The 57671-nt window shown below is 49.0% G+C and carries 53 protein-coding genes and 3 pseudogenes (2 of these 56 only partly in view); 33 read left to right on the plus strand and 23 right to left on the minus strand.

Features of this window, described 5'->3' with window-relative positions; genetic code table 11:
* The 3 genes in view from soxB to QVC96_RS04425 are tightly spaced (at most 50 nt apart) and all read left to right on the plus strand, a layout consistent with a single transcriptional unit that may run on beyond the window.
* Positions 1-250: the end of a proton pump complex quinol oxidase subunit SoxB gene (soxB, locus tag QVC96_RS04415; protein WP_238026181.1), read on the plus strand. Its footprint begins 1343 nt before the window's first position; the window shows 250 of its 1593 coding nt (coding positions 1344-1593); its start codon lies beyond the left edge, outside the window; its stop codon occupies positions 248-250.
* A complete protein-coding gene (gene soxC / locus QVC96_RS04420) occupies positions 251-1939 on the plus strand; it encodes a proton pump complex cytochrome B SoxC (RefSeq protein WP_238026133.1) in 1689 nt (562 codons plus the stop codon).
* Between the two features lie 50 nt (positions 1940-1989).
* A complete protein-coding gene (locus tag QVC96_RS04425) occupies positions 1990-2496 on the plus strand; it encodes a DUF1404 domain-containing protein (protein ID WP_287690009.1) in 507 nt (168 codons plus the stop codon).
* Here the strand turns inward: QVC96_RS04425 and QVC96_RS04430 are convergent.
* The 8 genes from QVC96_RS04430 to cutB all read right to left on the minus strand — a co-directional run bounded on the left by QVC96_RS04430 (position 2477) and on the right by cutB (position 9864).
* Complete coding sequence (locus QVC96_RS04430; RefSeq protein ID WP_287690010.1) at positions 2477-3361, minus strand: hypothetical protein; 885 nt, start codon at positions 3359-3361, stop codon at positions 2477-2479. The two genes, QVC96_RS04425 and QVC96_RS04430, sit on opposite strands and share 20 nt — an antisense overlap.
* Before the next feature lie 246 nt (positions 3362-3607).
* Positions 3608-4114, minus strand: coding sequence for a DUF3501 family protein (locus QVC96_RS04435; protein WP_238026136.1), 507 nt, complete (start codon positions 4112-4114; stop codon positions 3608-3610).
* 34 nt (positions 4115-4148) lie between these two features.
* Positions 4149-5348: a heterodisulfide reductase-related iron-sulfur binding cluster gene (locus tag QVC96_RS04440; RefSeq protein ID WP_238026137.1), complete on the minus strand. Its 1200-nt coding sequence runs from the start codon at positions 5346-5348 to the stop codon at positions 4149-4151.
* A gap of 1 nt (position 5349) precedes the next feature.
* Complete coding sequence (locus QVC96_RS04445) at positions 5350-5781, minus strand: rubrerythrin family protein (RefSeq protein WP_238026138.1); 432 nt, start codon at positions 5779-5781, stop codon at positions 5350-5352.
* An 88-nt stretch (positions 5782-5869) separates the two neighbouring features.
* The gene (locus QVC96_RS04450; protein ID WP_238026139.1) at positions 5870-6073 is read right to left on the minus strand and encodes a hypothetical protein; all 204 of its coding nucleotides are present in this window, start codon (positions 6071-6073) and stop codon (positions 5870-5872) included.
* 242 nt (positions 6074-6315) lie between these two features.
* Entirely contained in the window at positions 6316-8547 is a 2232-nt protein-coding gene (gene cutA / locus QVC96_RS04455; RefSeq protein WP_287690011.1) for a glyceraldehyde dehydrogenase subunit alpha, read from the minus strand.
* Positions 8544-9032 carry a glyceraldehyde dehydrogenase subunit gamma gene (gene cutC, locus QVC96_RS04460; protein WP_287690012.1) on the minus strand — a complete coding sequence of 163 codons (489 nt, stop codon included), beginning with the start codon at positions 9030-9032 and terminating at the stop codon, positions 8544-8546. Before cutC ends, cutA begins: the two co-directional genes overlap by 4 nt.
* Complete coding sequence (gene cutB, locus QVC96_RS04465) at positions 9022-9864, minus strand: glyceraldehyde dehydrogenase subunit beta (protein ID WP_287690013.1); 843 nt, start codon at positions 9862-9864, stop codon at positions 9022-9024. Before cutB ends, cutC begins: the two co-directional genes overlap by 11 nt.
* A 226-nt stretch (positions 9865-10090) precedes the next feature.
* Here cutB and QVC96_RS04470 point away from each other — a divergent pair, with 226 nt between their 5' ends.
* On the plus strand, positions 10091-12394 hold the full coding sequence (locus QVC96_RS04470; RefSeq protein WP_287690014.1) for a M1 family aminopeptidase: 2304 nt from the start codon (positions 10091-10093) through the stop codon (positions 12392-12394).
* Between the two features lie 48 nt (positions 12395-12442).
* Here QVC96_RS04470 and QVC96_RS04475 read toward each other — a convergent pair whose 3' ends face one another.
* Positions 12443-13003, minus strand: a complete 561-nt coding sequence (locus tag QVC96_RS04475) for a winged helix-turn-helix domain-containing protein (RefSeq protein ID WP_287690015.1) — start codon at positions 13001-13003, stop codon at positions 12443-12445.
* A gap of 184 nt (positions 13004-13187) precedes the next feature.
* Between QVC96_RS04475 and QVC96_RS04480 the strand changes: the two genes are divergently transcribed.
* From QVC96_RS04480 to QVC96_RS04490, 3 genes are all read left to right on the plus strand, one after another.
* Positions 13188-13454: a hypothetical protein gene (locus QVC96_RS04480; RefSeq protein WP_287690016.1), complete on the plus strand. Its 267-nt coding sequence runs from the start codon at positions 13188-13190 to the stop codon at positions 13452-13454.
* Positions 13444-13824, plus strand: coding sequence for a type II toxin-antitoxin system VapC family toxin (locus QVC96_RS04485; protein WP_287690017.1), 381 nt, complete (start codon positions 13444-13446; stop codon positions 13822-13824). Before QVC96_RS04480 ends, QVC96_RS04485 begins: the two co-directional genes overlap by 11 nt.
* 168 nt (positions 13825-13992) lie before the next feature.
* Positions 13993-14850, plus strand: a complete 858-nt coding sequence (locus QVC96_RS04490) for a sodium:calcium antiporter (RefSeq protein WP_287690018.1) — start codon at positions 13993-13995, stop codon at positions 14848-14850.
* A 9-nt stretch (positions 14851-14859) separates the two neighbouring features.
* Here QVC96_RS04490 and QVC96_RS04495 read toward each other — a convergent pair whose 3' ends face one another.
* Complete coding sequence (locus QVC96_RS04495) at positions 14860-15117, minus strand: hypothetical protein (RefSeq protein ID WP_287690019.1); 258 nt, start codon at positions 15115-15117, stop codon at positions 14860-14862.
* Between the two features lie 59 nt (positions 15118-15176).
* Between QVC96_RS04495 and QVC96_RS04500 the strand changes: the two genes are divergently transcribed.
* From QVC96_RS04500 to QVC96_RS04535, 8 genes are all read left to right on the plus strand, one after another.
* Entirely contained in the window at positions 15177-16394 is a 1218-nt protein-coding gene (locus QVC96_RS04500) for a 4Fe-4S dicluster domain-containing protein (RefSeq protein ID WP_287690020.1), read from the plus strand.
* A gap of 49 nt (positions 16395-16443) precedes the next feature.
* Complete coding sequence (locus tag QVC96_RS04505; RefSeq protein WP_238026149.1) at positions 16444-17007, plus strand: 2-oxoacid:acceptor oxidoreductase family protein; 564 nt, start codon at positions 16444-16446, stop codon at positions 17005-17007.
* Positions 16997-17254, plus strand: coding sequence for a 4Fe-4S dicluster-binding protein (locus QVC96_RS04510; protein WP_238026150.1), 258 nt, complete (start codon positions 16997-16999; stop codon positions 17252-17254). The genes QVC96_RS04505 and QVC96_RS04510 overlap by 11 nt, the downstream gene beginning before the upstream one ends.
* Positions 17254-18447 (plus strand): pyruvate ferredoxin oxidoreductase, encoded by a 1194-nt coding sequence (locus QVC96_RS04515; RefSeq protein WP_238026151.1) that lies wholly within the window; start codon positions 17254-17256, stop codon positions 18445-18447. The genes QVC96_RS04510 and QVC96_RS04515 overlap by 1 nt, the downstream gene beginning before the upstream one ends.
* A complete protein-coding gene (gene porB, locus QVC96_RS04520) occupies positions 18416-19303 on the plus strand; it encodes a pyruvate synthase subunit PorB (RefSeq protein WP_238026152.1) in 888 nt (295 codons plus the stop codon). The genes QVC96_RS04515 and porB overlap by 32 nt, the downstream gene beginning before the upstream one ends.
* Positions 19304-19334: 31 nt before the next feature.
* On the plus strand, positions 19335-20429 hold the full coding sequence (locus tag QVC96_RS04525) for an MFS transporter (protein ID WP_287690021.1): 1095 nt from the start codon (positions 19335-19337) through the stop codon (positions 20427-20429).
* Positions 20426-20683 (plus strand): hypothetical protein, encoded by a 258-nt coding sequence (locus QVC96_RS04530; RefSeq protein WP_287690022.1) that lies wholly within the window; start codon positions 20426-20428, stop codon positions 20681-20683. Before QVC96_RS04525 ends, QVC96_RS04530 begins: the two co-directional genes overlap by 4 nt.
* A gap of 440 nt (positions 20684-21123) precedes the next feature.
* Positions 21124-23709 (plus strand): tetratricopeptide repeat protein, encoded by a 2586-nt coding sequence (locus QVC96_RS04535; protein ID WP_287690023.1) that lies wholly within the window; start codon positions 21124-21126, stop codon positions 23707-23709.
* A gap of 69 nt (positions 23710-23778) precedes the next feature.
* On the opposite strand, the gene QVC96_RS04540 is transcribed toward QVC96_RS04535, so the two are convergent.
* Positions 23779-23934, minus strand: coding sequence for a hypothetical protein (locus QVC96_RS04540; protein WP_287690024.1), 156 nt, complete (start codon positions 23932-23934; stop codon positions 23779-23781).
* A gap of 247 nt (positions 23935-24181) precedes the next feature.
* Entirely contained in the window at positions 24182-24340 is a 159-nt protein-coding gene (locus tag QVC96_RS04545) for a hypothetical protein (RefSeq protein ID WP_287690025.1), read from the minus strand.
* A gap of 694 nt (positions 24341-25034) precedes the next feature.
* Here QVC96_RS04545 and QVC96_RS04550 point away from each other — a divergent pair.
* Both QVC96_RS04550 and QVC96_RS04555 read left to right on the plus strand, forming a co-directional pair.
* Complete coding sequence (locus QVC96_RS04550; protein WP_287690417.1) at positions 25035-26459, plus strand: MFS transporter; 1425 nt, start codon at positions 25035-25037, stop codon at positions 26457-26459.
* Between the two features lie 44 nt (positions 26460-26503).
* The gene (locus tag QVC96_RS04555; RefSeq protein WP_287690026.1) at positions 26504-28324 is read left to right on the plus strand and encodes a S53 family peptidase; all 1821 of its coding nucleotides are present in this window, start codon (positions 26504-26506) and stop codon (positions 28322-28324) included.
* A 990-nt stretch (positions 28325-29314) separates the two neighbouring features.
* Here QVC96_RS04555 and QVC96_RS04560 read toward each other — a convergent pair.
* The 3 genes from QVC96_RS04560 to QVC96_RS04570 form a co-directional block, all read right to left on the minus strand.
* Positions 29315-33454 carry a tetratricopeptide repeat protein gene (locus QVC96_RS04560; RefSeq protein WP_287690027.1) on the minus strand — a complete coding sequence of 1380 codons (4140 nt, stop codon included), beginning with the start codon at positions 33452-33454 and terminating at the stop codon, positions 29315-29317.
* A gap of 922 nt (positions 33455-34376) precedes the next feature.
* A complete protein-coding gene (locus QVC96_RS04565; RefSeq protein WP_287690028.1) occupies positions 34377-36200 on the minus strand; it encodes a hypothetical protein in 1824 nt (607 codons plus the stop codon).
* A complete protein-coding gene (locus QVC96_RS04570; RefSeq protein WP_287690029.1) occupies positions 36197-36706 on the minus strand; it encodes a hypothetical protein in 510 nt (169 codons plus the stop codon). The genes QVC96_RS04565 and QVC96_RS04570 overlap by 4 nt, the downstream gene beginning before the upstream one ends.
* A gap of 156 nt (positions 36707-36862) precedes the next feature.
* Between QVC96_RS04570 and QVC96_RS04575 the strand changes: the two genes are divergently transcribed.
* The 4 genes from QVC96_RS04575 to QVC96_RS04590 all read left to right on the plus strand — a co-directional run bounded on the left by QVC96_RS04575 (position 36863) and on the right by QVC96_RS04590 (position 42352).
* Entirely contained in the window at positions 36863-37456 is a 594-nt protein-coding gene (locus QVC96_RS04575) for a hypothetical protein (RefSeq protein WP_287690030.1), read from the plus strand.
* 10 nt (positions 37457-37466) lie between these two features.
* A complete protein-coding gene (locus QVC96_RS04580) occupies positions 37467-38579 on the plus strand; it encodes an ATP-binding protein (RefSeq protein ID WP_287690031.1) in 1113 nt (370 codons plus the stop codon).
* The gene (locus tag QVC96_RS04585) at positions 38576-39199 is read left to right on the plus strand and encodes a hypothetical protein (RefSeq protein ID WP_287690032.1); all 624 of its coding nucleotides are present in this window, start codon (positions 38576-38578) and stop codon (positions 39197-39199) included. Before QVC96_RS04580 ends, QVC96_RS04585 begins: the two co-directional genes overlap by 4 nt.
* Before the next feature lie 594 nt (positions 39200-39793).
* Positions 39794-42352, plus strand: coding sequence for a tetratricopeptide repeat protein (locus QVC96_RS04590; protein ID WP_287690033.1), 2559 nt, complete (start codon positions 39794-39796; stop codon positions 42350-42352).
* Positions 42353-42781: 429 nt separating this feature from the next.
* Here the strand turns inward: QVC96_RS04590 and QVC96_RS04595 are convergent, their stop codons facing one another.
* On the minus strand, positions 42782-42955 hold the full coding sequence (locus QVC96_RS04595; RefSeq protein WP_287690034.1) for a hypothetical protein: 174 nt from the start codon (positions 42953-42955) through the stop codon (positions 42782-42784).
* 232 nt (positions 42956-43187) lie between these two features.
* Here QVC96_RS04595 and QVC96_RS04600 point away from each other — a divergent pair, with 232 nt between their 5' ends.
* Positions 43188-44153, plus strand: coding sequence for a serine/threonine-protein kinase (locus QVC96_RS04600; RefSeq protein ID WP_287690035.1), 966 nt, complete (start codon positions 43188-43190; stop codon positions 44151-44153).
* A gap of 278 nt (positions 44154-44431) precedes the next feature.
* Here the strand turns inward: QVC96_RS04600 and QVC96_RS04605 are convergent.
* The 3 genes and pseudogenes from QVC96_RS04605 to QVC96_RS04615 all read right to left on the minus strand — a co-directional run.
* Positions 44432-44800: pseudogene (locus QVC96_RS04605) on the minus strand (ISNCY family transposase); the annotation flags it as partial.
* Positions 44801-44853: 53 nt separating this feature from the next.
* A pseudogene (locus QVC96_RS04610) lies at positions 44854-46029 on the minus strand (transposase).
* A complete protein-coding gene (locus QVC96_RS04615) occupies positions 46029-46163 on the minus strand; it encodes a hypothetical protein (RefSeq protein ID WP_287690036.1) in 135 nt (44 codons plus the stop codon). The pseudogene QVC96_RS04610 and the gene QVC96_RS04615 overlap by 1 nt, the downstream one beginning before the upstream one ends.
* A 269-nt stretch (positions 46164-46432) precedes the next feature.
* Here QVC96_RS04615 and QVC96_RS04620 point away from each other — a divergent pair, with 269 nt between their 5' ends.
* The 4 genes and pseudogenes from QVC96_RS04620 to QVC96_RS04635 all read left to right on the plus strand — a co-directional run bounded on the left by QVC96_RS04620 (position 46433) and on the right by QVC96_RS04635 (position 48842).
* A complete protein-coding gene (locus QVC96_RS04620; RefSeq protein WP_287690037.1) occupies positions 46433-47776 on the plus strand; it encodes a hypothetical protein in 1344 nt (447 codons plus the stop codon).
* A 184-nt stretch (positions 47777-47960) separates the two neighbouring features.
* A complete protein-coding gene (locus QVC96_RS04625) occupies positions 47961-48119 on the plus strand; it encodes a hypothetical protein (protein WP_287690038.1) in 159 nt (52 codons plus the stop codon).
* Between the two features lie 117 nt (positions 48120-48236).
* Positions 48237-48476 carry a hypothetical protein gene (locus tag QVC96_RS04630; RefSeq protein ID WP_287690039.1) on the plus strand — a complete coding sequence of 80 codons (240 nt, stop codon included), beginning with the start codon at positions 48237-48239 and terminating at the stop codon, positions 48474-48476.
* 82 nt (positions 48477-48558) lie between these two features.
* A pseudogene (locus QVC96_RS04635) lies at positions 48559-48842 on the plus strand (hypothetical protein).
* 48 nt (positions 48843-48890) lie between these two features.
* Here the strand turns inward: QVC96_RS04635 and QVC96_RS04640 are convergent.
* Together QVC96_RS04640 and QVC96_RS04645 are read right to left on the minus strand one after the other, a co-directional pair.
* Positions 48891-49562 (minus strand): transposase, encoded by a 672-nt coding sequence (locus QVC96_RS04640; RefSeq protein WP_287690041.1) that lies wholly within the window; start codon positions 49560-49562, stop codon positions 48891-48893.
* A complete protein-coding gene (locus QVC96_RS04645) occupies positions 49541-49753 on the minus strand; it encodes a hypothetical protein (protein WP_287690042.1) in 213 nt (70 codons plus the stop codon). The genes QVC96_RS04640 and QVC96_RS04645 overlap by 22 nt, the downstream gene beginning before the upstream one ends.
* 315 nt (positions 49754-50068) lie before the next feature.
* On the opposite strand from QVC96_RS04645, the gene QVC96_RS04650 reads away from it, so the two are divergent.
* Positions 50069-50197, plus strand: a complete 129-nt coding sequence (locus tag QVC96_RS04650; protein ID WP_287690043.1) for a hypothetical protein — start codon at positions 50069-50071, stop codon at positions 50195-50197.
* 200 nt (positions 50198-50397) lie between these two features.
* On the opposite strand, the gene QVC96_RS04655 is transcribed toward QVC96_RS04650, so the two are convergent.
* The gene (locus QVC96_RS04655; RefSeq protein WP_287690044.1) at positions 50398-51741 is read right to left on the minus strand and encodes a serine/threonine-protein kinase; all 1344 of its coding nucleotides are present in this window, start codon (positions 51739-51741) and stop codon (positions 50398-50400) included.
* Between the two features lie 227 nt (positions 51742-51968).
* Between QVC96_RS04655 and QVC96_RS04660 the strand changes: the two genes are divergently transcribed.
* The 6 genes from QVC96_RS04660 (at position 51969) to QVC96_RS04685 (ending at position 57291) form a co-directional block, all read left to right on the plus strand.
* A complete protein-coding gene (locus QVC96_RS04660; RefSeq protein WP_287690045.1) occupies positions 51969-52166 on the plus strand; it encodes a hypothetical protein in 198 nt (65 codons plus the stop codon).
* A gap of 720 nt (positions 52167-52886) precedes the next feature.
* Positions 52887-54557 (plus strand): hypothetical protein, encoded by a 1671-nt coding sequence (locus QVC96_RS04665; protein ID WP_287690046.1) that lies wholly within the window; start codon positions 52887-52889, stop codon positions 54555-54557.
* Between the two features lie 314 nt (positions 54558-54871).
* Complete coding sequence (locus tag QVC96_RS04670) at positions 54872-55207, plus strand: hypothetical protein (RefSeq protein WP_287690047.1); 336 nt, start codon at positions 54872-54874, stop codon at positions 55205-55207.
* Between the two features lie 251 nt (positions 55208-55458).
* The gene (locus QVC96_RS04675; protein ID WP_287690048.1) at positions 55459-56313 is read left to right on the plus strand and encodes a DMT family transporter; all 855 of its coding nucleotides are present in this window, start codon (positions 55459-55461) and stop codon (positions 56311-56313) included.
* Positions 56314-56647: 334 nt separating this feature from the next.
* Positions 56648-56881 carry a hypothetical protein gene (locus QVC96_RS04680; RefSeq protein WP_287690049.1) on the plus strand — a complete coding sequence of 78 codons (234 nt, stop codon included), beginning with the start codon at positions 56648-56650 and terminating at the stop codon, positions 56879-56881.
* A 5-nt stretch (positions 56882-56886) separates the two neighbouring features.
* A complete protein-coding gene (locus tag QVC96_RS04685; protein ID WP_287690050.1) occupies positions 56887-57291 on the plus strand; it encodes a type II toxin-antitoxin system VapC family toxin in 405 nt (134 codons plus the stop codon).
* A gap of 352 nt (positions 57292-57643) precedes the next feature.
* On the opposite strand, the gene QVC96_RS04690 is transcribed toward QVC96_RS04685, so the two are convergent.
* Positions 57644-57671, minus strand: partial view of a hypothetical protein gene (locus QVC96_RS04690; RefSeq protein ID WP_287690051.1) — the final stretch only. Its footprint extends 692 nt past the window's final position; the window shows 28 of its 720 coding nt (coding positions 693-720); the start codon falls outside the window, past its right edge — the gene reads right to left on this strand; it ends in the stop codon at positions 57644-57646.

The raw sequence follows: 57671 nt of genomic DNA on the forward strand, positions 1-57671 counted from the left end.
ATACAATCTTTCCATTTCACTTCTGGCGGAAATCGGTATAGCTGGAATAGTCATGGCCATTGGTTCAGCGCTGGTGGAGTTTCTCACCTACTCCCCCTCCACTACGGTGAGCGTTTCATCGGGAACTTCAACTCCCTCGGTCTCCTTGGCCACTCAGCAAAATATGAAGGGAGAATTTTTTGATAATCTTAAACTTAAGCTTAATAACAATGTTTATGGGAAAACATCTGATCTGAGGAGGTTGAAATAGATGACTGAGACATCACAAGAGAAAAAGAAAGGTCTAATTGATCAAATACTGGATAGGGTAGGAGTCACAGAAGCTCCGTTCTTTAAGACCCCTGACTACATGTATAACATCTCCTACTGGCTTGGAGCAATGGTTTCTGCTGCCTTCATCTATACCGTGATAACAGGGCTTTTCCTTCTCCTTTACTACATGCCTGCTAATCCCTACGCTCAGACCCAGGCTATAATTAATACTGTGCCTTACGGTTCGGTTCTCCTTTTCAGTCACCTTTACGGAGCCTACATCATGATTATCTTGGCATACATTCACATGTTCAGGAACTTTTACAAGGGAGCCTACAAGAAGCCTAGGGAACTACAGTGGGTCACCGGAGTTCTGCTACTTGCCTTAACCATGGGTGCATCGTTCTTCGGTTACAGTCTCGTAAGTGATGTGCTAGGTGTAAATGCTATCAACATTGGCGAAAGCCTTCTGGTAGGAACTGGTTTCCCTGGGGCTTCCACAATAGCTAACTGGCTATTTGGGCCAGGGGGTGACGCAGCTACTGCCAGCAATCCCCTTGTGAAGTCCCAGCTATTTGATAGATTGTTGGGCTGGCATATCATAATGGTGTTCCTAATTGGCGTTCTGTTCGGAGTTCACTTCCTGATGTCGGAAAGGTATGGTATGACCCCTTCTGCTAAGGAGAAGCCCAAGGTTCCCGCGTATTACACAAAGGAGGAGTGGTCCAAGTTTAACGAGTGGTGGCCCAGGAACGTGGTATACATGCTGTCCATAGTATTGATGACTTGGGGTATAATTCTCTTCATACCTGATCTATTGGCTAACATTAATGGATTGCCCATTGTAATCAATCCCTATCCTGCGCCTGAGCCAGGTACCGCTGCAGCCTTATCCACTCAACCATATCCACCTTGGTTCTTCCTGTTCCTGTATAAGTTTGTGGACTTTGAGTTACCCAACGGGCAGGCCATGAGTCCAGCCCAGGCACTGTCGATTCTAGTTGTAATATTATTGGTTCTAATCCTCATGCCGTTCTTCGAGAACAGCGAGTACATGTTCCTTAGAAATAGAAAATTCTGGACCTGGATCATGACCGTAGCGTGGGTCTCGCTCATTGAGTTGAGCGTGTGGGGTTACCTTGCCCCCGGTGTTCCCGCCCCAACCAGCCAGCAGATAGAGATACTGGGAATCCCTGCGGTGATCATAGGGCTTGTTATTCTTGCTACAGGAAGACAAAAAAGCTCAAAGTCGGCACCTTCTCTTAATGCACCAGAAACTGTTCCAAAAATTGGACCAACCTCGATTCTGGGTACTGCCGTTGCGTCACTGCTATTCGCTGGAAGTTTCGGAGTGTGGTTAATGCACCCTGCAATGATAAATATGTTGCTCATGATACCCTTCGGAGCTCTCGCCGTCTACATGATATATAGAATGGCCTCTGGGATGAGAGTGAGGGTTGCTAAACCAGCAGGTACAATGACCTGGGAAGAGGTGAAGTTCAGGAAGACCATTGCCATTTTCGCGCTTCCAGCGATACTCGTGGTAACCGCTATTCAGACGGCAATAATGTGGAGACTCCCCAGTGTGGGTCCGCAGGCAACTTACGCTGGAATGGACCTGGGCATACTCCTCTTCCTTTGGGGAGTGGCAATTCAACTTTACCACTACATCGTGTACGTAAGGTGAGCCATTTGTTAAACTCAAAGTCAAAGCTTTTTTACGTTGTAAGTTCACTCGTGATCATTGTTATAACCGTGAATCCCTTTACTCTTCAGGCACTGCCTAGAAATCCTCTAGTTCTCATGCTATCCCATTACTCGCTCTACTTTGCAGGTATTCTAGCAGGATTGGGGCTTTTCAGGTTTAACAAGTTACTCGCAATTCCTGCAGTTATACCTCCCATCATGTTCCATCTCCCATACTTCTTTGTGGAGTCTGGGATAAACCTGTACTGGACCTTTCTTGATTACTCCACTATGGTGGCCGGAGGGTTACTACTTGGAGGTACAATTCGGCAAATGGGCAAGGTGATGAAGGGTTCATTATTCGTACTTTACATGATCGGAGATACAACCTTGGCTGTTCTATTGATACTGGGATTTCCAGTCTATTCTCCTCCGGCAGTACCTTTCTCTCCCTATTCTGTAGGACAGTTAGTGGATGTGTCCTATTTGATGTTCGGAATAATGAACGTGATATTATTTGGTGTTATAGGTTATACTCTCAAGAAGTTACTTGAGTAGCTTTCCTTTTTGTATCGATTACCAGAGAGGAGATCGCAAACGTACTGGCGCCCACTATGATGGAGAAGTCGGAATAGTCCATCACTGACGGAATGACCGGGTAGACAACTCCTCCTAGGGCTGCAGAGTTTATGGCAATTCCGGAGTTTATGGAATTGATTCCGTATCTTCTCGCGATAACGGGAGTAACCGAGTTCAGGCCAAGTCCCGCCATGGTGAACGGTATAAGGAGATATATGTAGCCGTCGAAGAACAAAACGCCAGATATTGAGGCTATGCTGGCCACTATCACGGTTAGGATTCCAGGATTCACTCTACGACTCAGGGCGGGTAGGATAAAGTACATGGGTATGGCAAGCACGTATGATATCAATACAATGTCCCACGAGTACCCATTGATCTCAAGGAAGTATGGAGCTAGGGATAATGAGAAGGATGGAACGAAGGAAAGCAGATAGGTCACTACACCCAGAGGTGACGGCATTCTAGACTGAGCCTTCTTGATTTTCATGTCATGTCTGGATATCACAGGTAAAAGTAGAACGGATAGGGCTCCAGTAGTTAAGGCTAAGCTCCAGGACCTCAGCATCATGGACGTTATTCCGGCGAGAGTCCATCCTATGGCCCATCCCCCTAAGGTTCCGCCAATCACTTTCCTATCGTTAAGCTCCATCGCCTCATACATCGCCATGGATGACATCAGACCGAATACTACTCCCACAATCAGTCTTATTGTAATTTCAGCGGGGAAACTCACCAGGAGTGCGGAAAGCAGTGAAAGGGATGCAGCAGCGCCAAATAGGAGCTTGTAAAATTCCACTAGGCTTAGGGTGTGCCCAAACCTAGAGAATATAACCGAACCCAACAACCTTCCGCCATAGGGGATAGAAATGATCAAAAAAGATTGCAGAGGAGAGAGTCCCAAAAGGTTGACAAGAAAGGAGGGTAGAACAAAAACGTAAGTGGCGACTGCGTAACTCATTATGGGCCTTATCTTCACTCTAGATCTGATGTTTAAACTTGACCAGAAGAATATAAGCTAAAAATGGTGCGATTTTAATTTCTCAAGAAAAGTTATGGATTGTTAATTGTAGATATAGAGAGTTTAAAATCAGCATTCGGAGTAGGCTTCCTCTATGAGCTTCCTTGCCAGTGCCTCATCTACCTTGGCATTAACCCTGTAATTCTCATGGATTACGTATACCTCCATGTTGGTGTCCCTGGAGTTCTCTAGGTCAAAGGTAAGGAATTGCACCGTACTGAATTCCTCTCCCTGTTCCCGTCCTGCCTCCGGTTCTCCCTTAATGAGCTTGTTGCCCACCTTCAGGAAGATGCTGTCGTAGATCTTTGGAAGGGTCTTGAATACCTTCCTCAGGTCCTCCTCGTTCTCAGCGTATATGTACAGGCTTGCCTTGATCTTCCCGTTGCAAGGGAGCAGAGAACTGTAGATTTCAATTTCCCTCTTGATATCCTCAGGTTTGCTCAGCTTGTCCAGGTATACCATTTCCTGTACCTGCTGAAGTACAGTGTCCTTGTTCTCGAAGAGGATTGACATTCTGTCTCCTAGCTCTATCCTTCTACCCTTCTTCAGCTGGGCAGATCTCCTTACCCTCTCCATCCTTATCTTTTCGTACTCATACCAGGGAAGAATTTCATTTACTTGAATTATTTTTGATCACCTCCTTGAGAAGGGAAATGGGATGAACAGCCCTCCTTCCCGAAGCCTTCTCTATCTGAAGTCCCGCCAGAGGGCACTCTGTAGCGAAAATGTCCGCCTTGCTGTTGGCGAAAGCGTCCATCATCTTCGCCCCCACAACCTTGGCCTTACTGTAGTTCCTTAATCCCCATCCACCGTCTATCCCAGAGCAACCCATGTTGGACATCTCCACGTTAAGTTTTAGCGTTCTCATGGCCTGAACCCCCGGAATTCCTACCTTGAGGTATTTGAGGTGACAGGGAGTGTGGTAGAACACGCTTTTGGGAATCTCTCCGTTCCAGTTAACCTTACCTTCCTTCTTCAGCTTCATGAGGTATTCCATGACGTCGTAAACCTTGATTGGTTCCCTATCCAGTATGTACTTGTATTCCTTGGTAAGCATAAGGGTACAGGTGGGTATAGGGGAAACCACATCGTAACCCTTATCCACGTACTCCTTCAGCATCTTGAAGTTTCTCTCAGCGTTCTTCTTCAGTTGGGTTGCATCTCCCACGTCAAGCATGGGGGCACCACAGCAGGCAAAGTTATCCGTGACTACCTCAATGTTTAGCGCGTTGAGGACCTCTACCACGTCCTCACCTATCTCGGGGTAGAAATTCTCTACCAGACAGGTGTGGAAAAGGACAACCTTGGCCACAGGTTTCTCAACCTTCTTGGGTTTAACAGATTTGAGGAAGCTCCTATCTGCCAGCCTCAGAGATGGAGCGTCAGGGCTTATCCCCATTAACTCCTTCCCGCCTTCAAGGAATTTCTTGGCAATGGGTCTCACCAGGGTGGCAGTGTCGAGCATCTCAAATAACCTGTCCCGCATACTCAATCCGGTCTTACTCTTGTGATAGAGCCAGGCCCACGCCATGAGGTGTGGAAAGTCCATGTTAAACTCGTGTGGGGGTGTGTAGGGACAGTTGACGTAACACATGTTGCAGTGGAAACAATCCGACGCCACATCAAACAAGTCCTCTAACGTGAGCTTGGATGGCCCCTTCTTATCCGTGTACTGAAACATCTTCGGGAAGGCGGGACAGTAATTGAAGCATAATCTACAACCGTGACACACAGTTGCCTGTCTCACGAACTCGGACTGTAACTTAGCGGAATCAAAAAAAGCTGGATTATCTTTATTTAGAGTATACAATTCAGCTCCCTTTCAGCATTTTGAGGGCATTTGTGAACTTTTCAGCGTGGCTCTTCTCAGCCCTTGCTAGGGTCTCGAACCACTCTGCAGCTTCATCAAATCCCTCTTCCCTTGCTGTCTTGGCGAAACCTGGATACATCTGGGTCCATTCGTAGGTCTCTCCAGCTATGGCCGACTCCAGCATCTGCTCTATTGTGCCTATGGGCTTGTCCGTGGCGGGGTCCACAGAGCCACCCTGTCTTATGAAGTCAAGGTGACCAAAGGCGTGGGCTGTCTCTCCTTCAGCTATACTCCTTAGCAATCCCGCGAGCTCCGGATATCCTTCCTCGTCTGCCCTCTTCGCGAAATAGAGATATCTTCTGTTTGCCATGGCCTCGCCCATGAAGCCATGCTTGAAATTTTCCTCCGTTTTGGTTCCCTTTAAGCTCTTCATAGTCTCTAAAATATAGTGATAATGGCATTATAAAAAAGTTTCGACTCCATTGTTCATTGCATTTAAGAATAACTCTAATTTACCCCGTTTAAGGCCAAGGTTCTTCCCTATTATCGGGCGACTTCATGGAGAGTCCTACGAAGGAAGCAATGGTTAACAGGAGAATGCCTATGTACAGGGGTGCGTCTGGAGACTCGTTAAAGTAGGCGATTTTCCCCAACAGGCCGAATACCATGACCAGAACTCCAACTACCGCCAGTGCGGAGCAGGAACAGATTTCCTTGAGCTTCATCTTATCACAAGTTATTATAGAATGTTTGATCTTATAAGTTTTGCTATATTTGAGATAAACATAACAAAACGAAATACAATCATGAGAAAAAGACTACTAAAGTATCTATTTATGTGCATCTACATTTGATACTCCAAGATTGTGCCAGAATGAGGTCTGGGCTAGTAGAACGAGAAGGGGGCCAAGGATTATAGCACAAGAATATGGTTGAGCTTCGTGAAGGAGAAAAAAGGAAAAAGTCATCACTTCAAGATATCTTCTGGGGTCACGGGCGTTTTATTGAACCTCTTCCCAGTGGCGTCCTCAATTGCCCTAACTATGGCCGCAGGTCCCACGATTAGTGACGCCTCCCCAACTCCCTTGCTCTTGGTCAGATAAGCCGAGGGGTGGTACTTTTCTGCGAAGTAGCTCTTGAACCTCGGTGCCTCCACCGCGGTGGGAACGAAGTAATCCGCGTAAGTTACCGCAAGCTGACCATTCTCGTTAATTATTGCGAGTTCATAGAGCGCCTGTCCCACAGCCTGAGTGCCACCTCCATGTACCTGACCTTCAGCCAGTGCGGGGTTTATAACCCTACCAATATCGTCATAGGCCCTATACTCCTTCACTCTGGCGATACCGTAGTCGTCAACCTCAACTACTGCCACGTGTACTCCATACGGGAAGGTAACGTCGCCCTCAAGCGTAACGCTCGCTGAAACCCCGGGTTCCTTTCCTGAGTATGCCTCTCTAGCTACAGCGTCCCAGCTCATCTTCTTCCCCTCCTTCTTGTGTACGAACTCTCCATTTCTATACTCTATTTCCTCCACGTCGGCCTTCATGGACCTGGCTGCAACACGCTTCATCTTCTCTAGGGCCTGCCTGCTTGAGGCCATGGCAGCGCTTCCAGCTATTGCCAGGGTTCTGGAACCGTAAGTGCCTGTCCCTGCAGGAATTGCCTCACTATCTCCCCAGGTAACCTTAATCCTCTCTATGGGTATCTGAAGCTCGTCAGCCACCAGTTGGGCTATTGCGGTCTCAGTCCCTTGTCCGTGGGGCGTACCTCCTATGGCCACAATGACGCTACCGTCCTCATTCACCCTTGTCTCGGAGTACTCATAGGGTCCGAAACCGCATATCTCCAGGTAATAGGCGAGTCCAACTCCAACCTTTTTACCCTTCTTCCTCTCGCTTTCCGCCCACTCCTTCAGCTTGTTATACTCCAGGACTTTCACACCCTCCTTGAGAAGGGTGGGGTAATCTCCAGTATCGTACTTGAGACCGAAGGGATTGGTATAGGGCATTTGATCCTCCCTGACAAGGTTCCTCATTCTAACCTCAACGTCGTCCATCTTCAGTTCGTCTGCCACCGTGCTCATTATCCTCTCGATGATGAACGTTGCCTCGGGTCTGCTGGCACCCCTGTACATGGTAATGGGGATGGTGTTAGTGTATATTGCCCTGCTCCTTATGGCCAAGTCCCTAACCCTGTAGGGACCAGGGATCATTGGTGGAATGATAGTGGGCTGTAATCCCTCCGTGTAGGTGAGATAGGCACCGAGCTCCACATCCAGAGTTCCCTTAATTGCAACCAGCGTACCATCATTCTTGAATCCTATTTCTCCCCTGAACACGTTGTGCCTGGAATTGGTCGCAATCATCTCCTCCGTCCTGGTAGCTGTCCATCTCACAGTCTTCCCTAACCTTATGGAGGCAGCTATTACTGCAAGCTCTTCCGGTAGGATATGGGCCTTACTTCCAAAACCTCCACCCACATCCGGCATTATCACTCTTATTCTGCTTTCGGGTATGTTGAAGATCCTGCTGAACTCTGCCCTGGCGAAGTGCGGAATCTGTGTGGAGTACCATATGGTGAGATTGGCTCCATCGTACTGTGACACTATACCCCTGGGCTCCATGGGAGATGGGATGAGACGGTTGTTGGCTATCTCCACCTCAACCCTTCTATCGGCATTGGAGAGCGCCTTCTCAGCGTCCCCCGCATTGAAGTCTCCCACATATCCCAGGTTGGTTCCCAGTTCCTTGTGGACCAGAACTTTGTCCTTCTTTGCCTCCTCCATGTCTATTACTGCCTCAAGAGGTTCTATGTCCACATTAACTGTTTCAGCGGCGTCCCTGGCGGTATACTTGTCCTGTGCAACAACCATGGCAACTGGTTCTCCGTTATACTTGGTCTCGCCTTGGGCAAACCTCCACAGCGGGATCTTCCAGGGTCTTGGATCAATGTAGGTGGTCCATGGACCTATCCCTCCCTTAATGAGCTGATTGAGTTCCTCTCCCGTGAATACCGCAACCACTCCCCTCATTTTCAGGGCGTCTTCCTTGTGCATTCTCTTTATTACACCGTGGGCTACATTGCTTCTCACAAACGTCGCATACAGTGAATTGACCTTGATGTCATCTACGTATGTGCTCCTCCCGGTGACGAACTTATCGTCGTATAACCTCTTCACGGACTTACCTGCGTAACTCATGCTCTCATCCTCCTGGAGGCGTCAAGTATTGCGTTCACTATGTTCTGATACCCTGTACATCTGCAGATGTTCCCGTGTATCATATCCCTCACCTCCTCCTCAGTCATCTCCCTCTTTTCTGAAAGGATGTAATGGGCCTGAACTATCATTCCAGCGGTACAGAATCCGCACTGCAGGGCAAAGTTGTCCTTGAATGCCTGTTGAACTGGGCTCAGTTTGGAGTCGCTGGATAGTCCCTCAATGGTGGTGATCTCCTTGCCATCTGCCTGAACTGCCAGTACAGTGCAGGACTTCACGGATTTACCGTTGAGGAGAACCGTGCAGGCACCACAGGTTGAGGTATCGCAACCTATCTTGGTGCCTGTAAGGTTAAGATTCTCCCTGAGAAAGTCCACTAGCAATTTCCTTGGTTCAACTTCATCCTCGTAATATACCCCATTCACCTTAACCCTTATCCGGACCCTCTGTCCAGGTTCAACTTGCACCTCTCATCTCCTCCAAAGTGTTTTTCAATAACCTCTTCATAACCTCCCTTCTATAGGAGGAGGACCCCCTGGAGTCTGAAGGTGGATTGACTCCCTTAACTGCCAGTTCCATGGCCCTGGAGACATCACCGTCCGTAAGCTTCGTGTCTTTAAGGGCGTTCTCTGCCTCAAGGGGTCTGTGGGGCCTTTCCCCAACCCCTGTGAATGAGATCCTCACGTCCTTTACCTCCCCAGCTTCCATTTTCAGGAGGAGGGCCAATCCAACTAGCGCGAAGTCACCCGCTCTCCTAACGACCTTTCTGTAGGCCTGTCTATATCCCTTGTAAGTGGGAACCTTAATCTGCTCCAGAATATCGGAGGGCTCCAGTGCAGTGGTGAAAGCTCCCTTGAAGAAATCTCCAGCCTTCACTTCCCTGGTGCCCTTCTTTGACCTGATAACCATCGTTGCGTCCAGTGCTGTGAAAAGTGCCGGATAATCCGCTGATGGATCTGCATTACCCAAGCTTCCACCTACGGTGCCCATATTCCTCACCTGAATATCCCCAACCTTAGATGCAGTTTCCTGAACTATTTCCAGACCAGGAACTTTTCTGGAGGCTAGCTCGCTGTGCCTCGTGGTAGCGCCTATGGACGCCACTTCCCCCTCACGTATGAAGGATAGTTCCTTGAGATCACCAATATCCACCAGGTACTTTGGCTTCAGGATCCTGAGCTTCAGCATGGGTATGAGGCTCTGTCCCCCTGCCAGAACCTTACCTTCATTGCTATCCAGAAAATCCAGGGCCTCCTCAACGGAGTCTGGCCTGTAATACCCAACTTGTGCAGGATACATCTTTACATTATTCAACTGTTCATTAATAAAGAGTTACATTCCTACTTAACCATAGTTACTATATAAGCTAAATATTTTCGATCCCTCCAATGGTTGAAGGATATTTACGTGGGATTAATCAGAAAGGTTTAAATGATATTTGTATGATAAGAAATATTTTTATTTATTCTTATTTTTCCCTCCTTTCAGGCAATAGATTTAACCAAGATTGGCATAACCCACTTTCATGAGCTATGTTCCCACAAGGGAGACCGAGCAGGTGAGGTTGGGTAAGGGATACATTCTAAAGGAACATGAAAAGCATTATCCCGAAAACTATCCCTGCACCATTAACTCAGCTACCTATTTTCTCAAGGTGGACCATGATAGGCTGGAGGGTAAGGCGTCTCTTTCCATGGAGTGCAGGAAGGGACAGATGACCCTGAGCGGAAGGCATTTCACTGTAAGGGAGTTCTCGGTGAATGGGAGGGGGGAATATCATTACGACGGAAACCTGTTTAGATTTGATGTGGACTCAGGTCCCAATAACGTGACAATATCTTACGTTGTCTCGCTGATGGGTTCTGTTCAAAAATTAGAGGAGATGAACGAGATCTCCACCACCGGAGAGACCGAGAATCCCGTGTACTGGATACCTTCTCTCCCGGAACCAGGGATCAAGACCAAGATGGAGCTCTATGTCCAGGTGAGAAAACCCCTTATGGCCATCTCCAATGGAGAACTGAAGGAGGTCAAGGACTTAGGAGATATGGTTGAGTATCACTGGGTGATGGATTTTCCGCACTCCTTCTATCTCACAAGCCTCGCCGTGGGCCAGTTCTCCACGTTTAGGGAACAGGTTGACGGTGTGACTTTAGAGTATTATCTGCCCAAGGGTTTCGAGGATTATCTCTGGAACCTGGAGAGCACCAAAAGGGCCATGAAATTCTTCTCCAGTTACACTGGAATTCCATATCCATACAGGAGATACGCTCAGGTGATCCTCTTTGGAATGAATGGTGGAATGGAGTACATATCCAGTACCCATCTGACGTGGAGGATACTTCACGACAGAAAGGCTGACGAGGAATATAGCGCCGACTCATTGATAGCTCACGAACTGGCCCACCAGTGGTTCGGCGACCTTGTTACCACGAAGGATTGGCCAAACATTTGGTTGAACGAGGGTTTCGCCACGTATTTTCAGGCACTCTTTACCGAATACGACAAGGGGAAGGAAGAATTCCTCTACGACATGTACACAAAGATGAAAACTTACCTTGAGGAGACGGAGGAATATACTAGGCCGATTGTGAGCAGGTACTACAGATGGCCGGACGAACTCTTTGACAGACATACATATCAGAAGGGAGCTTTGGTTCTTCACGCGCTCAGGAACATGTTGGGGGACGAGATTTTCAGGGAGGGAATCAGGACCTACCTGGAGCAACATGCGGGCAAGGCCGTGGACACCGAGGACTTCAGAAAAGCCATGGAGAAAGTGTCGGGACAGGACCTATCGCAGTTCTTTGATCTCTACGTATACTCAGCAGGCCACCCTGAGATCACAGTATCCATTCAATACTCCAACACCCCGGTAATAGTGCTGGAGCAGGCCGAACCAGGCTATCCTCTAGAGATCGAGGTAAAGATAGTAAGCAACTCAGGATCGGAGATCAGAAAGATAAAGCTAAACTCCAGGTCAGAGATACCAGTACCCGGTCTGAAGTATGCCTGCGTCGATCCTGAGTTTAAGGCGTTCGTTGTGGTGAACGATAACCAGCCCGAGGAGATGCTTATCTCCGAGACTGGGGACCCCAGTATTATGTGCAGGATCCGTTCGGCCAGGGGACTCTCCAAGTACACGGACGAAAGGGCTGTTAGGGCCTTGGGAAAGCTCCTGTATGATACCTTCTGGGGGGTCGCGTATGAGGCGGCCCTAAGTCTCGGGAAAATGAAGACTCAGGAGGCGTTAAGCGAGTTATCCTCCCATAAGATCTCAAATCCCAAGGCCAGGAGAGGGGTAGCGAAGGCGCTGGCCGAATTCAAGTATGAGGAAAGGGCCTCAGATCTTGCCGTCTCCATGCTAAGGGCAGAGGAGAACTATTACGTTAAGGCTGAGTTGGTGAGAAGTCTAGGAAAGATAGGCCTTCAGAAGTATCAGGAGGAGGTGAAAAAATATTATGCGGAGGAGAGCCATCTCGACGTGATAAGATCAGCGGTGCTTGAGGCGTTAGCCTACTTTGGGTCCCAGGAGAACTACAATTTCATTTTGGAGAAGGCCTTCAAGGGGGAGAGCTTCCCTGTTAGGGAGAGTGCCACAAGGTGGTTGGGGAAGTTCGGGGAAAGAGCGGTGGATCCTCTGTCAGCCCTTGTCAGAGACAGGCTACCGAGAGTTAGGTCGTCTGCGGTCGAGGCTCTCGCTGACACCTCCAGCCTGAAGGCAATACCCGTACTTCAATCCGTGGTGAAGAATGAGGATGAGGATGGACGAATAAGGGCCCTAGCTCTAAGGAAAACCTACTCTCTAGGAAAGACCCAATCCAGATAATTTTTTCCTAGAGCCATTCACTATAATCATCCTTAAACTATCTAGTCCTTATCCTTGCCTGAGTCCGATTCCAAGTACTTTCTTGATAGAGCTTTCGTCGTTTTTCAATATCTTCACATTTTTCCCGTCAGAATAAACAAGGAACTTCTTACCTACTATTACCCTGGGCCTGGAGAGAAATATGGTCCCTTTACGGCAGTTACTCTCGTCACATATCTCCATATTGCCAACGAACACGGAATTACTGATTGCCTTATATGGTATACCGTTTCTCTTCAGAATTTCCTTTATATTATCTAGAGACGACAGCTTAGTGACCACTTCACCTAGTGGAATTAACTCTTCTATCTGTCTCTCCAACATGGCCTCTTCTTCTTTAATTGAAGCAAGTCTATTCAGTAAGTTCAGGGCCATCACTCCCTTGGGAGTTAGATACAGTATCCTGTTCTCTTCTCTTATGAGTTCCAGAGACTCCAGAAGTGAGAGATATTTTTTCAGCAGATCAAAGCTGACATTTGCTCCAGCCATAAGGCTGGTTTTTCTTATTCCATTCTGTGCCAGCTGAAGCATATCTCTTATAATATCATTGGAAGTTCGTTTTTTAGCCAAATGGATCCACTAATACTATAATACGTAATACTAAGTTAAAAGTATTTCCCATATAAGCGTTTTTCATGGGTTTATGAGTACGTTCACGTAATTATTTGAAAGCCGAATTCATGCGGAGAACTCAATTCCGTCATCCCAAATCCCTAGCTAGAACTTTTATACCCGTGTGGAGAAAGTGGTAATTGTGGAAAAAGTAGAATCCATAAAGGTTAAAGAGACCACCAAGCAGGAACTCATAAGGATTAGGGGAGAGCTTGAGAGCAGATACGGCAGGAAATTTTCCCTGGACGATACCATAAATTATCTGATAGCGAGTAGAGGCAGGGAACACAGGGACCCCGTATTGCTGGAAAGGATATTTGGTGTGCTGAAGGGCGAAGACCTATACAGAGAACTGCAAGGGGAGAGAAAAGCTGATAAAGAAAGAATTGAAAGGAAATTTGGTCTTTGATTCCGGGATCCTGATTTCCCTGTTACAGGGAGAGATGGAGTGGCTCTATCGTAGGGTGAGGGATGAAACTATCGATCCCTTGATTAATGTGGTCAATCTCACGGAAGTTTACTACGTCCTCTGCAGGAAGGTAGGCGCTGAAAGTGCAGGGAGAATTATGGACGACATACTTAGGTCTGGTTACTTTAAAGTCGTGGGTGTTTCCAGGGAAGTCTCCAAGGAGGCTTCGCTCTGCAAATGTAGATACCCCATATCCTTACCCGACTGCTTTTCCATCGCCACCGCAAAGGTTCACAACACGAAGGCCCTGTTCAGAAGGGAAAAGGAGCTTGAGGGAATTAAGGACCAGTTCGTGGAATTCGTCGACTAGAAGAGTGTGGAGAACCCGACTTGGATTTTAATCACAAACTAGGTTATCCCCAGCTCTCCCGGGACTGAACCTTTTTCAGTTTGTAAGTAGACTATCAAGGGAAAATTAATCAATTGTTCATCTCTCAATACTCAAAAGCTTATAGGGAATAAAGTCGTAATATTGAATGTGTTACTCACCGAGATAGCTTCCATACCTCTTTTCCTGCTAGGTGTGGAGCTTATCTACAGAGGAGCCAAATTCAGTAGTCCTTATGTGATAGCGCTTATTTCAATTTTACCAGAATTAATAATAACTCTTGAAGCCTCATTCAGGTCAAACTACTACGTGGCACTGTCAACTGTACTGGGAAGTGTGATCTCCCTTTACGTGATTGGGGTCACGTTTTTCGGTGTGGTTCATTTCATCAAGTGGAAGAGCGATTTCAATGTGGGAATTCAGAGGGAATATCTGTTCATAGTGGTCGCTTCCATGTTCATTGGCCTCATGGGATTCACTGGAAGGATTAACGTATGGTGGGGCGTTGTCCTATTTGGTCTATTTCTGGCCTACAGTGTAATAAAGGTGAACAGGAGAGTTGTCAGGGACTCAAAGGCAATCCCGGCACTTGTGGCAGGTAGCGTCATAGTCTGGATATCATCATCCTGGCTACTTCAGGATATATTCTCGCTATCCTCAACGTTCCACGTTCCACCTTACTACGTTGCCATTCTCATTGTGCCCGTGATGTCCAACCTGCAGGAGATCTCCACTGCACTTAGATCGAGAAAGGAAAACGTAATGAAGGACCTGCTTCTGGGCGTAATAAACGAGAATCTTATGGCCTCAAGCCTACTTCTGGCCATAATAGGTTTCGCCTCCGGCACGGAGGGAATAGCGTTGAACTCCTTAACTCCCCTGGTTGAGGTTTCGTTCTTTGCGGGAATCCTAGCGTATTTTCTGATAAAGAACGGACAGATTAAGCTTTACGATTCCATACTAATGATGCTCGGTGTAATGATATTTATTGGTATGTTCAGGCTGTGAGTAGCGAACTCAACTGTGGGAAGTCTCCACGTCATAGCACCAGTTTCTCAGGTCCCTGGTCAGCGTCTCAACTCTTTCCTTTTCCAGGCTCTGGCCCAGGATGAATTCCGCGGTGCTTTCTATTAAACCTCTGATCTCATCATCGGACGTGGAACATAGCCTGGTTTTATCCATATACGAGGCTTGTTCCAGGGTTCCCCTTTCGTCAGCTATCAACTTTGCAAGGAAATTCCTTATTAGTGCTGTTCGGTAGAACTCACTTTCCATAAAAAATGTTTAAACATATAGGTAATAAACCTTAATATTATTAGGCACGACTTTCAATCATGGAAGCCCTTAAGCTGAGTGATGAGGAGCTCAAGCTTGGTTTCACCTTTGATCATAACAAGTGCATAGTCTGTGGTGCGTGCGTTGAAGCGTGTAACAAGGCCTACGGTGGGAATTGGAGGGTACTTCCGGTATTTGAACTGGAAGGTGGAAAGACGGCCCTCTCCATCTCATGTAACCACTGCGATAACCCGGTCTGCATGAAATCCTGTCCTGCCCTCGCCATCTCCAAGAACGAGATGGGGGTTGTAACCATTGACTCCAGCAAGTGCATTGGTTGCGGTTACTGCCAGTGGGCCTGTCCCTATGAGGCGTTACACTTCTCAAAGGACGGAACCATGAGCAAGTGCCATCTCTGCGTGGACAGGCTCGGAAAGGGAATGCCCTACTGCGTGGAAAGTTGCCCCACGGGTGCACTAACCTTTGGTTGGCTTGACAGGCCAGATGGAGAGGTTAAGTATCTGGCCCCTGCCTCAATAACTAGGCCCAGGATCAAGATCATCCCTCTCAAGACTGAGATAAACGTCTCCCCTCTAAAGGAGAAGAGGGAAGATAACTCTGCGGGCCTCATCGCCTTCACCCTTGGAAGCGAGTTAGCTCTGGTGTACTCCCTGCTGAAGTTGCCCTATTTTCAGTTAATTGCCTTCATCCTTTTGGCGGGGACGCTCCTCCTATCCGTGGGACACGCCAAGGTCACTGCCAAGTCCATGAGGGTGATCCTTAATCTCTCCACCTCCTGGTTAAGCAGGGAGGTCCTGTTTGGTGGACTCTCCGCTATAGCCTTTCTCATATCCATGTTTCTCCAGGACGCATATTACGTGGCTCTCCCTCTACTGGTTCTCAGCGTTATCTCCTCGATCATGATTTACATGCTTAAGTCAAGACCCTCCTGGTATCACCCCGACACCCCCATGTCCTTCCTGGGGACAGGGTTCACGGTGGTGTCTCCACTTGCATACGTCTTCAATCACGATCCCCTGTTACTCGTATTGGGAGCTGTATTTTCCCTGGGAGAGATTATAACTGCCAGGTCCAAGGCCAAGATGGGATTCAGGGATAACAGGATACTGAACATGCCCTACCTTGTGCTTGACTTTGCCACGTTCTTCTTCCCTCCTTTTGGCCTGGTGGCCATGGTTATTGCCATGTTATCAGAGATATTGCATAGACGGGAATTCTTTCAAAAGGTAGTATATTATGGCGTTCCATCAGTTTAAATTTTTCAGTAACAATCTTTATTAGACTAACAAGTTAATAGTAAGTTGGGTGGAATCATCGCTTGAGATACGGTTTCATGGAAGGGGCGGACAAGGAGTTGTTACAGCAGCCAACTTACTTGCTGAGGCTGCTGGACTAGATGGACTTTTCTCCTCAGCCTTCCCCATATATGGTGCGGAGAGAAGGGGGGCAGAAATAGAGTCTTACTGCAGGATTTCAGATTCGCAGATCAGGGAAACCTCACCCATTGAGGAGCCAGACGTGGTGGTTATCCTGGATCCCACTCTTCTAAAGATATCCAATCCAGTGAGGGGGTTGAAGAGGGATGGGAAAATTGTTCTTAACTGGAAGGGGAACCCCCCAGTATCAGGTAAGCTCTTTCTGGTTGACGCAACGGGGATAGCAATGGAGTTGAAGCTGGTTAAGTCCGGCTGGCCACTGGTTAACATATTGATGCTGGGTGCACTGGTTAAGGCCGTGGGTATGCCCTCCCTGGAGTCCGTGAAAAAGGCCATAGACCTGGAGTTCAGCGGGAACGTGGCAGAGCTCAATAAGAGGGCAGTGGAGGTAGCCTTTGAGAATACTAGGGAGGTGAAGGAGATTGTCGCTTGAATACCAGTTCTTCCCAGTCTCTCATCCCAGTGAGGGAGCCGGGGGTAAGACCGGTAACTGGAGAGTGGTGAGACCAGTTGTTGGCGACAGGTGTATTGGCTGTAACGCGTGTTACCTGTGGTGCCCGGAGGGCACCATTGGGGTTAAGGGGAGAAGAGCTGAGGTCAATTACGAGTACTGTAAGGGTTGTGGGGTGTGCGCCAATGTGTGTCCCGTCAAGGCCATTTCCATGGTGAGCGAGTCGTGATGAAGATCATCTCAGGAAATGAGGCAGTTGCCCTCGCAGTCAAGCTGGCGAGGGTTGGCGTTGTGGGGATTTACCCCATAACTCCCCAGACCACCATAATTGAAGAACTGGCTGAAATGAAGGCCAAGGGGGAGATCAGCACAGATGTGGTCAGGGTGGAGAGCGAACACTCAGCCATGGGGGTGACCCTGGGCGCGGCGGTGTCAGGGGTTAGAGCCTTCACCGCAACCTCCTCCCAGGGACTTCTGTACATGCATGAGATGGTATGGTGGGCTGCAGGTAGCAGGGCACCCATTGTCATGGTTGTGGCAACCAGGGCAGTGGGCGCTCCCTGGAATATCTGGAACGAGAACACGGATTTCATGAGCGAGAGGGACAGCGGCTGGATAATGGCCTTCGCTTCAAGTCCCCAGGAGGCGCTAGACCTGACCCTGCAGGCCTTCAGGATCTCAGAGGATCCCAGGGTTTTCGTCCCCATGATGGTGGGGATGGACGGATTCATTCTCTCTCACACGAAAACTAACGTGTATATCCCGTCCCAGGAGGACGTGGATACGTTCCTTCCGCCCAGAAGGCAACCCTACGTAATAGATCCGGAGACGCAAGAGAGCATGGGTAACATTTTCCAGCCAGTTCACTACATGAAGCTCAGGCAGTCCATAAACGAGGCAATAGTTGGTGCAAAAGACGTGATCAGTGAGGTGGGAAGGGAGTATGAGAAGGTGAACCCGCTGGCAGATTACAAGACGCTTAACGTGGAGTATAAGCTGGATGACGCTGAGTATGCGGTGGTTACAATGGGAGCCTGGTCGCTGGACGCAATGGAGGCTGTGGACAGGTTAAGGGAGAGAGGAGTTCCCGTAGGGCTATACAGGGTGAGATATATCAGGCCCTGGGCCGAGGAAGAGATAGAGAGAGCGCTTGGAGATAAGAAGGGAGTGATCGTGTTTGATAGGGCCACATCCCTTGGCAGAGGAGGACCCCTATACCTGGAGATGAGGGCCTCTCTTAACAATCCCGTGAAGGGAGTAATAGCAGGATTGGGAGGCGTGTCCATGAACAAGAAGGATTTCATGGATGCAATTTCCAGATCCCTGGAGGAGATCAGACGCGGTGATATCAAGGATGTGACCTGGTACTATCCAGGAGAGGTGAAGGAGGTTGAGCTTGGGACTCCGAGATCTGCGATCTGAGTCACTGCTCCCGGGTACCTCAGCGTGTCCTGGATGTCCAGAGAACATGGCCATGAGAATGGTGGGAATGGCCCTAGGTAAGAACGTGGCAATGGTGGTGGTGGCAGGTTGTTCCTCCGTAATTCAGGGAATAGGACCCAAGAACGCCTACGGCTATCCGGTCCTTAACATTGCCTTCGCAGCCGGTCCCGCTGCAGCCTCTGGGATGTGGAGGGCCTTCAAGCAGAGGAACAAGGATGTAACTGTAGTGGTCTGGGCTGGAGATGGGGGTACAGCGGATATAGGCTTCGCGTCCCTTAGCGGAGCGGCTGAGAGAAATGAGGACTTCATCTACCTATGTGTGGACAACGAAGCTTACATGAACTCCGGAGGTCAAAGGAGTGGTTCCACCCCCCACGGAGCCGTGACCACCACTACCCCTGAGGGGAAGAAGGAGAACAAGAAGGAATTGCTTTTCATTATGCTGGACCACAATATCCCCTACGCTGCCACGGCGTCCGTGGGTTATCCCCACGACCTCATGGATAAGTTGAGAAGGGCCAAGGAGGTGAAGGGATTCAGATACATTCAGATCCTTACCCCTGATCCCTACGGCTGGCTCTTCGATCCCTCAAAGACAGCCGAGGTGGGAAAACTTGCGGTGCAGACGTGTTACTGGCCCTTAATTGAGGTTGTGAACGGAAAGGTCAGGATAAGCAACGAATCGCTTCACTGCCTCAAGAAGGAGACCAGAAGACCATTGAAGGATTTCCTCTCCGTGCAGGGCAGGTATAAGAAACTCTCGGAGAAGGATTACGAGGAACTGGAGAAGTTCGTGGACGATCTGTGGGAGAGGATACTCTCCATGATCAGCTAAAGATTTTTTGGATGAGCTACATGTTCTTCTCATGAACGCAGACGTCTACAAGATATCCTTCTCGGCATTCTTCGCAGATCTGGGTTATCAGGCAGTCGTTGCCTCCTTTCCCATTATCCTCGTCTTTCAGTTTCACCTTCCCGTCTACATTTACGGGATCGTGGAGAGCGTGTCTTACGGCGTTGGGTTAATATTCTCGTTCCTGGGCGGAGCTTTGGCGGACAGGTATGGGAGCAGGAGAGTGGCCATCTTTGGTAACCTGCTGATAACCCTCCTCTCCTTCACTGGTCTGGCGCAGAACAGTCTAGAGGCCATAGGGCTCTTCCTCTCTGGCTGGTTCATGAGGAACTTCAGGAGTCCTGCCAGGAGGACCATGCTGGTTCAGGTTACGACCGAGGATGAGAGATCCAGGGCGTTCGCAATTCTCCACTCTCTGGACTTTCTCGGAGGGTTAATAGCGGTGGTGTATCTATCCCTCGGTCTTTATCTGAGGCTCTCGTTCGCTGAGATTCTTCCATTCACTGCCATCCCAATCCTGTTGAGTTCCGTCTTCCTCTTCTTGACGAGGCCCAGGGAAGGTGGAGGCGGGAGAAGGAGCGGGAAAGTGCTGGGCGCAGTTGCGCTGGCCTCCCTCCTCTTCGGGATCAGCACCTATAGTCCGGGGTTCCCCATAATCACCGTGACCCAGTCAACCTCTCAGGTTTACCTTGGCACCTTAACCTACGGGTTCTTTCTCGGCTCGTCCTCGGGTTTCGCGATGGTACTCTCCAGGGTGAGGATGAGGGATTATCTGGGCTTGACCCTAGGTTACCTGGTGACAGCTACAGCAAGTGCAGGGTTCATCTTCCTTTTCCCTTTCCGCGAAATTGGGCTTTATCCCATGGCCATCCTCCTGGGTGTGGGGAGCGCCTTAGCTGAGACCTTTGAGCCCAGTCTGGTCTCCAAGGTGGCAGGACAGAACGTGGGAACTGGGATGGGTATACTCTCCCTATCCAGGGGGCTAGGTTACTTTGTGGGTAACTCCCTGATGGGCCTGCTCTATTCCCTGAGTTACGTCTACGCTTACGCCTTTGCATCCCTGGTGGCCCTCGGTTCCATGGCGATCATCCTAGTGGTGAGAAAATGACCCTCCTTCAGGAAGTGACGGGGTTGGTCAAGGAGAACAAGCCACTATTTGCCATGATGTTGATTAAACAGTTTGTGGAGGATCATCGGCTGGAGAACCCCTCTAGGGAATGCGAGGAGATCTTCAGGGCGGTGAAGGTTATGCCCTGGATGAATGACGAGTCGTGGAGGTACTTCGCTCCGTCCCTGCCGGAGGAGGAGATAGAGGCCCTCGCTCTCAGGGTACAGGACTGCGTGAGGCTCTATGGAGAGTGAATGCTGGTGAAGGGTGAGAATGCCCCAGACTCCGCTAGAGGGATCCAGAGGTAGAATTGAAGCGCCAAAGTGGTTTCTGAGTATCCTGTGCGAGTTTTTACCCAGTTCTCTCTGAATGATGCCCACGCCAGAGGATAAAAAATCAAAACTACTAGCGTATTACCCAGGTAAAAACTTTTCAAGAGCGAGGACCCTAGGTTTGGGCTACCCAGAGAGGAGAAACCATCTCCTCAAGGAACCCTTAGGGCTGGAACTAGGTGGAACGCAACTAATCCTGGAGCCCTTCACGAAATGCGCAACGGACTAGAGCGGGTCCTGCGCCGTTAACCAACTCCAAAGTGCCTCCCCATCTCGACGAGCTGACTAAACTGAGCCGTGGAAGGGCGATCCACCTGACCGAGGAAAACTAAAATATTTTGCAATGTTATAGAGAGTATAAGGTGTTAATTAGGTTGTGGGGACACGCCAGGTCCCATTTCAAGAAGGCGGAGAAGCTCTACGAAGAGGGAAGGTACGAGGAGGCCATCAAGGAGTACGACCAGGCCATATCGCTGGACCCAAGGAATCCCGATTACCATTACAACAAGGGAATTGCGTTAAGAATCCTGGGAAGGTACGAGGAGGCCCTCAGGGAGTTTGAGCAGGCCATATCGCTAGACCCAAAGGATCCTTTTTATCATTACAACAAGGGACTTGCGTTAGCTGAACTAGGAAGGTACGAGGAGGCCATCAAGGAGTACGACCAAGCCATCTCCTTGGACCCAAATAATCCTTTTTATCATAACAACAAGGGAAATGCGTTAAGAAACCTGGGAAGGTACGAGGAGGCCATCAAGGAGTACGACCAGGCCATATCGCTGAACCCAAATAATCCCGATTACCACTACGGTAAGGGAGCTGCGTTAGCTGAACTAGGAAGGCACGAGGAGGCCATCAAGGAGTACGACCAGGCCATATCGCTGAACCCAAATAATCCTTTTTATCATAACAACAAGGGAAATGCGTTAAGAAACCTGGGAAGGCACGAGGAGGCCATCAAGGAGTACGACCAGGCCATATCGCTGAACCCAAATAATCCCGATTACCACTACGGTAAGGGAGCTGCGTTAGCTGGACTGGGAAGGTACGATGAGGCCCTCAGGGAGTTTGAGGAAGCAATCTCCCTGGGTTTCGACAGGGGTAGAATTGTTAAACAGCTGGGGGAGATGGTGGGGAAGAGGGATGGGATGGGAAACACCGTGCTTCACCTTGCCGTGAGGAACGGCATGGAGGAGATGGTGAGGCTCCTCCTGGACGCGGGGGCTGACGTTAACGCGGTGAACAATGAGGGGCATACCCCGCTGTATTACGCCATCCTGTCCTGTAACCAGGGGATAGGGAAGCTCCTCCTGGACAGGGGAGCTGACCCCGGGCTGGCTGGCGCGGGGCCAGAGTTGAAGGGCGATTGCGACTGGGCCCGCCAGCTAATCAAGGACCTGATACCCTTCAAGGTCATTCTGGACGATTCGGCCGACGGGATCAAGACGTGCAGGGTGCCCAGGAGTCTGGGGATGGAGGGGGTGGCGGAGCTGGTCGGGGAGAGGAGAACCGTGGTCGCGGTGAGGCCGGACAACGTGGAGGACGAGATCCTGGTGGACAGGTCCACCTACCTTTCCCTCAACTCCAGGAGGGCGAGGGTGAGACCTGCGAGGTTGGAGGATGGGGTTAAGGTGAAGTTCTCCCCTCCCCTTTCGCTCCCTCCCCAGGCAATCAAGGCCTTGCGCCAGGAGCTTCGCAACCTGAGGGACAGGTTACCCCTGGCCAGGGGAGACGTGATCGTGATACCCGTGAGGCTGGAGGGGACTCCCCTCGACCTGCCCCTCCGCGTGGAGGAGGCCGAGCCAGAGCTCCTCCTCTACAGGAGGGGCTACACCGAGGTGGAGGTTGCGGAGAAGCCCTACGATCCCTCAGTTTTGCCCCCTGAGGAGAGGGACCGCGTGGAGGAGGTGAGGGAGAGGATGGTAGGTGGTCCGGCCCTACCCCAAGCCAACCCCCCAGGCTCGGACCTCTCAAATTACACTATCCTCGAGAAGCTTGGGGAGGGCGGTTTCGCCACCGTGTACAGGGCAAGGGACAGGGAAGGGAATGAGGTTGCCGTGAAGGTGCATAGGGACCCGTCAAGGGAGGCGGTCAAGGAGATTGCGGTCTGGTTAAACCTGGACCATCCCAACATAGTGAAGCTCATCGACTACGGTCTGACCCCCTATCCCCACGTGGTCATGGAGCTCATGAACGGAACCCTTGAGGGGAAGAGGTTTGACAGGGTTACGGCCACTAGGATAATCCTGGACGTCCTCCAGGGGCTGAGGTACGCCCACTCTAAGGGAATAGTTCACAGGGACATCAAGCCCTCCAACATACTCCTGGACGGGAACGGGAGGGCTAAGGTGAGCGATTGGGGGACGGCGAAAATAGGCAACAGATCCACGGTGAGGGACGCCTTCATGACCGTGCAGTACGCCTCGCCCGAGCAGCTGGGGAACAGGCCCACGGACGAGAGGAGCGACGTCTACCAGGTCTGCGAGGTTTACTACGAGATGCTCACCGGTGTCCCCGCCTTTAAGGGAGAACTGCCCGAGATCATTGCCAGGAAGACCACGGGGGACTTCCCACCTCCCTCCTCCCTCGACCCGTCCCTGGCCGATTTGGACCCTCTATTCAGGAGGTGCCTCAGTCCCAGGAAGGAGGAGAGGCCCTCCGATGAGGAGCTGATCGCGGCCCTGTCGCAGAGCCATACCGCCTTCCTGCGCAACTCCATCAAGGTCAAGAACGTCCCATCTCTCGTGGTGGAACTGGCCTACGCCTACGTCAGGCTGAACGACCCCGGGACGTCCATACTCTACCTGAAGGAGGTGGGGGACCTGGAGGAGTGCGGACATGCCGTGAAAGTTCTGGACGAGAGGATGAAGATGAACCTTCACACGGAGGACGAGATCCTGAGGTCTGTGGAGCTCTGCCGGAGGTCGGTCCAGCTACGCAAGGGGTGAGCCATCAATGAGGACTTTGGGACCAAATGAAATCTTGTCCTCCTTAACTCACGCGGCACTTTTTGGAACTTACCTAAGACTGAACAGTTTCTTGGTATCACCCACCTCGAGGTAAAGAGTTTTAAGCAGGCGGGAGAGCCTCACGACTCCCAGCTTCTCCCCAAGGACATACCTCAAGGACAGGAGGAAGTTCAACGTGATCGAGATGAGCTTGACGTAACCCATGTTCCTCCTCCACTAGTAGTTTTGATTGATTTTTATCCTCTGTTATGGGCACACTGTTCAGAGAGCACTGGTTAAAGACTTACACAAAGTACTAGAGTATGGCCCTGGCGAGGGCTTCTCGTCGAAGGTATCGTCCACCGCTACCTACACGGGGTAACCAACCAGGAGCTTCACAATTGGGAGCAGGTCAACCTCAGCCAGCTTGTCAAGCTTGCCCAGCACATTCTCGAAGTCGAAGTCCAGGGCCTCAGCCATTCTCTAGGCTTCTCCTCTCCGAAATTACTAGAGGCAACTTCCTCACAACGTCACCTAACTTCCTGAGCGCATCCACCATGGCGTTAGGGAAGTCCCTCCTCCACCTTAATGCCTCCTTTTCCTCAGCCACTTTCCCCTTCTCGTTATTCAAAACGCGTATTACCCAGGTAAAAACTTTCAAGGTTGAAGGAACTGACGTAAAGTTCAGGGAAATGCTATCCCAGATCCCACCAAAGGGATCCGGGAGGTGGGATTGAAGCGTCAAAGTGGTTCCTGAAAACTACCAAGGGAGCAGGACCTCCTGAAAATTCCTTCAACTATTTTACACGTCAATTCTATCCCTACATCTCAAACCTGTATTTCTTTTGAGAGTGGGCTCGTTTGTTAATGAATAATTTTCATCTTGATACGAATAGCCTTGAAGGATCTCCTGCACTAAAAGTCCGTAAAAGGCCACAGGACGTTCTCTCGGTCCTCCCGCTGTTAATCAACCTTTATCTCTTTTGGGGTTAAGGGGGCGGAAGACCCCATCCGTAAGGTTGGAGATGGATAGCCCCCTTATAGAAAGTTTTTTAAATTAAATAAAAATATTAATCCATTGTGGCCTGCCAAACCCCATCGTGCGGTAATAGCCGTGGGATGGCCACCTAGGGATGGAACAGCCCGAAGTTAAGCTTGCGGAGACCGATGCCTCCGTAACCCTCCTGCCACACGGGGCGTCAAGGATGGGTTCCATTCGACGGAACCTCCGCTGTGGATGGAGGGGATCGAGCATGGTCAATGAACCAAGAAGCCCCATACGTAAGAGTGGGGCAGTTCACTTCCTACCACTCCACTACATCATGATGGACAGGAAGGGCAGGGAGGTCCTACTCCTCCTGGTATGGGGTGACCTGCTCATAAACTACGTGGAGACCATGGTTGTCCCTGCGATCCCCACCATTCAGAACGACTTCTCTGTCAGCTCCACCCTTGCCTCCTGGATTACCTCAGCCTTCATCATCGTGGGGGCAGTGGTGTCACCAATCTTCGGTAAACTCGCTGATATGTACGGGAGGAAAAGGATGTATCTCATATCTCTGGGTGGTTACCTAATCGCAGTTGCGCTTGCAGGCTTCTCACCCTCCATCTACGCCCTGATCACGGCTAGGGCAATTCAAGGGGTTGGGTATGGCATCTTTCCCGTGGGGTTAGCCATAATCACGGACGTGCTCCCACCACGGGACGTGGCAACAGCACAGGGTCTCCTCTCAGGTTCGGTGGGCATTGGGACGGTGCTGGGGCTAATCGTTGGGTCCTACATAGATCAGAGCCTCGGGTGGCAGTACGCCTTCCATACCGCATTCGTTCTCTCCCTTCTTTTCTTCCTTCTTATCCTTTTCAAGCTCAAGGATACCGGGGTCAGGGTGAAGGAGAGCATAGACTACGTTGGGACAACTCTCCTGACCACGGGGATGGTCCTGATCCTAGTGTACATAACCGAGGGTCCCACGCTGGGCTGGCTCAGTCCCGAGAATGTCTCCTTTCTTGTGACGGGAATGGTCCTGATCCTGGTGTTCATTCCAGCGGAGCTGAGGGTCAGAGAACCCCTGGTGGACATGAAACTCATGAGAATAAGGAACGTCATGGTGGCCAATCTCGTTGGAGTTGTGAGCAGTGTAGCCCTCATGATCATGTATTTTGGTATAATTTACTACGCACAGTTACCCCCTCCCTTCGGGCTGGGACTGGACATATTCTCAGCGGGTTTAACCCTGGCCCCGGCAACCGTGGTGATGTTCGTGGTGGGCCCAGTGGTGGGTAAGCTCACGGGGGAAGCTGGGCCCAAACCCCTCCTCATATTCGGATCCGTGACGTCCATTCTTGGCTTCATTCTCCTAATCCTGAACAGGGGAACGTCACAGGCGCTGGTTGAGGACGTGATCGTGGCCGGGACGGGAATGATATCCATCATCATCCCGCTCATAAACATGATTGCCGTATCCCTTCCAGAGACGGCCAGGGGGATTGGCCTTGGGGTTAACACCCTTCTCCGGAACCTGGGGGCGTCCATTGGTCCCGTCCTGGCCACATCCATTATGTCGTCCTATAAGGACCCCTACGTCCTGATGCTGGGTAACCAGATACTGGACATCTCGTTCTTTCCAGGGAGGGAAGCCTTCAACGTCATGTTTGAGGTGGCAGTTCTAGTAATCTTGGTGAACCTGGGGATATCCCTCCTCACTCAAAACTATAAATTGAAAGATAAAGGTAGAAATATCATTTTGTGAACAATCATATCTCGAAACTTATATTCAATCGTTTTTAAAGGAGTATGACTCTTTTAAAGAATAATGAAAAACATAAGTTCAATTCTTATAGTATTAGTTCTGCTAGTATTTTCCTCCTGAGTGCAGGTACAGTATTGCAGGCCCAGAGCTCGACGTATTACGTACAGACCTCCTCCCCACAGTACTCCATTCTACCTGGATCGCAGTTTGTGGAACCCCTCAATCCCAGCACAGTAATCCCGGTAGCGATACTTCTCAACTTCACCCATTACTCATCTCTTGACGACGAACTTCAGCACGTGATCTCAAGTCCCGGAGAGTACCTGACGCCCTCTCAGTTCAGACAATATTTCTACCCAGACCAGTCCTACATCTCTTCCCTGGAGAACTATCTAGAGGGGTATGGGTTCGTCCCCACAGGGAATTACGGGCTCATACTCACCTTTAACGCCACGGTGGGAGAAGTGGAACAGGCATTCCACACCTACATAAACGTGTATTACTACCCCTTCAAGGACATATACTGGTTCGGTAAGGTGGGAATTGAGAACGTGGGACCCTTCTACTACTTTTCCAACAACGTTACACCTTCCCTTCCGTACAGCGTGGGCAAGTACGTGTTGGGGATTGTGGGCATAGACAGCGTGGATCCACACGTTTATCTGGCCTTGAGGCAGGCATGGAATATTCCCATGATGGAGGGCAAGGGACCCGGCGGTAGAGGGCTAATCTCGAGCGCAATAATCACTCCCAACACCATACAACAATACTTCAATTTCACTTCCCTATACGCGCAGGGGAAGACAGGGTCAGGCTCTACAATTGCCATAGAGGGAGTGCCAGAATGTTACGTGAATACCACGGACATATATACGTTCTGGAAGCTTTTCGGCATACCCAGAACCGGTTCATTTAACGTAATAACCCTTGGAAATGATACCTCCGGAGGTCAGTCCGGTGAGAACGAGCTTGATGCGGAGTATTCCGGGGCGTTCGCGCCGGGCGCGAACATCGTGATAGTCTTTAGCGACGGATATGTGGGCGGAAAGGCGCTTGTGGGTAACTCATTGAACTACTATTACGAATACTATTACATGGCGAATTACCTCAACCCAAGCGTGGTGTCCATCTCCGTGACCCTACCCGAGAGTTACCTGGCGGCGTATTATCCGGCAATGCTCTACATGATTCACAACATCATGGTACAGCTATCGGTTCAGGGGACTTCAGTGCTGGCAGCGTCGGGAGACTGGGGGTTTGAATCTGACCATCCTCCACCCAATTTCCACATAGGTGTTTACAATACAATATGGTATCCAGAGAGCGATCCCCTGGTTACCTCCGTGGGTGGGATATTCCTCAACGCTACCTCAGCGGGACAGATCTACTCCTTCTCGGGATGGGATTACAGTACAGGAGGTAACAGCGTGGTCTTCCCGGTTCAGAGCTACGAGTTAACGTCATTGATTCCGTTCACTCCAGACACGGTAAGAACATACCCTGACATAGCCTTCGTTTCTGCAGGGGGTTACAACATACCGGAGTTCGGCTTCGGTCTACCCTTGATCTTCGACGGTCAACTATTCCTGTGGTACGGGACAAGTGGGGCAGCGCCCATGACTGCAGCAATGGTCTCGCTCGTGGGTCAGAGACTGGGTCCTCTAAATTACGCTCTCTACCACATCTCATACTCCGGCGAGATATACACGCCACAGGGCTTGGTGAAGGGATTACCTGCGTGGATACCAGTAACCTCCGGGAACAATCCGTTCCCAGCCCACTACGGATGGAATTACGTCACCGGACCGGGAACGTATAACGCGTATAGCATGGTTGTGGATCTAGGGCTGTACTTATCCGGTTAAATTAAACTTCTTTTTTAGTATATTTGTCCATAATTTTCTTAAAACCCTAGGCTTGTCCCACAATCTCGTAAAATTCGCATGATTCGAGCCTAGTCTGGTTTGTTGTGTATTTCACGTTAAAGGTTCCTTAAATACACAACAATATGAGGCAGCCCCCATGATTCCACCTTAAACATCCTCTAACAGGGAATAGCAAGGTTTTATTCATGTCAAGAAGCTTAGTATGAGATATAACTTTAGGGTAACGTTAAACTTTCCTGAAAATCCCTTCAAGCTCATTTTATCTAAAACTCTTTCAGTTCTTTTCAATAGTCTCACAATTATATTTTCCTTTAAGGTCTATGGCATTACTCATCTATGAACGATTTTCATTTCAACACGAACTTCCTTGAAGAATATTTCACCACGTTAAAATCTTGAAACGCTATAACGTGTTAAATCTTTATTCAATTTAATGTGCAGTGGTGGTCAAGGAACCCCTATCACGGAAACTTTACATATAACTCTAAAAGGCATTCAGTTTGTGGAGTTACTACAATCAAGGGCCTCCAGGTTTCTGCGAGACGTTAAATTGAAAGAGGACCGAAGAAGTCGCTCAACGGATACTTCACACTAAAAGATGTCATAGAAATCATATATTCACTTGATTAATATTATCAACGATACTCATAATGTCGTCATCAAGGCATAAACTAGTTTTATGGCTTCGTGACTTTGCATTGAATTTCTTGAAACTTGAATATGCCAATATGATGATACTATGACGGTACTCGTCTTAGATGTATTCTTTGCCGGGCCTAGTCTGGTTTGTTGTGTATTTCACGTTAAAGGCTTCTTAAATACACAACAATATGAGGTAGCCCCTTCTTTGCCCAGTTAATATCATTTTAGACATGAAGACTTGGCACCTTGTGTGAGTTTTTCATGTTCCCTTAACCGTGAGTTAAGGAGGACAAGATTTCATTTGGTCCCAAAGTCCTCATTGATGGCTCACCCCTTGCGTAGCTGGACCGACCTCCGGCAGAGCTCCACAGACCTCAGGATCTCGTCCTCCGTGTGAAGGTTCATCTTCATCCTCTCGTCCAGAACTTTCACGGCATGTCCGCACTCCTCCAGGTCCCCCACCTCCTTCAGGTAGAGTATGGACGTCCCGGGGTCGTTCAGCCTGACGTAGGCGTATGCCAGTTCCACCACGAGAGATGGGACGTTCTTGACCTTGATGGAGTTGCGCAGGAAGGCGGTATGGCTCTGCGACAGGGCCGCGATCAGCTCCTCATCGGAGGGCCTCTCCTCCTTCCTGGGACTGAGGCACCTCCTGAATAGAGGGTCCAAATCGGCCAGGGACGGGTCGAGGGAGGAGGGAGGTGGGAAGTCCCCCGTGGTCTTCCTGGCAATGATCTCGGGCAGTTCTCCCTTAAAGGCGGGGACACCGGTGAGCATCTCGTAGTAAACCTCGCAGACCTGGTAGACGTCGCTCCTCTCGTCCGTGGGCCTGTTCCCCAGCTGCTCGGGCGAGGCGTACTGCACGGTCATGAAGGCGTCCCTCACCGTGGATCTGTTGCCTATTTTCGCCGTCCCCCAATCGCTCACCTTAGCCCTCCCGTTCCCGTCCAGGAGTATGTTGGAGGGCTTGATGTCCCTGTGAACTATTCCCTTAGAGTGGGCGTACCTCAGCCCCTGGAGGACGTCCAGGATTATCCTAGTGGCCGTAACCCTGTCAAACCTCTTCCCCTCAAGGGTTCCGTTCATGAGCTCCATGACCACGTGGGGATAGGGGGTCAGACCGTAGTCGATGAGCTTCACTATGTTGGGATGGTCCAGGTTTAACCAGACCGCAATCTCCTTGACCGCCTCCCTTGACGGGTCCCTATGCACCTTCACGGCAACTTCATTCCCTTCCCTGTCCCTAGCCCTGTACACGGTGGCGAAACCTCCCTCCCCAAGCTTCTCGAGGATCGTGTAGTTTGAGAGGTCCGAGCCTGGGGGGTTGGCTTGGGGTAGGGTTGGATTACCTCCCATCCTCTCCCTCACCTCCTCCACGCGGTCCCTCTCCTCAGGGGGCAAAACTGAGGGATCGTAGGGCTTCTCCGCAACCTCCACCTCGGTGTAGCCCCTCCTGTAGAGGAGGAGCTCTGGCTCGGCCTCCTCCACGCGGAGGGGCAGGTCGAGGGGAGTCCCCTCCAGCCTCACGGGTATCACGATCACGTCTCCCCTGGCCAGGGGTAACCTGTCCCTCAGGTTGCGAAGCTCCTGGCGCAAGGCCTTGATTGCCTGGGGAGGGAGCGAAAGGGGAGGGGAGAACTTCACCTTCACCCCATCCTCCAACCTCGCAGGTCTCACCCTCGCCCTCCTGGAGTTGAGGGAAAGGTAGGTGGACCTGTCCACCAGGATCTCGTCCTCCACGTTGTCCGGCCTCACCGCGACCACGGTTCTCCTCTCCCCGACCAGCTCCGCCACCCCCTCCATCCCCAGACTCCTGGGCACCCTGCACGTCTTGATCCCGTCGGCCGAATCGTCCAGAATGACCTTGAAGGGTATCAGGTCCTTGATCAACTGGCGGGCCCAGTCGCAATCGCCCTTCAACTCTGGCCCCGCGCCAGCCAGCCCGGGGTCAGCTCCCCTGTCCAGGAGGAGCTTCCCTATCCCCTGGTTACAGGACAGGAGGGCGTAATACAGCGGGGTATGCCCCTCATTGTTCACCGCGTTAACGTCAGCCCCCGCGTCCAGGAGGAGCCTCACCATCTCCTCCATGCCGTTCCTCACGGCAAGGTGAAGCACGGTGTTCCCCATCCCATCCCTCTTCCCCACCATCTCCCCCAGCTGTTTAACAATCCTACCCCTGTCGAAACCCAGGGAGATGGCCTGCTCGTACTCCCTGAGGGCCTCCTCGTGCCTTCCCAGGTTATATAACGCATTTCCCTTGTTATAGTGGTAATCGGGATTATTTGGGTTAAGCGATATGGCCTGGTCGTACTCCTTGAGGGCCTCCTCGTACCTTCCCAGGCCAGCTAACGCATTTCCCTTGTTATAGTGATAATCGGGATTCTTTGGGTTAAGCGATATGGCCTGGTCGACCTCCTTGAGGGCCTCTTCGTACTCCTTGAGGGCCTCTTCGTACCTTCCCAGGTCATATAACGCATTTCCCTTGTTGTTATGATAAACGGGATCCTTTGGGTTCAGCGATATGGCCTTATCGTACTCCTTGAGGGCCTCCTCGTACCTTCCCAGGCCAGCTAACGCAAGTCCTTTACCGTTATGATAATCGGGATCCTTTGGGTTCAGCGATATGGCCTTATCGTACTCCTTGAGGGCCTCCTCGTACCTTCCCAGGCCAGCTAACGCAAGTCCTTTACCGTTATGATAATCGGGATTCTTTGGGTTAAGCGATATGGCCTGGTCGTACTCCTTGAGGGCCTCTTCGTGCCTTCCCAGTTTTCTTAACGCATTTCCCTTGTTATAGTGATAATCGGGATTCTTTGGGTTAAGCGATATGGCCTGGTCGTACTCCTTGAGGGCCTCTTCGTACCTTCCCAGGCCAGCTAACGCATTTCCCTTGTTATAGTGATAATAGGGATCCTTTGGGTTCAGCGATATGGCCTGGTCGAACTCCTTGAGGGCCTCTTCGTACTCCTTGAGGGCCTCCTCGTACCTTCCCAGTTTTCTTAACGCATCTCCCTTGTTGTTATGATAAACGGGAATCTTTGGGTTAAGCGATATGGCCTGGTCGTACTCCTTGAGGGCCTCCTCGTACCTTCCCAGGCCAGCTAACGCATTTCCCTTGTTATAGTGATAATAGGGATCCTTTGGGTTCAGCGATATGGCCTGGTCGAACTCCTTGAGGGCCTCTTCGTACTCCTTGAGGGCCTCCTCGTACCTTCCCAGTTTTCTTAACGCATCTCCCTTGTTGTTATGATAAACGGGATTCTTTGGGTTAAGCGATATGGCCTGGTCGTACTCCTTGAGGGCCTCCTCGTACCTTCCTAGGTTATATAACGCATCTCCCTTGTTGTTATGATAAACGGGATTCTTTGGGTTAAGCGATATGGCCTGGTCGTACTCCTTGAGGGCCTCCTCGTACCTTCCCAGGCCAGCTAACGCATTTCCCTTACCGTTATGATAAAAAGGATTCTTTGGGTTAAGCGATATGGCCTGGTCGTACTCCTTGAGGGCCTCTTCGTACTCCTTGAGGGCCTCCTCGTACCTTCCCAGGTCATATAACGCATTTCCCTTATCGTTATGATAATCGGGATCCTTTGGGTTAAGCGATATGGCCTGCTCGTACTCCTTGAGGGCCTCCTCGTACCTTCCCAGGCCATATAACGCATTTCCCTTGTTATAGTGATAATAGGGATTCTTTGGGTTCAGCGATATGGCCTGGTCGTACTCCTTGAGGGCCTCTTCGTACTCCTTGAGGGCCTCCTCGTACCTTCCCAGTTTTCTTAACGCATTTCCCTTGTTGTTATGATAAACGGGATTCTTTGGGTTCAGCGATATGGCCTGGTCGTACTCCTTGATGGCCTCCTCGTACCTTCCTAGGTTATATAACGCATTTCCCTTGTTGTTATGATAAACGGGATTCTTTGGGTTCAGCGATATGGCCTGGTCGTACTCCTTGAGGGCCTCTTCGTACCTTCCCAGGTCATATAACGCATTTCCCTTATCGTTATGATAATCGGGATCCTTTGGGTTAAGCGATATGGCCTGCTCGTACTCCTTGAGGGCCTCCTCGTACCTTCCCAGGCCATATAACGCATTTCCCTTGTTATAGTGATAATAGGGATCCTTTGGGTTCAGCGATATGGCCTGGTCGTACTCCTTGAGGGCCTCTTCGTACTCCTTGAGGGCCTCCTCGTACCTTCCCAGTTTTCTTAACGCATCTCCCTTGTTGTTATGATAAACGGGAATCTTTGGGTTAAGCGATATGGCCTGCTCGTACTCCTTGAGGGCCTCCTCGTACCTTCCTAGGTTATATAACGCATTTCCCTTGTTGTTATGATAAACGGGGTGCTTTGGGTTCAGCGATATGGCCTGGTCGTACTCCTTGAGGGCCTCCTCGTACCTTCCCTCTTCGTAGAGCTTCTCCGCCTTCTTGAAATGTGACTTAGCGTCTCCCCACAACCTAATTAACACCTTATACTCCCTATAACATTGCAAAATATTTTAGTTTTCCTCGGTCAGGTGGATCGCGCTTCCATGGCTCAGTTTAGTCACCCAGTCTTGATGGGGAGGCACTGGTTTGGAGTTGGTTACCGGCGCAGGACCCGCTCTAGTCCGTTGCGCATTTCGTGAAGGGCTCCAGGATTAGTTGCGTTCCACCTAGTTCCAGCCCTAAGGGTTCCTTGAGGAGATGGTTTCCCCTCTTTAGGCAAGGACTTGTCTGATGGGACGTCCAGATCCGGAAAATCTGGACAGGATTGGGCTGTGCATTTTACTTCCCAGAGCACAGTATGAAAAGGTTCCTTTTTCACTCTAGACTTCAATGACACCAGTTTCAATTTATATTAGGTTATACGTAAAATTGACGTCGCTTCCCTTACCCCTAAGAGTCTTGCAATATAACGAACTTAGTTTTAACTTCTGTCTATTTCTAACATGACAGTGGTATCTTACATAGCGACAACTTTTCAATTTAAGATAAATAGAGGCTATCCCATATTGTAGTGTATTTAAGGATACACTTTAACTAGTGTAGTACTTTCCTGAAAATCCCTTCAAGTCCATTTTACCTAAAAGTTTTTCAGATCTGTCCAAGGATCTTCCAGTTAAATTTTATCTTTAAGATCAATGACATCGCTCATCTATGAACGATTTTCGTTTTGGTATGGATTTTCTTGAAGAATATCTCACTACGTTAAAATCCGTTAAGCACTACTAGTGTATGGAGTTACTACAATCAAAGACCTCTAGGTTTCTGCGAGATGTTAAATTGAAAGAGGACCAAAGACGTTGCTTAACCTATACTTCACACACTAAATCATCATGCCAAAAACCCTTTGAGGTAAGGCACATGGGGTTCCTGCTCACAATTCATGATGCAGTCTCCCATCAGGTCTCACGTCTTGAGCTTCAGAAGGATTTCCCCCTTCTCCTCATAAATTCTTCCAACCCCTTCCTTCTGAAGCTGGATGAACACTTTCTTCATCATCAGAGAGCTCCCACCCGTCTTTTCAATTGCCTTGGTCAGGGTTACGTACCCGCTCAACATAAGCTCCTCCTTGATCACTTTCTTGAACCTCTCCATTTTCTCAACCTCTAGCTCGGGCTCGAACAGCTCCTTATACTCCTTCAACCTCTCATCCAGCCTGTTGTAGATGACCTCGCCACTCATCAGATCCACCAGGCAGAGGGTTACATAGTAGCTCGTGAAGTTTCTGTAGAAATCGTCCGAGGCCACGTACTTCTTCAGGTCCTCCGAAAACCCCGTGGGAGATGCTATCCCTATTACGTAGAGGGCCTGCCCCTTCCTTGCAACCTCTATGGTCTTGTCCAGGTAGGGGAGAACGTCAGAGAGCCCCACGGTCCTGTTGTCGTACAGTGTACTGGCGAAGCTGTCCATATGGCACAGGAACTTGGCCTTCACCACCACCTCAAGGTCGTCCCTCAGCAGTCTTCCCTTTCTCACCACGTAAGTTATCTCAGTGTTCCTGGGAAACCTGGAGTAGTCCTGGCTACTGACAGGAGGGTTCTCCTCAGACTTGAACACCGCGTAATCCTTCACGTTCTTTATCTCGAATTCCTCTCCCCTTATCGGGTCAAGGAACTTCCTTGGCGTTGCGTTCATCTTGGTCTGAAACCTTCCAAGGAAGTTGATCTCCAGTATTCTGGCCTCGTCGAACTTAACCGACATGGCGGAAGAGGAAGCGTTCTTGATCTGCTCTATCCTCTCTGACAGCTGGAGCTTCTCCCATTCCAGCCTGGTGATTGCGTCCCGCAACTGGCCTATCTTTTTCTCAAGTTCCCTGTTGGTGTCCTCATATCTTTTCACCTCCGCCTCAATTGCCACCTTAACCTGGCTCTTCACCTGATTGAGCATGGTAAGCAGGTTCGCCTTCTCCTGCTCCAGTTTCCTCTTCTCGTTCTGTAGCTGGGTCAAGCTTCCCTGAAGCGACGTTATCAATGACGATATCTTCCCCTGAAGGCTCTCTCCCTTAACGCCGAAGGAGTCCAGGAACCTGGTTAGGTTCTCCCTCTCCGCTCTCACCGCCTCCAGTTCCATCTCCAGTTCCCGGGCCCTTTCCTCGGCCACCTTCCTTGCGTTCTCCTCAATCCTCATCCTCTCAATCTCCGCCTCGTACTGTTTCCTGATCACCTCCTCGTATTCGCTGAAAAGTTCCCTGGGGGCACCAGGGTCCTTATCGAAATACCCCACAATTCCCTTCTTTATCCTCTCGAAACGGAGGAGGTATTCATGCCTGAGCGCTGAGGCCAGGGTCTGCCTCACCTTCTTCCCCTCAGGGTCAATGAGCTTCTCGAACTCGTACATCTCCTCGTCGTACCACTTCTTGACAACGTCGTATATCTTTCCCCTCTTGTTGAAGAGGGCTGTGGCTATCTCCTCTGGCGTGACGTAGTCCAGGTTAAGGAACTGGTCAAGCTTGGAGAAAGCCGAGTACTCGTCGTCTGTGAAGTCCCTGATTACCCCTTGGTTCCTCATGGTGGAGGCTATCCTTATGAGGGCCAAATCAAAGTACCCCAGCCTGATCGCCCTATCATTGAAGGATAGGTTCCTCGTACACTCCCTCTCGTACACTCCCCGGTTCTGTTTTATCTGGTTATATCTCCCGATCCTCTCCTCAGGGGGCTGTCCCTCAATCTCCAGGATGTCCTTCCTTGAGTATTGCATTACATCAGAAAACATTTCCTCGCACGTGCTCATGGAACCTCACCGAATATCCTGATTTCCTTCTCTATGTCATCCATTATTTTATTTATGGCCTCCTCAGTCCCAACGTACTGAAGGGTCACGTAAGTGAATCCCTGTTCCTGCCTCAAGGTGATGTAGGCTCTCACCATCCCCTTCCTCGTATACAGGTCGAAAATTTCAGCATCCCCAGCTTTCCCCAGATAGATCCCCCTGTTCTTCGCCACCAGAAAGTTCAGGAAGGTCCTGGTCTCCTGGATCCCCTTATTTAGCTTGTAAACCCTGGTCTCCTGCACCCTCTCAGGTCCCAGCTTTAACTCCTCTGCCCTGAACGCCCTGACCAGCTCTGGTGGAAACTTGGATAGTATCTCCTCAAGTATTTCGCTGAACGCTTCTTCGTCCTCTATCTCCAGGATGTATCCGTCTGGTTTCCTTATCACGTTGTTCCACTTTCCAACTATGTAGTCCAGTCTCTTCCTTTCGTTCTCGTTCCTGTAGTCCACCTGAACAATGAACATCATCTACATCTGTTTTCCCCCACTTATTTATTTTTCCGTTTTGGAGGTTCCTGGTTTTCTCTGGATTCCTCTTCTCATTTAAATACTCTACTGCTTTTCAACAAACTTCCAAAACGGAGAAAAGTATAAATACTCCTGTTCTAAGAAAAATCAGGGATCATGGGTATATTCGATTCCTTTAAAAAGGGAGGCTTAAAGAACGCATTAAAGGACGTTAAACTGGAGGATATTAAGAGGGAAAGGACCTACCTTGAGCTTCAGCAGAAGAAGCTGGAGGCTGAGAGAAACGAACTTGAGAAGGAGGCGTCCAGGCTATTCCAGGACTCCATTGGAAAGAGTGAATCCACAAAGAGATTGAACGCCACCAAGATAAAGAACATTAAGGACAGGATGGCGGACCTGGACTCTGAACTAAGGGAACTGAACCTGAGGCTGGGGGTCCTGTACAAGATTGAGAGACTCAAGGAGAAGGCTGAGAAGACCTACACCTCACAGGTGTGGAAAAAACTCATAGATAAGGTGGACGGTGAGACGCTGGAGCGCTGGCTATCCAATGAGAGGGTCTCCGATGAGGAAATTCTGGGCAAACTCAGGGATATATACAACGCTCAGTCGCCCGACGAAATAAAGGAGGATCTCTCCCAGGATGAAAAGGAAATCCTGGAGGCCATGAACGCAGTGGAGAAGGGCGAGAAAAAGACAGAGGAAGCAAGCAAGGAAGTGCTATCAGGTAAGGAGAAGGAAAATTCATAAAGTGTTTTATATGTCGCTTGATTTTTTATATTTAGATCAGATTAAAACCCTAGAATCGCAGGCGGAGAGTTACCTGCGTTCCGGGGATCAGGAAAACGCCAGGAAGACCTTTGAGAAGATAGCAATGCTTTACGAGAAGGCCTCCAGTGTGGCAAAGTCTCCCAGTACCAGAGATCTCTACATGAGGAAGGCTCGGGAGTACAGGGAGAAGTCCCTTTCACCCAGGAAAGTGTTAAAGGAGGGCAGTCAAGGTGACGAGACCGATTACAGGGTCATAGCGGAATCCATGATTGAGAGAACGGATCTCTCCTGGGACGACGTTGTGGGGCTCGAGGACGTGAAGGAGGTACTGAGGAGGGCCGTGTTCATGGCCAGGGCTAAACCGGACAAGCCGGTGAAGCTGGATCCCCCTAGATCGGTTCTTCTCTTCGGTCCGCCCGGAACGGGTAAAACCCTTCTGGCCTCAGTCGCGTCAAACTCGGTGAGTGCAACCTTCTTCAACGCCGACGTCTCCAAGATTCTCTCCAAGTATGTGGGCGACTCACCCAAGACAGTGGACGCCCTCTTCTCCCTGGCAAGGGAGAGGGCACCCTCCCTCATTTTCTTTGACGAGATCGATTCAATCACGGTGAGCAGGGAGGAGGGACAGAACGTGGGGACGGGGCTCCTGCAGAAGTTGCTAGTGGAGATGGACGGCTTCAGGAAATCCTCAAGCCTTGTCATAATCATGGCCGGGACCAACAGGCCATGGGCGCTGGACGAGGCTGTGGTGAACAGGTTTGATTACAGGATATACGTCCCTCCACCCGATCTTGAGGCCAGGAAAGGGATATTCAGGCTAGAGCTGGAGAAGAAGGGATTTGAAATAGAGGGCGATTACGACGATCTGGCCAGAAGGACGGAGGGGTACACGGGAAGGGAAATATCTCACATCTGCAGGAAGGCAGTCATGTTCATGATAAAGAGATTGAACCCTGATATGAGGGATGAGGTAAAGGAGATAAGGATAGGTAAGATCAAAAGGGACGAGCTGTACAGGGCAATACAGGACACCCGGCCGTCCGTGTCAGGGGAAATACTCAAGAAGTATCAGGAATGGTATGAGAGGTATGGTTCATCATGACCGATAAGTTCATTCCAGATGAATTGATAGAAATGATTCACGAGAGACTGGGTATTCCAACCGATATCATTTCAGCGGTGATTTCGGTGGTCAATCTTCCACTTTTGCCAATGGCAGTGACTTCGCTGACCTTCTTTTCACTCTTCGCCACGCTGTTTGTGCACTGGTACAGGCACAGGTCACTGGACTCAATCAAGGAGGAATACCTTGACAGGGAGGAGAACAGGCTGATCCTGGAGAACGAGGAGAAGGAGAGGAAGCTGAGGGTGCTGTACGAGAGAAGGAAGGTTCTGAAGGAGAGGATCTCAGGTAGTGAGGGACTGGATAAGATCAAACATGAAAAGGACCTTCAGGCTGTGGAGAATGAAATAAAGGTACTGGAGGCTGAGTACGAGGAGAACCTGGACAGGATCGCGTTCGTGAGAAGCCTAGAAACGCTCATAAAGCACAAGAGGTACCTCAAGGAGAAAGGTATATGGGATAAGCTGGACGATATAAGGAAAAAGGTGGAGAGGGAGAATCAGAAGATTGAAATGTCCATGTTGAAGCACGCTGAGCTCAGGGAGTTCCTGTCTAGGATGAACGTGGAGACCGACATAATAGCCCAAGCTGGTAAATAGATTACGTGGTTAGATGGTAGCAAGCTTGGTTCTTTGCATTTTTCACATCTCGTCAATATAAATATGGATAATCCCACAACCTAGAATGGGGTAAGAGTCCGGGAGAACGCTGAGCGCATATAATTTAATGTATTTGGGTAGAAAATATAGACAAATGAGTTGAATTAAGTGGCTATTTTAATCCTGTGGAACCCTTATGATATAACATAATTATGTTTTACGTTAGTACCCTGTGCGAGTTTTTACCCAGTTCTCTCTGAATGATGCCCACGCCAGAGGATAAAAAATCAAAACTACTAGCGTATTACCCAGGTAAAAACTTTTCAAGAGCGAGGACCCTAGGTTTGGGCTACCCAGAGAGGAGAAACCATCTCCTCAAGGAACCCTTAAGGCTGGAACCAAGTGGAACGCAACTAATCCTGGAGCCCTTCACGAAATGCGCAACGGACTAGAGCGGGTCCTGCGCCGGTAACCAACTCCAAACCAGTGCCTCCCCATCTCGGCGAGCTGACTAAACTGAGCCGTGGAAGGGCGATCCACCTGACCGAGGAAAACTTAAATATTTTGCAATGTTATAGGGAGTATAAGGTGTTAATGAGATTGTGGGGAGACGCTGAGTCACATTTCAAGAAAGCTCAAAAGCTCCCCGAAGAGAGAAGGTACGAGGAGGCGTTCAGGGAGTTATTGTGGGGAGACGCTGAGTCACTGTGGGAGGAGGCCCTCAGGGAGTACGACCAGGCCATATCGCTTAACCCAAAGCACCCCGTTTATCATTACGGTAAAGGATTTGCGTTAGCTGAACTGGGAAGGTACGAGGAGGCCCTCAGGGAGTACGACCAGGCCATATCGCTTAACCCAAAGCACCCCGATTATCATAACGGTAAGGGAAATGCGTTATATAACCTGGGAAGGTACGAGGAGGCCCTCAGGGAGTACGATAAGGCCATATCGCTTGACCCAAAGGATCCCGATTATCACTATAACAAGGGAAATGCGTTAAGAAAACTGGGAAGGCACGAAGAGGCCCTCAGGGAGTACGACCAGGCCATATCGCTTAACCCAAAGAATCCCGTTTATCATAACGGTAAAGGACTTGCGTTAGCTGGCCTGGGAAGGCACGAGGAGGCCCTCAAGGAGTACGACCAGGCCATATCGCTGAACCCAAAGGATCCCGATTATCACTATAACAAGGGAAATGCGTTATATAACCTGGGAAGGTACGAGGAGGCCCTCAAGGAGTACGAGCAGGCCATCTCCCTGGGTTTCGACAGGGGTAGGATTGTTAAACAGCTGGGGGAGATGGTGGGGAAGAGGGATGGGATGGGAAACACCATGCTTCACCTTGCCGTGAGGAACGGCATGGAGGAGATGGTGAGGCTCCTCCTGGACGCGGGGGCTGACGTTAACGCGGTGAACAATGAGGGGCATACCCCGCTGTATTACGCCATCCTGTCCTGTAACCAGGGGATAGGGAAGCTCCTCCTGGACAGGGGAGCTGACCCCGGGCTGGCTGGCGCGGGGCCAGAGTTGAAGGGCGATTGCGACTGGGCCCGCCAGCTAATCAAGGACCTGATACCCTTCAAGGTCATTCTGGACGATTCGGCCGACGGGATCAAGACGTGCAGGGTGCCCAGGAGTCTGGGGATGGAGGGGGTGGCGGAGCTGGTCGGGGAGAGGAGAACCGTGGTCGCGGTGAGGCCGGACAACGTGGAGGACGAGATCCTGGTGGACAGGTCCACCTACCTTTCCCTCAACTCCAGGAGGGCGAGGGTGAGACCTGCGAGGTTGGAGGATGGGGTTAAGGTGAAGTTCTCCCCTCCCCTTTCGCTCCCTCCCCAGGCAATCAAGGCCTTGCGCCAGGAGCTTCGCAACCTGAGGGACAGGTTACCCCTGGCCAGGGGAGACGTGATCGTGATACCCGTGAGGCTGGAGGGGACTCCCCTCGACCTGCCCCTCCGCGTGGAGGAGGCCGAGCCAGAGCTCCTCCTCTACAGGAGGGGCTACACCGAGGTGGAGGTTGCGGAGAAGCCCTACGATCCCTCAGTTTTGCCCCCTGAGGAGAGGGACCGCGTGGAGGAGGTGAGGGAGAGGATGGGAGGTAATCCAACCCTACCCCAAGCCAACCCCCCAGGCTCGGACCTCTCAAATTACACTATCCTCGAGAAGCTTGGGGAGGGCGGTTTCGCCACCGTGTACAGGGCAAGGGACAGGGAAGGGAATGAGGTTGCCGTGAAGGTGTATAAGGCCTCAATTAAGGATTTCGTGAAGGAAGTGGCCGTGTGGGAGATTTTAAATCACCCTAATATAGTGAAACTCTTAGATTATGATGTAACGCCTCTTCCCCATGTGGTCATGGAACTGATGAAGGGAGGGACTCTTTCTGACAAGAGGTTTGGAAGGGATGAAGCAGTGAAGATAATGATAGATGTGCTGGAAGGCCTCAAGTACGCCCACTCTAAGGGAATAGTTCACAGGGACATCAAGCCCTCAAATATACTTCTTGATGGCTATAAAAGGGCGAAGATAACCGACTGGGGTATAGCCAGAATCATGGACAAATCGACTACATCTAGGGACCTTTCCGTAACCTTACTCTACGCTTCCCCAGAACAACTGAGCAGGCTCATGGGCGATGTCTCAGTCACGGTAGACGAGAAGAGTGATATCTACCAGGTCTGCGAGGTATTTTACGAGATACTCACCGGGAGACCACCCTTCGAGGGTGATCTATCTGAGGTGGCTATGAAGAAGAGGACGGGAGACTTTCCCCTTCCCTCTTCGCTCGATCCTTCCCTAGGTGAGTTTGATCCCCTTTTCAGGAAGTGTCTCTCACCTAGGAAGGAGGAGAGATATACCGATGATGAATTGCTGAAGATCCTAGTTCGTGACAGGATAAGAACGCTGAATACCACCCTTTCCAAGAGTAGTTCAAAAGCGTACACTCCCTATCTCTTCTTCCAGCTTGCACTTTACAGCGCGAAATTGGAGGAGTATGATAAATCGATAGAGTGGTTGAAAAGATTGAACGAGAAAGTTAACTGTGAAGATGTTATCACGATGATGCAGGAGAAGATACGTTTTAACATTCACACCAAGGAGGAAATAATAAGGAGTTTGGACCTCCTGAGGGAAAGGGTCGAATCAAAACTTTAAACAGGGAAAGATACCTTACTGTTAAGAGTGGATCTACATAGTTCACGATAAAAATAGGGAGCCCTAACTTTACATGAACCGGATCTCAGTCAAGTGAACATGTGAACCAAAGTCTTAACATCGCGTGTGAAGAAGAGATGCCAATCTATGTTATTTAAGACCTTTTAAGCTATTATTTCTAAACTTAGATAAGCTTAATAAAGGTTGTGAGTTTTAGAATTGATATGTCAACCTACGGGAATGGAAGAGGCCTATTGAGTTATGCAGGTTACATTTTGTTCGCTCTTAATATTATATTCTTTGTTATTGGTATAATGTTAAATATCTATGGCCTGTATGAAGATAGTGTTATGACGCTAGTGGTTTCCATTATAGTAGGAATTTTAACTCTTGGCAGTTTGATTTACTCGTCAGTGAGAGAAAACCGAGTTAAGGTTTCTTCCCAACCTTCTCAAACCAAGCAACTCCCTCCCCAACCCCAACCTTCTCAAACCAAGCAACTCCCTCCCCAACCCCAACCTTCTCAAACCAAGCAACTCCCTCCCCAACCCCAACCTTCTCAAACCAAGCAACTCCCTCCCCAACCCCCTCAAAGTTCATCATCTAAGTCCGGCTCTTTAGGCCAGACCACACAACCTTCAGGTCCAGACCCCAAGTCAATTCCAAATTATACAATCTTGCTCAAACCAAGCAACTCCCTCCCCAACCCCAACCTTCTCAAACCAAGCAACTCCCTCCCCAACCCCCTCAAAGTTCATCATCTAAGTCCGGCTCTTTAGGCCAGACCACACAACCTTCAGGTCCAGACCCCAAGTCAATTCCAAATTATACAATCTTGGAGAAACTGGGTGAGGGTGGTTTCGCTACCGTATACAAGGCCCTGAGTATGAAGACCGGACAAGAGGTTGCCATAAAGATTTACAAGGTAGTGAGTAAGGATTTCGTCAAGGAAGTTGCCGTCTGGTTAAACCTGAATCATCCCAACATAGTCAAACTCCTGGACTACGACATATCTCCCTATCCCTACGTCGTAATGGAGCTAATGAAGAGAGGAACACTGGAGAAGAAACAGTTTGAGAAAACGATGGCGACTAGGATTATCCTCGATGTACTTGAAGCCCTTAAATACGCTCACTCTAAGGGTATAATTCACAGGGATATAAAACCATCTAACATAATTCTTGATGAGTCGAATCACGCCAAGTTGAGCGACTGGGGGATAGCTAAATTCGCCGAGAAAACCACCACTGCCAACGTTTACATGACCCTGCAATATGCCTCTCCGGAACAGCTCAGCGGTGGAACCGTGGACGAGAAGAGTGATATCTACCAGGTCTGTGAGGTGTTTTACGAAATTCTGGTGGGCATATCCGCATTCTCAGGGGACCTGATGACCGTCACCGGGAAAAAACTGTCAGAAAATTTTGTACCCCCCTCTGCACTTAACTCCTCATTGAGAGAGTTTGATCCTGTGTTCAAGAGATGTTTCTCACCCAGGAAGGAGGAGAGGTACTCAGAAGACGAGTTGATCAAGGTCCTTTCTCAGAGCAGGATCAATAATCTCACAACCACCCTTAAAACAACCTACAATCCCTACCTTTACGTTGAGCTGATTTACGAACTCGCCAAGAACGAGAATTATCAGGGAGCGTTATACTGGTTAAAGGAACTGAACAAAAGGGTGGAATGCGAGGACATTATTAGAATGATCGATGAAAAGATCAGATTCAATTTTCACACGCGGGAGGAAATTCTTCAGAGCCTCGAACTTCTCAGGAGTAGGGCTAGTCTGAAGAGATAAGGTGGGATTCTTAACGAACATCCTGTAATTTTTCAATAACTATGTTACCTAAACCTTTGGTAGTGTTTCACGGATTTTAACGCGATGAGATATTCTTCATGAAAGTTCGTGCCGAAATGAAAATCGTTCATGAATCAACAACGCCACTGACCTTAAAAGGAAAATATAATTGTGAGACTATTGGGACAGAACTGAAAGACTTTTAGATAAAATGAGCTTGAAGGGATTTTCAGGAAAGTACTACTTTGGGATGCACTACTAGTAGCACTTTTCGGAACTTACCTTAGACTGAACAGTTTCTTGACATCACCAACCTCGAGGTAAAGAGTTTTAACTAGGCGGGAGAGCCGTACGACTCCCAGGCTCTCCCCAAGGACGTACCTCAAGGACAGGAGGAAGTTCAACGTGATGGAGATAAGCTTGACGTAACCCAGGTTCCTCCTCCACGTCTTGAAAGACCCCTTCTCCAGGCCCAGAGCCTTCAACTCCCTTATAACCACCTCCACGTCCCACCTGTTCTCCCACGCGGTGAGTATCTCCTCAGGGGACATGGAGGGATCGGTGGAGAAGAGGTATCTCCTGCCGTAACCCTTATAGTCCTCCAGTACAACTAATTTCAAGGGGACTCCAAGGTACGTGACGTGGTGTTCTCCCTGGGGCTACCCCATATTGTTGCGTAGGAAAATATAAAGAACCCGCGTTATAAGCTTTCATGGTCCGTCACCTGGAAGCGAGCAGCGTGGAGCTGACGAAGGTGGTAGGAGTGGTGCCTGATGACATGGGACGCGACTTCCACCTCGCGTTGTTTCCATGGATCGCCACGAATAGGTCTCCAGGTAAAGGAGGGACGGGAAGTAACCTCCGAGGTCATGTATCCCGTCAAGGAGTTGAAGCTCTCGGAACTGTTGTTTGTGTAGATGTAATGCCTCACCTCCCTCGGGAAGTTCAGGAAGGTGTAGAGGTCGGAGGCCTCAAGGAGTCGGCTCGCCTGGGTGAGTAGGGCTCCACGACCTGAGGGACTCGAGGATGGCCTTTCCCTCCTCAACCCTGGCCGACTTGAGGGAGATGGGAGGAGACCTTCTCCTTCTCGCCGTCCGGAAGCGCCCTGCAGGTCTGGCCAGATGAACCAAACAGGGTGCTGGGAGGAGGGGAAGAGCGTGGAGATCAGCCTGTCCAGTCCCGGGAAGTTCGTGACCATGACGTCAACCCTGCTTACTCCCCTGGAGATCGTTGAGGAAGTGCCTCCATCCGTCTAGATCGTTCTCCCTTATCTCGTAGTCCAGGACGGACTTGTTTCCGTCCAGGTCGACGCCAATTTACGTATACTGCTTTCTCCTTCACCACCTCGTTCTCCCTGACCTTGATGAACTTCACGTCCGCATAAGCTGAACAGGTCGTGGGGGAGAGGAGCAGATTTGAACTCCATCAACCTTCTCGCTATTTCCTTAACCACCCTGTCCATCACCTCCGGGCTGTACTCTATCTCCCTGCTCCTCAGGACTGCCTTGACCTGGCCTGGGGACAACCCCTCCAGGACCAGCGCCTCCAGGCACCGTAGTCCTCGCTTGTCCTCTCTCCCTTTTCAGGCAAAATCCTTGGCCTGAAGCCCTTCCTCCTCGTCCTCGGAACCCTCCTAAGCTCGTCGTCCCTGGTCCTCAGCACTGAAGTACGTCCCGTTCTTCACGTCGTCGTGCTCCTCCAGGTACGCGTCCCTCTCCGCCTCCATTGCTGCCTGGAGCACAAGCTCCTCTATCTCGGTGAGGGACACGCCCTTCTTAACTGCCTCCTCCAGCACTGCCTTTGCCCTGGCCTTTACTCTTTCTGCTTCCGGACTCATGGTATTACCCCTTCCGGGGATATTTTTATCTTTTGCCATTATTTTTCACCTCGTACTCCACAACTAACCAGGGTAGCCCCCGTGTCGCTCCTCACATCCTGCATCCTCGCCAGTCTCTTCACTTGCCTACCGAGCTCCTCCGAGACCTTCAGGGGATCTATGCAGGTGTACATTAGTCAAAATTCTACGTTACTTGGCTATAAAGTTTTTAAGGTGTGAGGGAGGTCACGTCAATCTCGCATATAACCTATCTGTCTCATGGCGTTGTGAGTTCATTCTGAAATTCTTGCACCTTAAAAATATGCCGATATGGCGACACTATTATCATATTCTACTATAAATTGGATACACTATTATCATATTCTACTATAAATTGGATTATGAATAGAATATAACGAAACAGCAACTATTTTAGCCATTGAATAAACTGTTCTTGGTTTTCATGTGCCAGTTGATTAGACTAACAGGAATTATCTTGATTGCCCAATTAATGATTGTTATACTTTCGCTTTCCCACATCTCCCTCACTACTGTTTCAGGTGAGGAAATGGCTCTACATTCCGCACTCGATCTATCTCGTAACATCCAGTCAAATGCGGAGGTTCAAATTCCAGACCCATCATCGGATTACATTATACAACTACAGGTGACTAATTACCAACCTATCTCAACCCCCTCACCTTTCCAACAGGTCATTGTTCTGACGCAAAGTGAAATTGGCTCTCAGGTATTTAATTCAATCCTCTCTGATCCCCTTAACGTTCTGTTCTACGAGCAAGGGGTCGGGAACTTATACGCGTGGTTAGAATCCTTTAATTCAACGACCATGATATGGTGGGTTAAGCTACCCAATGGCATCCCCGCCGGTGGCAGCGTTACCATTTCGGCTGAGATCACTACTCAGAATAATTTCCCATTCACCGGTGTATCTCCCCTCGCCGCAGAGGACTTGGCTCTCTCACCCGGTTACGACAACGGGGGGAATGTGTTTAATTATTATCAAAGTTTTGCTAATTTAAATGCCGTTCCTCCAGGCTGGGGTCCTATTTATAATTCCAGTCTGTCTACTATTACCTTCTCCAGATATTATACAGGTATTGAACCAATAACCTCGTATACCTTTAGGAATAGTGGTCTCATCTCATTAAATTCGCTTAATTTAGAAAATCAAATGGTAAACATGCTGGCACAGGTACCCGTAACTAATGGAACTGGATTTGCGATAATGATACTAGGTGCGGGAGAAGCGAACAACGCCAACACTTATGCCATAGGTCCGGGTGGTGGGCTATTAACGGGCCTGAATAGTGACGGCATGGCGTTCAGTTACTGTGATTTCGGGGAACCCGGGATAATGTATCTCCATGTAGGTTACAATGAAGTAGGAAACGTAACGTATAAAAATGAGCCAACCACATATTCCTTTGGATTCTCATCACAGCATAGCTACTTTTACTTAAATAATACTCTCATTTTTAGTTACAATGGGGTTCCGGGCACTTTCCAACTACCGCTTGTAATAGCTCAGCAAGATGATGGTGAAAATCTGAATCTATACTCAGTTTTCATCAGTGCTTTGCCTCCCAATGGAATAATGCCGTCGGTGAGTTCATCAGTTGTAATAACTACTACTTTATCTAATCAAACAAACGGAATTTCCTCCACCGGAAGCGGTGTTGTATCAGGTTCTCATGGGACGGTGAGCTCAAACTATGTCATCCTGGTATTAGTCAATTCAGCGATCATAGCCATAAACCTGATCATTATAGTAGTACGGCGCAGGTAGGGATGCCTCTGATCTGGCTTCCATGTCAATCAAGGGTCCTGCAGGTTGATCCGGTTAAACGAATGATCCCTCATTTTCTCGTTAAAGAGGATTTTAACGATCAAGTGAACATGATTAGCACTTCCCTGAACTTGACGTTAATGCCTTGGCCCTTGAAAAGTTTTTTACCAGGGTAATACGCGTTTTGAATAATGAGAAGGGGAAAGTGATTGAGAAAAAGGAGGCACTAAGGTGGAGGAGGGATTACCTGAGCGCGCTGAGGGAGGCACTCAGGAAGTTCAGGATTGGCGTTGTGAGGAAGCTGCTTCTGGCTGTGATCTTGGAGGGGAAGTCTGGCAGGTAGGGCTGAGGCCGTGGGTTTCGACTACGAGAGCGGGGCAAGCTTGACGAGCTGAGGTTGACCTCCTCCCAATCGTGAAGCTCCTGGTTGGTTAACCCGTGCAGGTTGTGGACGATACCTTTGACGAGAAGGCCCACGCCAGGGCCATGCCCGCGTCAGAACCTAGCCATGTTCTACTCCAGGGCGAAGGGGGCCTTCATCTCCGCGATCCAGCACCTCGCGGTCACAGTGAGGGACTTAGTCACGGGTGAGGTGTACCCGGTCCACATTGACGCGTATGTGGCCAGGAAGGTGGCCCAGCTGACTAAGGCCGTGGGACGGGACCTGAATTTCCCCACGAAGGTGGACATGACCCTCTAGGTCCTGGACAGGTTGAGGAGCTCAATGTCCGGGTCATAACCTTCGACTCCTGGTAAAAGGGAGGACTCTCCTATCCGATGTGATGTCCCTCAAGTGCAGCGCACGGGTGGCTGAGGGAGGCAATTCCGTGCCTGTTGGACTCCTCCCCGAGGGAGAATACCACGTCACGTACCTAGGAGTACACATAATGCTAGTCGTGGTAGATAACTATAAGGGTTACGCCAGGAGGTACCTCTCCTCCACCGACCCCTCCATGTCCCCTAAGGAGATACCGCGTGGGAGAACAGGTGGGACGTGGAGGTGGTAATAAGGGAGTTGAAGGCTCTGGGCCTGGAGAAGTGTTCAGTAATAAACCTTTCGACCTGAAAATCGTGCATAGCCCTGACTACCCGCGAAAGCGGGACGTCACGTCCCCTACCTGACCTCGAAGGGCCTGTTGTGGTAGCCCACGCTCCACACTATCCTCGCGAGCTTCCTGGCGCAGGCAATCACCATCTTCTTACCGCGAAGCCTGTCCCTGTGCTCGTCGTAGAACCTGGTGACGGGGTTGTTCCTGTTGGCTATCATGGCCAGCGCAATGTAGAGCGCCTTCCTGAGGTAGCGATCACCACGTTTGGATATTCCCCTGGACGTGGTCCTAGATCCGCTCCTCTCCACCACGGGATCCAGACCGCAGAAGACGGAGCTCTCAGCTGAGGGAAACCTGGAGAAGTCCCCGACCCTGGCCAGGATCACCGCCCCCGTGATCGCTCCTATTCCTGGGATGGTGAAGATCGCGTGGTCCGGGACGAACTTCTCCATCTCCTTCACGAGCCTCTCTCTCCTCTCCTGGAGCTCCAGGATGAGGGCCGCAAGCTCCCTGAGCTCGTAAATTGCCTCAGCGTAGGGAAGCTTCACGTACTCCTGGTCAAAGGCGTACTCTCCCCGGGCTATTTCCTTGATCTTTTCCCTGGTCACCCTCTCGTCGTCAACCAGGAACAGGGTCCTCTGGAACCTGTTCCTGCACCTGGTGAGAAGGTCGTCAACGAACTCGAGGTAGGAGACCAGCTCCCTCAGGTCGCTCGTTACGAACGGACCTCCCTCCATGCCAATTTCTCCGCATCGTTATAATCGCTTTTCCTCCTGGGGTCCTTCTCCCTGGTCAGGACGTTGGGGCTCACGACCTTCACCTGGCATCCCCTCGCGGAGAACCACGCTGCGGGCTTCACCGAGTAGGTTGAGGTAGCCTCGAGCACGATTGTGACGTCCCGCCCGGTGGGCACCCTCGAGTAGCCCACCCTGTTGTTTCCTGTCCTGAACTCCCTGGAGGTAGCACTTCAACTCCTCCCTGTCCACGTCCACCCCGACCACGGTACGCTCACCCTTATATCCGTGAAGGCCAGGGGCCTCACACCGTTCAGTCCTAACTTCACCCGTGGTCCCGGGTAGAGCGGAGGCAGGGGTCACACTCCTACTCGTGGATTTCCACACAGGGCCGTGCTCTACCATTCTGCCTCCCCCAGCTGGATATTACGCCCAGCCTTAATATCTTATATAAGGGTTCGTTCAGGACGTGGAGGAGGAACCTAGGTTATGTCAAGCTCATCTTGATCATGTTGAACTTCCTCCTGTCCTTGAGGTATTTCCCTGGCGAGAGCCTGGGAGTCGTGAGGCTCTTCCGCCTGCTTAAAACCCTTTACCTTGAGGTGGATGATACCAAGAAACTGTTCAGTCTGAGGTAAGTTCCGAAAAGTGCTACTAGAATAGTGAAGAAAAGAAGGACAATAATGGTCAGTATAGCCAAGGGAACTAGGATAAATAACGGTCTCAACACATCAAACAAATAGTGCTTTTGTTTATTATTTTTTCCTAGTAGTGTATCCCAAAGGTTTAGGTAACATAGTTATTGAAAAATTACAGGATGTTCGTTAAGAATCCCACCTTATCTCTTCAGACTAGCCCTACTCCTGAGAAGTTCGAGGCTCTGAAGAATTTCCTCCCGCGTGTGAAAATTGAATCTGATCTTTTCATCGATCATTCTAATAATGTCCTCGCATTCCACCCTTTTGTTCAGTTCCTTTAACCAGTATAACGCTCCCTGATAATTCTCGTTCTTGGCGAGTTCGTAAATCAGCTCAACGTAAAGGTAGGGATTGTAGGTTGTTTTAAGGGTGGTTGTGAGATTATTGATCCTGCTCTGAGAAAGGACCTTGATCAACTCGTCTTCTGAGTACCTCTCCTCCTTCCTGGGTGAGAAACATCTCTTGAACACAGGATCAAACTCTCTCAATGAGGAGTTAAGTGCAGAGGGGGGTACAAAATTTTCTGACAGTTTTTTCCCGGTGACGGTCATCAGGTCCCCTGAGAATGCGGATATGCCCACCAGAATTTCGTAAAACACCTCACAGACCTGGTAGATATCACTCTTCTCGTCCACGGTTCCACCGCTGAGCTGTTCCGGAGAGGCATATTGCAGGGTCATGTAAACGTTGGCAGTGGTGGTTTTCTCGGCGAATTTAGCTATCCCCCAGTCGCTCAACTTGGCGTGATTCGACTCATCAAGAATTATGTTAGATGGTTTTATATCCCTGTGAATTATACCCTTAGAGTGAGCGTATTTAAGGGCTTCAAGTACATCGAGGATAATCCTAGTCGCCATCGTTTTCTCAAACTGTTTCTTCTCCAGTGTTCCTCTCTTCATTAGCTCCATTACGACGTAGGGATAGGGAGATATGTCGTAGTCCAGGAGTTTGACTATGTTGGGATGATTCAGGTTTAACCAGACGGCAACTTCCTTGACGAAATCCTTACTCACTACCTTGTAAATCTTTATGGCAACCTCTTGTCCGGTCTTCATACTCAGGGCCTTGTATACGGTAGCGAAACCACCCTCACCCAGTTTCTCAAATAACCTGTAACCAGGTATGTTTATCTGGAAGGAAGAGGGATTTACAGGATCAGAAATCTTTTCAGGACTAGGGTTCATATCTTGGTTAGGAATATTAACAGTCTTAGACTGAGCGGTTGAAATTTGCTGAGCAGATTCCTCCCTTTTTTGAGTACTTGAGCCAAGACCTTCGTAAGAAGACGTTGATCTACTCCTCTTGGCGTTAACATAGGATACTATTTCGTAGGACGCGAACCCAGCTCCCAATAAAATTGAAGCCAGAACAATGACAATCGAATCAGTAATGATCCCGTAGCTTATGAATATAGTAACGACCAGAAATGTTACTACCTCTGAAATTGTAACTTTTTGTCCTTCTTCGTTCCTATTTCTTTCCATGAATTTTCACGTCCTGAACACGTTAATAAATATTTATAGGAATAAACTCTCGTTCTTCATTATTGCATGTGATCTCATTTGCTGGGGAATGTGTAAGTTAATAAATATTCATTTTAAACCAATAAAGATTTTGACATTTAACATTCCATTAAAACATTGACTATGATTTTCCTGAAATTAACGTGAAACTCTTCTCCATTAAACCTTTTAGGTCGGTAATATCAGTTTTGAATAATGAGCTTGGTCAGCTGGGGAGGTTGAAGGAGGTGTCAAAGTACAAGAGGAATCTGTGGTACGCGATATTTAAGGAACTGAAGATCAGGGTGGACGTGTCGAGGAAGCTCTTGGTTGCTAGAACACGGGAACCTGAAAAGCAGGTCAGAGTTCGGAGGGATCACGAGACTCTGCTGAAGAAGCTTGACTAATTTAGTGAGATTGCCATAAAGGTGGTGAAGGAGAGGGTAGGAGATCATTCAGTCTAGGTGATTGTTAACGAGTAAGACGATATACCCTACGCCATTACCATCCCTGTGAAGGAACCTGCTAGAGAATTAGTAATACCAAGATAAAAACTTTGTTTAAAAACTAGTGTATCACCTTCTCAGCCACTTCCCCCTCGCGTACCTCAGGCTTACCTCCTCCGCCTCTCTTATCGCCAGGCTCTCTATCTCCTCAACAGGTTATGCGCCAGTGCTCAGGAAATAAGGGGTCGAACACGATGCGTATCAACCCCCTCCTGGAGTTGATACACGGGTTCTATTGTTACCTTGCTCATGGTATGACATCGTGTTCCCCTTAAAGTATTACTGAAAAATGATAGATCTATTTTAATCATCTCATGTAGATTAACTAATTACAATTCGCAACGGAGACCTGAATGGCCTACTGGTAGTTTTGATTAATTTTTATCCTCTGGCATGGGCACCTTTCAGAGAGAACTGGGTAAAAACTTACACAAAGTACTAACGTAATGTCTCAACCTTAATTTCCTTAGTCTCATTAATTGTAATTATTGTGTGTAAACCACTCCTAACCTTATTCATGTCTATTCAGGGCGCGAAATGGTTAGAGGATTAGAGGTAATAGCGTCCAATGTCTTACTATAACCTTTTTAGATTTAAAATCTAGTATTCTAATGAAATGTAATGGAAGGAGTGTTAAATATATCAATTTTACTGATTTTAATAATTTTATTAGTTTTTAATTCGAGTATGTTATTAGTACCTTCAGCTCAAACTAATTTGATACCTTTGGCTCAGTATAGTTATGTTGATTTAACAATTCAGAATAATCAGCTAACATCAACACCATCACCATTTCAACAACTTGTAAACATTTCTGAAAGTGAAATTGGTTCAGCACTGTTTAATCAGATAAAACAAGATCCTCTAAGCGTTGTATTTTATGAGCCCGGCCTTGGTAACTTACCTGCCTGGTTAGAGAACGTAACTCCAACTTACATGCTATGGTGGGTGAAATTACCATACGGAATACCAGCGGACTCCTCAATTACTATTTACATGAATGTAACTTCACAAAACGAGTATCCATATACGGGAATAGACCCGGCTTTAGATCAATATTATGGACTGCCCTATGGAGAATACGATAATGGATTCTATGTGTTCTTGTACTACTTCAATTTTATCAATAGTAATGGATGGAATGAGACTGCCTACTTTACCGGTTATATCTATCATGGAGCTTTATTGAACAGTTCTTTTAGAAACGCTGGAATTTATACAAAACTACCTTTCCAAATATCTAATGATATGAGCGTAGATATAATAACTGCTTATCCAACAACTCTAGGTCTTTCTAAAGAGCCTCCAATTGGAGGACGTGGAAACTTTTTAGGTCCACCTCCAGAAACCATACAAAACGGTTATATAATCATGTTCGGATATTTCATTCCATTTGCAGTAATTGTCAACGATTCCCCGAGGACATATGGCTCGTCCTACGATTATTCACCTACTTGGGCTTCAACATATACTTTTCAATGGTACAACGATAATTTGGCTCAGTTTTACAATTTCAGATATATAGTAGGGATAACGAATAGTACATATTCAGGTTTCCCATATATTACCCTTCTAACTTATCAAGGAGGGACTCCGTTAGTCTACGCATTAGATATCAGATATACTCCACCGAGCAGCGTAATGCCAACCGTTATTGTGAATGGGATTAAGGTTTCCACTCCACACCTTTACACATTAACGTTTATAGAGAACGATTTACCCTTCGGAACTCCTTGGAGCGTTACCATAAACGGTACTACTAAATCCTCTACATCGAATGAAATTACTTTTTCAGTACCTATGGGTGTTTATGGTTACTCTATTTCCTCACCTAACGGCTTCACTCCTAACATCTCATCTGGTGCTATTTACGTTAATGAAAACACCACAATCTATATAAAGTTCACACAGATGCTTTACAGAGTTGAGTTCGTAGAGTCTGGTTTACCACTAAATACTAATTGGAGTGTTTCAATAAACAACGGTGAATTCGTTAATTCCTCAACGTCAAATGAGATCACGTTCAGCTTACCGCTCGGTACCTACACATATGCGATCATAACTTCCTCATCCTATATCCCATCACCATCAAGTGGTTCATTTACCGTAACTAGTTCGCCTATTGTAATAACTACTACTTTATCTAATCAAACAAACGGAATTTCCTCCACCGGAAGCGGTGTTGTATCAGGTTCTCATGGGACGGTGAGCTCAAACTATGTCATCCTGGTATTAGTCAATTCAGCGATCATAGCCATAAACCTGATCATTATAGTAGTACGGCGCAGGTAGGGATGCCTCTGATCTGGCTTCCATGTCAATCAAGGGTCCTGCAGGTTGATCCGGTTAAACGAATGATCCCTCATTTTCTCGTTAAAGAGGATTTTGATAACCAACTGAACATGATTTAGATCACCAGTCACAATCAGCAAAGTAACCTGAATAGCTGAGATTTCCTTAGACAACATAAACCTTCTTATTAAGTTCACAGAATTACTTGAGAGAGTGATCATAACGCATAAAATTTGGTTTATTTGACTAAGAGGTATAAAAATTAATTGCTTGTATCAAGCGTACATGTTGAAAAATAATAGAACAATTCTATTTTGGATTTATATCTAGAAGTCTATATTGGCATGTCGCCAACGTCCCATCTTGATCCCTCACGTTCAAGGGTTTCGGAGCAGCTGTATTCTCCGCAGGTGGGGAAGAGTCCTCTTTTGGATGGAGAGGAAGTGGAACATGCGGTACGTGATGGTTATCATGTACATGAGTGCCTCGTTCTTGACCCTGCTCTCGGCATAGGGTCTCCAGTGTCCTTCCAGGAAAATCCTGGGGTGCTCCACGTAGAGGCATTCCAGGTAACGCAGAGGCGGACGAGTGTACCGCGAAGGCTATCCCAATTAGTTGCGGAGTATCAGGTAAAAAATGTATCAGTATAGCCATGTTTACATTTTTAAGTTTCAAGGAGTTCTATGTGAACTCACAACGTCATAAGACGAATTTATGTAACTTTGACGATACTATGCTCGCTCTATATCTTGGTGGGTTTCCTAATCTTTATTTTCATTAAATTTAGGGCATGGGTCAGCTCATGAAGAATAATGAACATAAATTAAACTTTATAATATTAAACTCAACTCTTTACACCCGGAAAGCATCTCTTTTAACTCCAAGATATTGTCTCTACTCAATGAAAATACCGAAGTACCTGATCCCCTACATAGTTCTGGGATCGCTTCAATACAGGTTCACGAAGGATGGGTTGGCCTTCGCTTCCCCTTTTCTTTTCATGTCGTTAAGGTACTTCATAGGAGGGATGGCCCTTCTACCCTTAGCCCGGAGGATTGTCCTGAACAGGGATGTAATCATCTTAACCCTCCTGACCACCGCCAGTTCTGGACTGTGGGCCATGGGCCTCAACTACGTTGCACCCTCAGAGTCAGCGGTCCTTAGCTATACCATGCCCCTCTTCTCGATCCCCATTGCCTATCTCCTCCTTCGCGAGAAGCCCAGATCCTTTGAGGTGGCAGGTGCTATCATAGGCTTCCTCGGCGTTGCGGTATACGGTCTTTCCCTTTCAGGCAGGCTTTCTCTCCTGGGAGGAATCCTCACTGTACTCAACGCAGTTTTCTGGGCTGCCTTCACAGTGTACTACAGAAAGATGAGGACCATGGACCCAGCAGTGGTTAACACGTCCCAGATGCTCCTAGGCTCCCTGGTGTTCCTCGCCCTAACTCCCCTGGGTTTCAGGTTTGATCCCAGCCCAAGTTTCCTGGGGGATCTCCTTTTCTCGGCCCTTCTTGGAGGGAGCGTCCTTTTTTACCTCTGGAACGTGATGCTGAGGCTGGAGAGAGTCGGTAAGGTGACCGTCATGGCATTTTCAGTCCCTATCACCAGTTCCCTGCTGGATGAGGTTACGGGGGAAGTCCAGCTGAACCACGAGAGCTACGCGGGCATGCTTACCATGTTAACCGGAATACTTCTCTCCAGAAAGGACGACATATTCTCTAGGAAGAGGAAGGTAGAGGTGAAGAGCACCACTTAAAAGTTTTTAAAGAAATCGGAGGAAAGGTACTGAGATAATAATTAATTTATAGTATAATGTGGACCTGTGATAACGATTTAACGAGGAGGGAAAATTACCCGGTCTACGATCGAATTCCTGCACGAGTTACGGTTTCATCCGCGACATTCCCTGAGAGAAGATATTAATGTAAATAATTTTTAATTATTTTAATCCTTTATACCCTTTATCGACACGCTCAACCGCATCACCCTGAAACCCCTGAACTGCGCCGTTCAGGACCCAACCCTGACCAGTTCAGAACTCGATCTTGAACTCAGTATCCTTTTTATACTGGGTATACCACTTATACCATATGAAGGTCATCAAGGTATCCGAGGAGAATAGACAGAGACTTCTTCAAATAGCTGGCGAGCTTCAGGCTAAGGAGGGCAGGAGGGTGACCCTAGATGACGTTATCACTGTCCTGCTGAATCATTACCTCAAGGAGAGGAACCAGGCCCTGAGATTGACCGAGGTGTTCAGGGAGTATCAGTTCGAAGCTGATCCTGTCCCCGTGGATGAAATGGACAAGGAGATTTACAAGTGAACCGAATGATACTCCTGGATACTTCGTTCCTCTACTCCCTCTATAACAGGCGGGACCAGAATCACGCGAGAGCCTTACAACTTCTGGAGGAGATACAGTCCCTCAAGTATGGCCAGCCAGTGGTGTGCGACTACGTCATTGACGAGATATTGACGTTAGTCCTCTCGAGGCATGGAAAGAGTTACGCCAGCGTGGTGCTGAACGGGATTGTGAAGGCCGTGAACCAGGGACTAAGACTGCAGTTCGTGGGTGAGGACATCTTTGAAAAGGGGATTCAGTGCTTCACGAGGTATCACCTGAGCTTCACTGACTGCATTCAGGTGGCCATCCTCCTGGAGGAGAAGGATAGATATATTGCCAGTTTCGATAGGGGATTTGATCAGGTAAGGGAGATTGTGAGGGTCCAGTGAGTTCTGATTAGGGAGATCAGACGATTCGACGAGACGAGTAAAGAGTAGTCTGTTTTCCGAGAACCGCATCGTGTCGTCAAACTTGCATAAATTTGTTTTATGGCTTCATGACTTCGCATTGAACTCCTTAAACCTTAAAATATGCCAACATGACGACACTATGGAGAACCGAGCTTTCCACGTCACGACACTGGAACCGAGCCAACCATGTGTTAACACGAGCCTTTCGAACTCTACACACCGGAAAGAGAGAGGATTTTAGAGCCCCCACTATTTCACGAAGGTTTTTAGTAGTTTCTCAAGCTCCCTTCAAGTCAAATGAGAACTTTGGTCTGGTGCTGTATGTCCTATCTTAGGACCTTACCCTTTCCTTCATCTCC

This window comes from Metallosphaera javensis (ex Sakai et al. 2022) (genome assembly GCA_021654415.1).
Taxonomy (GTDB): Archaea; Thermoproteota; Thermoprotei_A; order Sulfolobales; family Sulfolobaceae; genus Metallosphaera; species Metallosphaera javensis.

What these genes read in the sequence shown, in the direction of transcription:
- soxC (WP_238026133.1), top strand. Translation starts at nt 251, where the DNA reads ATGACTGAGACATCACAAGAGAAAAAGAAAGGTCTAATTGATCAAATA.
- QVC96_RS04435 (WP_238026136.1), bottom strand. Translation starts at nt 4,114, where the DNA reads ATGGAGAGGGTAAGGAGATCTGCCCAGCTGAAGAAGGGTAGAAGGATA.
- QVC96_RS04445 (WP_238026138.1), bottom strand. Translation starts at nt 5,781, where the DNA reads ATGAAGAGCTTAAAGGGAACCAAAACGGAGGAAAATTTCAAGCATGGC.
- QVC96_RS04450 (WP_238026139.1), bottom strand. Translation starts at nt 6,073, where the DNA reads ATGAAGCTCAAGGAAATCTGTTCCTGCTCCGCACTGGCGGTAGTTGGA.
- cutA (WP_287690011.1), bottom strand. Translation starts at nt 8,547, where the DNA reads ATGAGTTACGCAGGTAAGTCCGTGAAGAGGTTATACGACGATAAGTTC.
- cutB (WP_287690013.1), bottom strand. Translation starts at nt 9,864, where the DNA reads ATGTATCCTGCACAAGTTGGGTATTACAGGCCAGACTCCGTTGAGGAG.
- QVC96_RS04470 (WP_287690014.1), top strand. Translation starts at nt 10,091, where the DNA reads ATGAGCTATGTTCCCACAAGGGAGACCGAGCAGGTGAGGTTGGGTAAG.
- QVC96_RS04495 (WP_287690019.1), bottom strand. Translation starts at nt 15,117, where the DNA reads ATGGAAAGTGAGTTCTACCGAACAGCACTAATAAGGAATTTCCTTGCA.
- QVC96_RS04500 (WP_287690020.1), top strand. Translation starts at nt 15,177, where the DNA reads ATGGAAGCCCTTAAGCTGAGTGATGAGGAGCTCAAGCTTGGTTTCACC.
- QVC96_RS04515 (WP_238026151.1), top strand. Translation starts at nt 17,254, where the DNA reads ATGAAGATCATCTCAGGAAATGAGGCAGTTGCCCTCGCAGTCAAGCTG.
- QVC96_RS04525 (WP_287690021.1), top strand. Translation starts at nt 19,335, where the DNA reads ATGAACGCAGACGTCTACAAGATATCCTTCTCGGCATTCTTCGCAGAT.
- QVC96_RS04530 (WP_287690022.1), top strand. Translation starts at nt 20,426, where the DNA reads ATGACCCTCCTTCAGGAAGTGACGGGGTTGGTCAAGGAGAACAAGCCA.
- QVC96_RS04540 (WP_287690024.1), bottom strand. Translation starts at nt 23,934, where the DNA reads ATGGGTTACGTCAAGCTCATCTCGATCACGTTGAACTTCCTCCTGTCC.
- QVC96_RS04550 (WP_287690417.1), top strand. Translation starts at nt 25,035, where the DNA reads ATGGACAGGAAGGGCAGGGAGGTCCTACTCCTCCTGGTATGGGGTGAC.
- QVC96_RS04555 (WP_287690026.1), top strand. Translation starts at nt 26,504, where the DNA reads ATGACTCTTTTAAAGAATAATGAAAAACATAAGTTCAATTCTTATAGT.
- QVC96_RS04565 (WP_287690028.1), bottom strand. Translation starts at nt 36,200, where the DNA reads ATGAGCACGTGCGAGGAAATGTTTTCTGATGTAATGCAATACTCAAGG.
- QVC96_RS04570 (WP_287690029.1), bottom strand. Translation starts at nt 36,706, where the DNA reads ATGATGTTCATTGTTCAGGTGGACTACAGGAACGAGAACGAAAGGAAG.
- QVC96_RS04575 (WP_287690030.1), top strand. Translation starts at nt 36,863, where the DNA reads ATGGGTATATTCGATTCCTTTAAAAAGGGAGGCTTAAAGAACGCATTA.
- QVC96_RS04580 (WP_287690031.1), top strand. Translation starts at nt 37,467, where the DNA reads ATGTCGCTTGATTTTTTATATTTAGATCAGATTAAAACCCTAGAATCG.
- QVC96_RS04585 (WP_287690032.1), top strand. Translation starts at nt 38,576, where the DNA reads ATGACCGATAAGTTCATTCCAGATGAATTGATAGAAATGATTCACGAG.
- QVC96_RS04590 (WP_287690033.1), top strand. Translation starts at nt 39,794, where the DNA reads ATGAGATTGTGGGGAGACGCTGAGTCACATTTCAAGAAAGCTCAAAAG.
- QVC96_RS04595 (WP_287690034.1), bottom strand. Translation starts at nt 42,955, where the DNA reads ATGATGAACTTTGAGGGGGTTGGGGAGGGAGTTGCTTGGTTTGAGAAG.
- QVC96_RS04615 (WP_287690036.1), bottom strand. Translation starts at nt 46,163, where the DNA reads ATGTACACCTGCATAGATCCCCTGAAGGTCTCGGAGGAGCTCGGTAGG.
- QVC96_RS04620 (WP_287690037.1), top strand. Translation starts at nt 46,433, where the DNA reads ATGTGCCAGTTGATTAGACTAACAGGAATTATCTTGATTGCCCAATTA.
- QVC96_RS04640 (WP_287690041.1), bottom strand. Translation starts at nt 49,562, where the DNA reads ATGGAGGGAGGTCCGTTCGTAACGAGCGACCTGAGGGAGCTGGTCTCC.
- QVC96_RS04650 (WP_287690043.1), top strand. Translation starts at nt 50,069, where the DNA reads ATGTTGAACTTCCTCCTGTCCTTGAGGTATTTCCCTGGCGAGAGCCTG.
- QVC96_RS04655 (WP_287690044.1), bottom strand. Translation starts at nt 51,741, where the DNA reads ATGGAAAGAAATAGGAACGAAGAAGGACAAAAAGTTACAATTTCAGAG.
- QVC96_RS04665 (WP_287690046.1), top strand. Translation starts at nt 52,887, where the DNA reads ATGGAAGGAGTGTTAAATATATCAATTTTACTGATTTTAATAATTTTA.
- QVC96_RS04675 (WP_287690048.1), top strand. Translation starts at nt 55,459, where the DNA reads ATGAAAATACCGAAGTACCTGATCCCCTACATAGTTCTGGGATCGCTT.
- QVC96_RS04680 (WP_287690049.1), top strand. Translation starts at nt 56,648, where the DNA reads ATGAAGGTCATCAAGGTATCCGAGGAGAATAGACAGAGACTTCTTCAA.
- QVC96_RS04685 (WP_287690050.1), top strand. Translation starts at nt 56,887, where the DNA reads ATGATACTCCTGGATACTTCGTTCCTCTACTCCCTCTATAACAGGCGG.